This is a genomic window from Rhodanobacter sp. GW835-FHT13D09 (genome assembly GCF_058793995.1).
The window spans coordinates 54,763-104,067 of record NZ_JBXAGL010000007.1 but is presented as its reverse complement, the minus strand read 5'-3'; the positions used below and the strand labels follow the sequence as shown (position 1 = coordinate 104,067).

The window sequence follows — 49,305 nt, the reverse complement described above, 5'->3', positions numbered from 1 at the left end:
GCACCGCGCCGTTCTGCCGGTTGCCAGCGTATTGGATGCCGTAAAACAGGCCCATGACCGCGCAACTGCCGTTATCGCCGCCACTCGATAGCAGACTGCCGGCATCGGTGTTTGCACCAAAGACGGTGTTTTGTGACCCGGAGTACCAATTGCCGCCGCCCACCAGCCCCGGCTGCGCTGATTGCCCGAACGCCAGGCACTGATAGAACGTCCCGCCGTAGCGCACCACGACGTAGACCTCATCCGGCGCCGTATTGATGTGGATGAAATAGTCGAGGGGGAACGCGTAGGCTACCAGGGTGCTGGTGCGACCGAGGACGCAGGCCAGCTCATCGGCGATGCCGAGAAGATTATTGCTGACGTCGATGCCGGTGCCGGCGGTGAGCTGGAGCTGCGTGCCCGAGATGGTCAGCCGCTGATAGCACGTGCCCTTGGACAGCACGCTGCCGGCCAGCGTCCAGCCATTGGCCGTGCAGGCACCCTGGATCGCGGTCAACAGGCTAGCGACGCTGGCGGCGGTGCCGGTGATGTAGGCCATCAGTTCATCTCCAGCAGGAGGTAATCGCCGATGCCGTTGCGCTCCGTATCGGCCATGACCACATACGATTTGCCGTCCAGGACGCCGGTATTCTCGGCCTGGTTGTTGAAGCCGCTGATGTAGCGCACGCCGTCCAGGACGCCCCAGACATTGTTCTCGCCGGCCAGTTGATCGACGGCCCGGGTCATGATCTCCACGGCGGGCGGCGCGTAGTAGCCGCCCGTGTCGCGCACCAGCGCGGGCGCAGCGTTTTCCGCACGCGTCCACGGCGCGGCGCGATACGGCCGCCAGACCCCGCCGGCATCGCGGAAGCGGCCGCAGTCGTAGTTGTAGTAGGTGCCCGCGTTGTACACACAGCCCTTCAGGCCGGTGGAGTGCTGCGCGGTCGTGTCGGAATAACGTGTCGCGGGTGTCGGCGCGGACAGCGTGCCGGCGACCAGCAGTGGGTAGGGGTACTCGCCTGGCGTCGCATAGGCGAAGAACTTGCCGGCGTAGCCAGGCTCGTAAGACAGCGGCGCCGACATGCGCAGGCCGAACATGACCCGCTGGGCGTTCACCGCCAGCCAGTAGTCGATGCGGTTGTTGTGCGCGCACACACCGCGCTCGAAGTACCCGGGCTGCGCGGTGAAGGCGCTGTCCGCGACATACCCGGTGAAGCCGGCGCAGGTGAGGTTGTAGTAGTCGCTGGCCACGTTGTGGTAGCTGCGGAAGCCGATGAAGACCTGCTCGGTACCGCTCAGGCCCACGCCCTGCAGGATCAACTCGCGGTTGCTGCCATCGGTCGGCGTGGTGTAGCGCAGCTGCGTCCAGCGCTGCGCCGCTGGCAGCGCGCCGACCGTGGCGGCGATGGTCCACTTGTCGCCGACGGCGAACAGCGTGGCGCCAGCGGTGATAAGGAACTTGAGCAGTGCGTTGTCGTAGGCCACGCCCGCGGTGGCGTTGGCCTTGGCGCCGCTGACGCTGCCCACGACGCTGAACGTCGCGCCCGCGCCGGCCACGGTGCAGGTGATCGTCCAGGTTTCGCTGACGGTGGCCGGGTAGGTATCCACGCCGGTGAGCGTGCCGTTGCCGGTGCCGGCATAGACCGGCGCGGCCGCCGTGCCGTAGCCGAGCGCGAAGCGGCGGATCTTCTCCAGCATCTGCCAGTGGGCAAGGCCCTCGCTGCCGGTGTTGTCGACGAAGCCGATCTCGTAGGCCATGTCAGCGCGCCATCTGCCGGATCTTGGTTTCGTTGCGCGAGATGATGTTCATGACGCTGGTTTCTCCGTCGCTGCTGTCCAGGTAATCGCTGACCAGCGCGGGGTCGATGATGTTGACGTTGCGCAGCGCCACCTGCGCGCCGGGGCCGCGCGCGTCGTTGGCCGCGCTGCTGGGCAGGCGCGTGCGGGTGGGCGCGGCGCTGATGCGCGGGGCATCGTTGAGCGGGTTGACGTAGCCGCCGTCGGCGTAGCCGACGCTGATGGCCTGGCGCAGCGCATGGAAGCCGGACGGGCCGCCGATGGCGGCGATCTCCCGCTGGCTCAGCACGCCCTCGCCGCGGTGGACCACGCCGGCCACCTGGTACTTGCCGCCGTGGCCGGTGTAGCCGCCCTCGGCGAAGCCGCCGACCGCGCCGATGCTGTTGGCGATCATCAGCGTGGCGGCCGCGGCCTGCAGCTTGTCGGCGCTGGTGCCCAGCAACGCGGAGGCGCCGCCGACGATGCCGCCGGCCAGGGCCAGCTTGGCGGCGCCCGCGCCCACGTCGGCCTTCTTGTCGCCGCCGCCGAACAGGTTGCCCAGCCCCTCGATGGCCTTGGCCGCCAGCGCGCGCGCGGCGACCTGCGCCAGGCTGGCGATGACGGTGCGGGCCAGCGACTTGAACGCCTCGCCCACGGTCATGGTGCGCGTGGCCAGCCCCACCAGGGCCTGCTCCAGGCCGCTGGTCAAACCGCTTTCAAAGGCGGTTTTAAGGTCGTTCGTCTGCAGCTTCAGTCGGCCCAGCTCGGCCTCCAGGTTCTTCAGCTGCTCCACCGCGCGCGGGTCGCCGGTGGCGGCCACCAGCTCGCGCATCTTCGGCAGCAACGCATCGAGCTGGGCGGCGGTGGCGTGGTGCAGGTCGAGGATCTGCTTGCGCGCGCTGTACTCGCTGATCAGGCCGGCCTGCTGCTCGGCCTGGATGCCCTGCTCCTGGCGCCCCTGGCTGGCCAGGACCATATCCACCTGCTGCTGCAGCTGTTGCAGCTGCGCGCGCGCCTCGCCCACGTTGATCAGCGACTTGACCAGGCGCACGCCCGCCTCGTCGCCGCGGCGCTGCAGATCCGCCAGCAGCTCGCCGTACTGCTGCTCGATCTGCAGCTTCGCCGCCTCGGCCTGCTGGCCGGTGGCGGTGAGGTAGGCGATGTTGAGGCCGCGCGACTGGTCGGCCAGCGCGCGATCGCGCGCCTGCGCGGCCAGCTGCTGCACCTCGGCCACCTGCGCCTGCACCGCCGCCACGTCGCCGCCGGCCTTGATGGCCTTGCCGCCGGCGGTGCCGGCCGCCAGCATGGCCTTGGTGTACTGGTCCCAGATGCCGGTGACCGGGCCGAGCGCCTTGTCGCCGAGGGACAGGATCTGGTCTTGCAGCTGCTTCTGGGCGGCGGCGAGGGCGTTGGTGGTGTCTTTGGTCTTGGGTACCTTCGGATCGGCGTAGCGTTTCTCGATCTCCGCTTTGAGCTTGACCCAGCCCGCGCCCTGCGGCGTGTCCGCGGTGGGGCCGTCGAAGTTGATCCCTTCCGGCAATTTGCCGCCAGCCAGGTGGATCTTGTAGAGATCCAACGACGCTTTATTGAGCGCCTCCTGACGCTGCTTGGCCCGATCGAGGCTGGTGGTCAATTGGTCGATGCTGGCAGCGGCGGCTACGCCCTCGGCCTGGACCTGCTTGGCCACACCCTTGGCCGCCGCATCGGACTGCACTTTGAGGGCCGCCGCCTGCGCCGCCTGCAGCTCTTTGTATGCCGCCTGGGCCTGGGCGAACAACGTGTCCCGGTACCCTTTGGTGGACGATGCGCTGAGGCTGTCCTGGTAGGCCTGGTAGATCTTGTTGTACTTGGCCAGTGCCGCCTGGAACTTGTCGGTCTCGTCATCCGGGCGGCCGATGTCCTGCAGGCCGGACTTGATGCGATCGACGCCCCGCGACCAACGATCGGCGAACGTTTCCATCCACCCCATGCGCCGATGCAGCTCGTCCATCTTGTTCGCGGTGTCATCCGCGAACGACGACGCCACAAGTTTCAACGCCTCGTACTGGTTGCCCGCCTGCTGCAGCGTCTGGATCTGCTGGAACAGCGTGGTGTTGAGGAAGTGGTACTGCTTGTCCAGCTCCAGCGCCGCGCGCACCGGATCATCGGCGACCTTGGTCCACTCGGCCACGACCTCCTGCGCGCTCTTGCCCGTGAGTGCCGCCATGCTCACAGCGGCGCGGCCTACCGTGTCGAGCGCATCGCCGGCGATGCGGCCGCTGCCGATCAGTCCGTTGAGGATCTCGCGCGCCTGGCCGCCGCGCCCGTTGATCGCACTCAGCGATGCCGCCAACTGGGTTACTTCCCCAGTGGTCGTGCCCGCATAGTTGCCGGTGACGATGATCGAGCGCGCCAGCCGCTCATTTTCAAGGTAGCCCTTCACTGTGGCGGCGGCCAGCAGCCCCAAGGCGCCCACGACGCCCATGATCGCGAGGCCCGTGGCGGAGAACGCCAGGCTCGTCAGGCCGGAGTAATTGGCCAGCGTCATGCTGGTCTGGGTGAACCGCCCCCATTGGCCCGTGGCCATGTCCTTGGCCAGGAAGCCCAGCTCGCGCCGCGTCTGCGCGGTATTGAGGCCGAAGGTGTGCATCGACTTGCCGGACTTGTCCAGGCCGGCGCGCTGCTTGTCCAGCAGCGTGTTGAACCGGGCGAACGTCTCGTCGTCGATCCAGCCGCTGCGCTTGAGCGTGGCCAGCTGCGCCTGTTTCTTGTCCAGCTGGTCCAGCTTGCCGATGGTCGGGTCGAGCTTGGCCAGGAACTGGGACAGCGCGGCGGTCTGGTCACGGTTGAGCGACGCTGCCTTGGACGACGACTTGCCGGTGTTCTCGATCGACTTGTTGAGCCGTTCGACCTGACCGCGCGCACCGTCCAGCTCGGCCTTGATGCGCAGGGCGATGTCGAGATTGCGATCAGCCACTGGTATGCTCCGGCGCGTCGATCACGGAGGGGTACACCGACATGGCACTCATCACCTGCCCGGACTGCACGCACCAGGTATCCGATGTAGCGCCGGCCTGCCCGCGCTGCGGCCGGCCCGTCGCGCCGCTGCAGGTCGAGCAGACCGGCAAGCGATACAAGGGGATGATGGCGTTCGGGTTCATCGGTTGCGTGCTCGGCTTGCTTCTGAGTGGGGTTGCGTCGGTGGCGGGGTGGCCGCTCTGGCCCTCCTTCCTGCTGGCGATGGCCTGCTTGTGCCTCTACCTCTGGGCGATCTTTGCCGCCTGGTGGCGCCACGGCTGATCAGCCTTTCCGCATCGCCTCCACCATCGCCTGCATCTGCTTGAGCCCGTCCTTGCTCTGGCAGCCGCCGTAGCCGTTGGCGACCGCCTCGATCAGATCCGCCTGCTGCAGCTCGCGCCGGCGCATCAGGCGCCGGTGGAAGAGTCGGAGCTGCCGCTCGGTGTATCGGCCGAGCTGGTCGGGGGTGCCGTATCCGGCGGCGGTGAGCTCGACGTAGATGTCGGCCCAGCGAACAGCTCGTTCCGCCTCGCCCGTTCGCCGCTCCGGCGGATGAGCTGGCGGAGAAAAAAAGGGCCGCACACGGTCCACCACGTCATCAGCAGCTGGTCGGCATCCGCGTCGCCGAGCGACTCGATCCAGGCCACCTTGACGTTGGCGCTCTGCGCGATCGCGCCGCGCACAAGGTCGTAGTGCTCGCCGACCACCGCCAACACGTCGTCGGTCAGGCCCTCGCTGGCGCCGAACAGCTGCTCCAGCGCCAGCAGGAACGGCCGCGTCTGCGCGCGCAGGCGCAAGCCGTCGACGAAGCCGTACTCGCGCACGGTGATCTTGCGGCCGGCGAGGGTGAGCGTGATGTCGGGGTGCATGATCGCCAGATCGTCGGCGCCGCTGGGAGGCGGCGCCGACTTGGCTTTCGGAGTTGAGGTAACTTTGCGGGCCATGTCTACACCAGGGGAAAAGGGATGGACGATTCAGAGCGACTGCAAATCGTGGCGGCGGAGCAACGCGTGCTTGGCATGATGGTGAGCGCGCTCATCGCCACCCACCCAAGGCCCGCCGCGCTGCGCGAATTCGTGCAGCAAGCCACACTCGAATGGACCGACGACCTGGCTGTGCAGGAACAGCGGCATGACGCACCGCTGTTCCACGCGACGTTGCGCCGCAAGCTGGCGTTTTTCGCCGAGGTGCTGGACCGCGTTGCCGGGCAACCACCCGCAGAATGACCCGCTCGGCGGCCGTGCTGTCCATGTAATCGGGCAGCACGGCCGGGGCGATAAGGGTCACGCGGCGGGCCACCGCTAGACCTCCGTCGGCAGGCTGATCTTGCCGAAGCCGCCCAGCTTCGTATCGGCCGCGTTGGTCGCGTCGAACAGCACGTTGCCGCCCATCGACAATTCGCCGAGGTCGGGGGTGATCAGCGCCAGGTCGCTGACCGGGTCGATCTGGCAGCGGTACAGCCGCACCAGCAGGCGCTCGTTGGTGAGCGTGTTGATGCCGTCGAACACCAGGTAACGCTCTGGCACCGCCTCGGTGAACATGGTCAGGTCGACGCCGGCCGCGTTGCTGTAGGCGGCCTTGATCGGTTCGACGTAGGTCGGCGTGAGCGTGCTCTTGATGGTGAGCAGGCTCGCCGCCGCCGATTCGATGGCGTAGTCGGTGCCCAGCACCAGCGTCTTCGGCGTCGCGGTGCTGTCGGTCAGCGCGACCGCGCTGGCGTTCGCCTTGTCCAGCACCACGGTGTCGCCGGGCTTCAGGCCGGCCGGCAGTGCCTCGCCGGTGACCGTGCCGGCGGCGATGGTGGCCACGGTGCCGTACAGCGCCAGGGCCAGCACGTTGGAGCTGAGCTGGTTGGGCTTCAGGGTGATCTCCACCTTCTTGGCCTTTTGCAGCACCGCGCTGGTCAGGCGATTGCCGCTCCAGCTTTCGATGCGCTCGGACTTCTCGGTGGTGAGCTTGAGCGTCAGCTCGCTGTTGTCGCCGAGCCACTTCAGTGCACCGGCTTTGCCGCTGGCCAGGCGCGTGCCGAGCCAGACCTTGCCCTGCAGCGAATAGTCCTTCATGCCTTGGTCTCCTCAGCGGGGGCCTTGCCGACGCTGCCGGTCACGCCGTGGTCGGCGAGCCACTTCGCGTCGGCTTCGCCGACCTCGATCTGCGCGCCGGCGGGGTAGTCCACGCCGTCGTGGGTGTGGGGCTGGTTGAGCGTTACCTTTACGGTCTTCATGGTTATCGCGCCTCTGCGCCGATGAGGGTTTGGGTTTTCCACACGTCGCACCACAACGCGGTGGAGTCGTCGTACTGCAGCAGGTCGCCGCGCTGCAGCTCGAAAGGGCGGGCGCCGGGCACGTCCGGCACCCAGCCGGACAGCACGGCGCGCACCTGGGCGATCAGCGCGTTCATGCCGGCGCTGAGCTGCGCGCCGGCCTGCTCGCGGTAGTTGCGGCCCACGATGACCACGCCCACCGCCACGCTGCCGCGCTGCGCGGTACGCACCTGGTCGCCGCGTGCGCCGTGGCCGGGCGGGTTGGCCTCGAACGTTTCCTGCGCCAGCACCACGTACACGCTGGGCGGGGTGAAATCGCGCAGGCTTTTCACCGCCGCGTAGTCGGCGGCCAGGCCGACCAGGCGCAGATCCGCCACGCCGGCCTTGATGCGGTCGGCCACGGCCTGCACGTTGAAGGGCGCGAAGCTCACCGGAAGCTCCGCAGCTGGTCGCGGCCGAACACCTTGGCGTCCTGCACGATCTTGATGTCGCCGGAATTCGGGTTGTTGACCACCGGATCGTCGACGCCCAGGCTGAATTTGTTGTCAGCGGTGAGCTGCAGCAGCTTCATCGCGTCGCGGTAGTCGCGCAGGATCGGGTCGTTCGCCTCGCCGCTGATGCGGTCCTTGTGCAGCAGGTAGCGGGTGATCGAGCGTGCCCAGCTGGTGACCACGCCGGGCGTCTTGGCCAGCGGCAGCGTGTAGCGCTTGGCCAGGAAGCCGTCGATGGTGCCGCCGGCCTCATTGATGGCGGCATTGATGCGCGCCAGCGCGTCGTCGGCCACGGCCTGCAGCGCGGGCGCCCAGGCCGTGCGGTCGGTGCCGCGCAGGGTGGCCTCCATCAGGTCGTCCGCCACGATCGCGTCGCGCTCGCGCGTGGCCACCTGGGCCAGCTCGCGGGCGCCAGGCTTGTCGGCCAGTTGGGCGGGCGTGACGTACATGCCGATGCTCAGCCGTTGTCCGCCGGCGCCGCGTCGCCGCGCTGCGCGCTGGCGTAGCCGTCGCGGAAGCCCTGCGCCTTGGCGCTGGCCAGGTCGTGGGCGGAATAGCCCTCGGCCGGCGCATCGCCAGCGGAGAACGTGACCAGGTACTCGCGGCCGACCGCGAACTGGTCGTAGGCGGCGGGGTTGGTGATGCACAGGTTCATCGCGCCGCTGGGCGTGGCCTGCGACCAGGAGTAGTTCGGGCTGTTCGGATCGCTCGAATAAACGGCCGCCAGCTTGACGTTCTTGTAGTTGCCGAAATCCTCGATCGAGGAAACCTTGAGCTTGGCGCGGATGGACATGGGTGACTCCTGCGTGCTGAGCGATCGGGCAACCCCGGCCGCTGGAATGAGTGCCGTCTCTCCGGCTGTCACGTCTGGGTTTGGGGCCTGCTGATTGGACCGACGTTCCGCAACCTTCTCCCCGTGGCCTCTGGGGCAGTGCCCTTCCCGGATCGGGCAACTGAGAAAACGCGCTCTGCCGAGCGGCCGGGTTTTCAGTTCTTCACGTGTATTACTTGGCCGGCGCCTTCGCGGCCTTCTCCGGCGGCGCCTCGATCGCGCTCACCGCCAGCAGCGGCTGCGCCTGCTTGTCTTCCAGCTCGATCGGCTCGCCGATCTCGTAGCGCTCGCCGTCGCAGTCGATCGGGGTGAGCGCCTGGTAGGTCTTCTTGGCCATGTGGCCTCCTGATGGTTCCGCCGCCGGCGACGCTCAGGTCGCCGGCAGCCGCGCGGCGCGGTGGCCGCGATGGGGTTGGCCAGGCGCGGTCAGGCGACCGCGTTCTGGAAGAAGTAGCTGAGGTCCTTGGCGCAGACGATCTCCTTCAGGCGCTCGCCCACGCGGGCGCGCACGGAGCCGGTCAGGCCGATCTTCGGCTCGTCCATCGTGCCGGCGATCTTGCTGCCGAACGCGCCGGTGAAGCCGTAGGTCACGCCGCTCTGCGGGCCGGCGGTGCGATCGCGGTAGATGAAGGCGGCGTGCTTGCCCCACACGCGGCTCATCGCAGCCGCCTGGCCCTTCTTGGCGGTGTTGACGAAGCCGGCGCCCACGTAGAGCTCCTGCAGCTCGAAGAAGTCCGCGAACTCCTGGCGCGAGACCATGCCGGCGCCCTGGGCGGTGCCCTTGATGGCCTGCACGATCTTCACGTTGCGGCGCAGCTTGGTCCAGGTGGTCTGGCCGAAGACCGCGATGTTCGGGCGCATGATGGGCACGTCCAGCGCGTCGCCGATCGCCGCCACCGGGTCGCTGGTGGCGTCGCTCCACTGGCTGGTGCCGACGAGCGTGCTGGTGTTGGTGTGGTTTGCGGTGTTGAACACCATGCCGGCCACACGCTGCTCGCGGCCCAGGTTGACCAGGTTGGTCAGGAACCCGGTGGAGGTGCCCAGCGGGTCCACGCCCTGGTTGTCGGCCTCGATGTCCTCGTTCGGCACCAGGTCGTCCAGGCCGAAGTCCTGGCACTTGTCCTGGATCTCGGTGGCCTGGAAGTCGATCTCGTTCGGCGCGCTCTTGCGGCCCACGCGGGTGTCGGGAACGGTGTAGCCCTGCGCCAGGTCGTAGTTCAGCCACTTGAACTCGTAGGCGACGGGCGTGCGCGGCAGCACCAGGTCGGCGATCAGCGCGATGTCGGGGTTGCGGTAGGCCAGCGCGATCGCGGTGAGGCGGGCGTTGGTGGGAAACGGGCGAGTTGCCATGAGCGGGGCTCCAGTGGAATGAGGGGCGACGGCGTGCGGGCGATCAGCCCTGCATCACACCGGGGGCGATCAGCATCGGGCCGATGTCGCCGGCCACGGCCGCCACCTCCGCGAAGCCGATGATGCGAACGTTGGCGGCCACCGCCGGCGCGGCCTTGACGGCCTTGCCGGTGAGGTCCGCGGTGAGGGGATCGCCGGCCGCCACGATGCCGCCGAACAGCACGTCGGCGATGCCGGCCTTGACGATGTCGACGCGCTCGCCGTTCGCGGCGGCCACGGATTCGTTGACGCCGATCAGCGCGTCGGTGGCCGCGGCGGCGGCGGCGATGGTGCCGTCCGTGGCGCCCGGCTTGACGATGAGGTAGGCGCCGATGGCGCCGCTCGCGGTGTAGTTGCGGTTGAAAACGTTCTGGGCCATTGCGGGGCTCCTGAGTGCTTGGGGTGGCGGCGCGCGGGACTCAGGCGGCCGGATGCTTGATGACGTGGTCGACGGCCTGCGCCGTGGTCACCGCGACGCCCACCGCAGCCTGGTCGGCCTGGTACTTGGTGGCGCGCGCGGCGATGGCGGTGGGGTCGCCGTCATCCGCCGGGGCCTGCGGCGCGCGGCCGCGGGTCTGGCTGTTGGTGAGCGCGGCGATCGGCTGGGCGGTGTCCAGGTACTTGGTGAGCGCGGCGATGTCGGACTTGCCCAGGTCGCGTGCCCACTGCTCCTGCGGCTTGACCAGGCGGCCATCGGCCAGGCCGGACTCGACCAGCGCGTCGACCTGGTCGGCCTGCTGCTTGGTGGTGAGCGCGGCCAGCTGATTCTTGACCTCGTCGAACGCGGCGATGCCGACGAACTTGGCCGGGTCCGGCTCGGCCGGGGCAGCCTCGGCCTTGGCGCGCAGCGCGGTGCAGGCCGCCACGGCATCGGCAGTGGCGTCCACGCCCAGGGCCTTGCGGATGTCCCCGAGCGGGTCGGCCTTGACGTGCGCAGCGAGCGCGGCGATGGCCTGGTCTTCGGTGGTTTCGGTGGCGGAGAGCGCCAACGCGGTGCAAACCGCCAGCAGCAGCTTGTTCATAGGGGGTTCCTCGATGTGGATGCCGAAAGTGGCGGCAGCGCGGAGCGCAAGCGGCTCCATGCCGTCGATGGCCGGGTTGTTGGTGATCGCGGCCATCTGGATATCCAGCACGTCGCCGGTGCGGCGGTCGTACGTGAACACGGGGCTGACGTAGAGGTATTCCAGGTCGTTGATTGCCTGGCGGGCGCGCGCCGTCAGCTCGACGGTGCCGAACAGCCCACGGCCTTCGTGCCACACCAGCCCCCTGATCCAGGCGGCGGCGGGTGCGGGCTGGCCGTTGGTTTCCTTGTGGAGCGTCTGGTGCTCGTAGTCGACGACGGCTGGATTCTTGCGGGCGGCAAACCGGGCAATGACCTTGCCGGCCACGGCCTGGTCGATGTGCCAGTGCGCCACCGGGATCGAGCGGCCGTCGCTCGGGCGGAAGTCGCCGGCCGGCGTCAGCTGCATCTCGATGGTGGTATCGGCACCCGGCGCCAGCGCGAAGGCGCAGGCGGCAAGGGCGATAGCGGGGGAAGTACGGGCCATGCGGCCAGTTTCGGGGCGCCACCCTGGGCGGGTGGGGCGAAACGCTTCGCTGGAGAACCCAGCCCGGGATCGGGGCGTTCCGGCGTGTTTTCCAGCCTACGCCGTCGGACGGGAGGCCGGCAAGACACCCCGAGGGCCTTTGAAGGCATTTAAAACCCGTTTAAAAACGCCGCGCCCCCGGCAAGGCATACCCTTGCCGCCACGGGGCGCCCCGGAGGCGCTCACAGGGCGCGTCAGGCGGCCGGCCCGGAAAGGGCGGCGCGGATGTGATCCTGGGTGAGTTGCACGATCTCGTCGGCGTCCTGGTCGCTGATGCCGAGCCAGGGGCGTGCGGGGATGCCGCGGTGAGGGTCGCGGCTGCCGAACTGGTGGATGGCGCCGTAGATCGCGTTGGTGCCCACCAACACCGCCGCGTCGCCGTCGAGCTGCCAGCTCAGCTGGTCGCCCAGCATGTGGTTATCGAACTTGAGGATCGGCACGCCGGGGCGCTTCTTCTTTTTCCAGCGCGCGTAGGAAGGCTCCAGCGCGCGCCAGCGGTTGCCGTCGGGATCGACCTGGTCGACGCCGCGGTCGCGCGTGCTGCGCAGCAGGTACTCGCCGATGTCCGACAGCAGCAGCTTGCGGCCCTCCGGGCTCAGCCGCGCGCTGACGAAGTCCAGCGCCGCGGCGGCGGTGTCGGTGTTGACGTCGAGCTCGATGCGTGCGCCGGCCATTACAGCTCACCCTTGAGCAGTTGCAGCTCGCCGGCATCGACCCGCGCGGCGAGACTGCCGCCCGGCACTTTTTCGGTGCCGGCATAAGCATTGATCCCGCCCGCCACCGCCAGCGTCACCTTGACCACGGTGGCCACGGCGCCCACGCCGGTATGCACGTACAACAGCTGGCCGCTGGTGCGATCGAGCAGCACCGCGTCGGCATCGCGCAGCGCGCTGGTCACGGTCACGCTCGATGCGCGGGCCACGGCGGCATCGCCGGCGCCGATGGGCGCGCTGCCTGGCGTCACGCCGGCCGCGGCCAACGCCCGCACGGTGTCCACATCGAGCGAGCCCACGACCAGGTCGTTGTTCGGCACGCTGGCGGCGCCCACCAGGCCCAAGCCGATCAGCCATTGGTGCCAGGCGGTGAAGGTGGCATCGAGCACCTGGGCAACGCCCGGGCGGGTGATCAGCTGAGCTAGCAGCTCGGCGCCGGCCAGTGCGGGCAGCTGGCCGGCCTTGCGCACCGTGTCCTGGGTGAGGCGGACCAGCAGCTGGCGTGGCGGCGGCACGGGCACGGGCGGCGTGCCGCGCTGGCCCTGCTCGAAAGCACTGCGCCCTGGCGCATAGCCGAAGCCGGGGTCCACGCCCGCGGGCGTCTGCACGGTGCGCGGGCTCGGCCCGCGCTGGCCCACGGTGACTTCCTGCATGTCCACCGGCGGCGCGGTATCCGGGCCGGTCTTGCCCAGCCGCGCCAGGTCGCGCGCGTTGAGCGCCTCCACGGTGCACTGGCAGCCCCAGCCGTTGGGCGGGTAATGCGTATCCCACCACGGGTCGTCCGCGTGCAACACCAGGCCATCCCATGCCAGGTGCATCGGCCGCGGGTGCTGCACGGCGTCGCTGTGCCGGTAGCGCCAGAACGGCCGCACCTTCTTCAGCGCCTGCAGCTGGGCATAGCGCCCCGCCGCGTAGCTGGTGCGCAGGTTGGTCTCGAAGATGACGCGGGTGCGCCAGTTGCGGCCGCCGTTGTAGGCCCAGCCGTACTTGGCCACGATGGCGTCGAAGTCGCGGCGGAACGCTTCCAGCCCGGTGCCGTCGGCGATGGCCTTGTCCACCGCGCTGCGCAGATCCACCAGCAGGTCGATGCGGTTGGCGCCGGCGACCATGAAGGCGTGGTCGTGCTCGGCCTCCCACACATCCGTCCAGGCGTCGGTGAGCACGTTCTTCTTGGCGCGGAAGAACGCGATCTGTTCCTTGAACGGCAGGCTGCCATAGGCAACGCCACTAGCCACCGCTGGCCTCCTGCAGGATCTCGTAGCGCCCGGCCAGCGCGGCGGCCGCCAGGCCCTGCGCCATCGCCTCGGCGTACTGCTCCAGGCTCATCTCCGGCGCCAGCTGCAGGATGCCGTCGCGCAGCGCGTCGAGCGAATCGACGCGGCCGGCCAGCGCGCGGATCTGCGCCAGCCAGTCGCCGATCGCCGGCGACACGCCGGCGTCGAGCTGGTCGACCATGCGCGCGGGCGGGTCCATCGGTGTGGCGGGTTGCGCGGTGGCCGCGGCGGTAGCGGGCGGTGGCGCCGCGGGATCTGCCGCGGGTGGCATGGCCGGCGCCGGCGGCTTCGCGGCCACCAGCAGATCGGTGTCGTCGGCCTCCGGCTCCGGCACGCCCAGGCGCTCCTGCGCCCACTTGCGCGGGATCTTGAAACCGACATTGACCAGGGCCGGCAGCGCGGTGGCGTACGTGGCCATGTCCTCCACGTCCTCCACCGCGAACGTGAAGCGCGGCGCGCGTCGCAGCGTGGTGGCCAGGCCGTTGAGCGCGGCGATCGGGTAGATCAGGTCGCGGGTGAGCGTGGCGGCCACCTGCTTGGCATCGCCGTCGCGCAGGTCCTTGCGCACCGCGTCGTGCACCATGCCCAGCGCGTTGGTGCTGCTCTTGCCGTCCGCCTGGCTGGTGAGCGTGCCGCCCAGGATCACCTTGCTCTGGGTCTTCTCGCACCACTCGATCATGGCCTGGAACGCGGCCGGGTCGCCGGTGGCGGCATCCTCGAACTGCAGGTCCATGCCCTGCGGCACGATGCCGGCGGCGTTGTGACCCAGCTCGGACAGCGCGCGCAGCAGGGTGGCCTTGTCGGCGATGCTGGCGCCCGGCGGGTACTTGCCCAGCCGCAGCGGGATGCCGTAGATCTCCAGGAACTCGGCGAGGTCGGCGACGCTGTAGTTCTTGAACAGGTACGGCCATACCAGCACGCGGAACATGCCCGCCCGCGCCAGGTGGCCGCTCTTGGCCTTGTGCGTGTGGGTGATCCAGCCGAACGGCTGCAGCGGCTCGCCGTCGGCCGTGCTGTCGCGCAGGCGGATCTCCTCGCGGTAGCCGCGGTGGATCTTGAACCAGCTCTGCGGCCGGTGCGTGATGGTCTTGGGCAGCCAGTTGCCGTCGAGGCGGTGCCACTCGATCTCCAGGCAGCAGTAGCCCTTGCCGATCGCGTCGGTGGCGTCGAAGACCATCTCGTCGAAATCGGGGATCTCGGCGAGCAGCTCTTTCAGCTTCGCGGCCGCGACCTTCTCCGCCGCATACGGGCTGGTGGGCGGCACGATGTCCCAATCGAGCTGCTTGATCGCGCCGCGCCGCTTGAGCATTTCGCTGGCCAGGTGGCCGTCCTTCTCCTCCATGTCCTCGTACAGCTCGCACTGCGCGATCAGGTCGCCCTGCTCGGCGCGGTCGAGGATGGCGGCCAGGCGCGACGGCGTGAGCCCGCGGCTGGGGTGGGTCTGGTACTCGTTGCGCAGCTGCAGCGTCCTGCTGGTCTGCGGCTCGGCCAGGTCGGCCGTGCGGATGGGCTGGCCGTCCGGCCCGAGGATTTTCGAGGTCACCATGCTTTCGGTCCCGAGTAGTGGAGCGGCTCTTCGCCGAGGGCCAGCGCATCGTCGACGACGTCATCGAAGCCGCGCACGCGCGCGGGCACGGCCTCCCAGGCGATCTCGCCAGAAAGGTTGATCGTGGCGAACCATGCCAGTACCAGGAACACGGCAAAGTCGCCGTGCCGATACAGATCAGGGTCTTTCAGATCCTTCCGACGTGTCGCCACGATCTGCGGAATGCCGTCGATCTCCTCGATCGCGCGCACGTCGTTGCCCAGGTCAGCGTCCGCTGGATAGTCGATCACGGCGTCTTCGTGCGCCTGGATCAGCTTGGGCATCCACGTGCCGTACCAGTTCCGGCTGAGCTTGATCTGGTGCACGCTGGTGCCGTACTTGTCGCCGGTGTATTCGGCGAAGGTTTCGCCCGAGCCCGTGGCATCCATCGCACCACCGCAACGCCGCGGCAGGTGGTCGATCATCGTCCAGACGATCTGTTCCTGCTGGCGTGCCGGCACGTTGTTCATTTCGATCACGAACGGCACGGATCGGCGCATGTCCTGGTTAATCGCCACAGGACCGGCGATGGAGAAATCGCGGTGACGAGCCCAGTCCTGCGCGAACACGTGGCGCAACGTCGGGTCGAGCTTGGCCAGCTCGGGCTTCAGGTAACGGTTGATCCAGTCGTCGACATAGGACTCGCGTTCCTTCTGCGACTTCTCCGTGAAGTCGCTATCCAGCGCCAGGCGCAGCACGGTGCGGCCCGGCACCATCGCCTGGTCGATCCACACGCCGGGGATGCACACGCCGTTGCCGTCGCGCGGGATCGCGTCCAGCTCCTCGCGCATCGCGGCCTTGCGCGTGCCGTAGCCGTTGCGGATCTTGGCGTACCACTTGGCTTTGCCTTCGGCGCTGGGCGTCCAGCCCTTCATCATGCAGACGCGCTCGTAGATGCCGTTGCCCACCGCGTCGTCGAACGTCACGGTGAACACCTTGGCGTCCTCGCCGTAGCGGCCTTCCTCGATGTCCTTGATCAGCTGGTTGAACGGGTTGCTTCGACCGTTGTGGCTGGAGATTATGATGATCTCGCCGCCCCAGATCAGGAGCGCCGTGGCCGCGTCGAGCACGCCCTGCACGTCGGGGTGGAACGCCGCCTCGTCGATCACCACCACGCCCTGCAGGCCGCGGATGTTGGCCGGGCGCGACGACAGCGCGGTGATCTGGAAGCCGCTGGCGAAACGGATGCGGTACGAGGTGATGTTGCGGGTACGCCCGTTCTCGTCCTGGTCCTCGAACAGGAACTCCTCGATGCTGGAGACGCCCGTGCCCTGCGCCTGCGCGATCACGCGCGCGAACTTGGCGCAATAGCCGACGAACTCCAGGCCCTTTTCCTTGGTGTCGCCGATGTAGAACACGTTGTCACCGCCGGCGCTCTTGCGCGATGCGGCCTTGATCGTGCAGTCCAGCGCCACCGCAAACGTGATGCCGGTGCGGCGGCCTTTCGATGCCACCTTGATGGAGGCATGAATGGCCAGGAACGCCGACTGGTGCGCCATCAGCACGCCGTCGGCCAGCGGGTTGAAGCCGTCCGGCACTTCGCGCACGCTGGCCGGCAGCTCGTCCCACTCGACGCTGCGCAGGGTGCTCGACAGTGGGCGCAGGGTGCCGTCGGCCATCAGCCGATACCCAGGACTTTCTTGCGCCAGAACTCGACCTGCTCGGGGCCGAGGCCCTGCGCGCGGGCGACCTCCTGCAGGTTGCCTTCCTGCTCGGCCTGCAGCTGCTCGCGCGCCACGCGCGCGATCTCCTGCCGCTCGGCCAGGCTCATCTTGCGGGCTTGCATGATGGCTCGGGCGCCGCGCGCCAACTCGCCAGCCTCCTTCGCCGAGATCTTCTTGTCCTCGTCGGAAGCATCGAGCACCAGGCTCGTCATGACCGTCGTCAGGCCGTTGACCATAAGCTGGCCAGCGCGATCCTGTGGGTCTTCACCCAACTCGGCGACCAGTGCCGTGCCTGCCGCCTGGATCTCGCGCATTCGCTTACCCAGCTCTGCAACCTGCTGGCTGTAGCGGCCCACCGCGCTGCGGCTGGGCACCTTGGCCGCGGGGTAGCGCTTGCGCACCAGGGCGAGGATCTCGTCCAAGGTGTGGCGATCCTCGCGGATCAGCTTTTCCAGGTAGCGGCGCTGCTCGTCGGGCAGGCGCTTGATGGTGGAGGCGCGCGGCATGGTTACCGCGGCCCCGGCCGGCGCACGCCAGGCACGATGGCCGTGCCCTTCACCACGTCGTCGCCGCGCGGGGTGATGCTGGCGATCACCAGGTCCGGCACTTCCGGCAGCGATTCCAGCCGCACCAGCGACTGCTCCTGCAGCCAGTGCAGGTCGGTGGTCACGTCGTCGCGGGTGGCGGCAATGCCCAGCGCGTACAGGCCGGCATGCAGGTTGCTGCTGTTGGCGCGGTAGCCGGGCTGCTCGCTGAGCAGGCGCAGCAGCACCAGGCGGCGGTCTTCGCGCAGGCGGTCAATGAAGGTCTTGCTCATCGGTCGTTCTCCAGCAGGTGCTCCTGAATGGTGCGCAGCATCTGCGTCATGGCTTGCGTCTGGCCGCTGAGCGCCGCCACGGCCTCGGCGGTGTCGTTGATGCCGGTGGACATGGCGGCCAGGTCGCGGTGCGTGGGCAGGTTCTCCACTCGCGCCTCCAGCCGGGTGAGCCGCTTGTCCAGGTCGCTGGCGTCGTTGCTCTGGCGGCTGACGCGGCTGCCGATCACCAGCAGGCCGATCAGGTTGATCAGCAGCAGCGCGATGATCACGGCGGCAATGGTCTCGTTCATCGGCGGTAGCCTTTCATGCGGTGCTCGAAGTCGGCTGCGCAGCTGACGCAGCGGCTGGTCTTGTGGTCCAGCGCGGCCAGGCGCGCCGGTTCGATCGGCTCAGCGCAGTCGATGCACAGACCGTCCACGCTGGTGTTGCGGGGTGCATGCGCCTCGGCGATGCGCCGCAGGGCGGCCGCTTCGGCGCGGGCGCGGTCCTGGGCGTCGCTCTCTTGCGCGCGGTCGATGTCATCGCTCAACGCTTGGCTCCGGGTGTTTTTTCGGCGGCGGGGTCGATGCCCACGCCGTGCTGCCAGCACAGCCGGCGCAAGGCGTCGGCGCAGGCGCCCTTGGTGTTGGCGTGGGCGGTGGCGGCCGAGCGCTCGGCGCCGGCGACGCGGCGGGCCACGCCGTGCTGCTCGACCGACTGGCCGCGCCATTCGCGGATCAACGCCTCCACCGCCTTCTCGAACGCGGTCACGGCGGCGGCCCCGCGCTGACCTTGGCCGCGGTCGCACGGTCGGCGTTGCAACGCTGCAGCACGCCGCGCCATGCCTCGACCTGCACCAGTCCGTCGAGCGCGCACACGGCCGGCGCGCCATCCATCTGACAGCGTGCGGCCGGCGCGTCCGGCTCGGCGAGCGGGTCGGTCAGCGGGCGGTCCAGCGGCCGGTAGGCCGGCACCGGCACCTCAATGACGGGCGTCGGCTTCACCGGCCGGTGCGCCCCACAGCCGCTCAGCAACGGCAGGGCACACAGGCAGGCGAGCCAGGTCCGCGCAGGCGGGCGAATCATGGGCGGCTTTCCTTAGGGTGGTGACACGGATGGCCGTGGCGGCGGCCAGTTTCTTGCGCAGGGTGGCGGCCTCGGCCATCGACGCGTCAGCGAAGTACCGCGCGATCTGCAGCTCGCGCCTCTGCGCGGTCAGCAAGCGCTGCACGTTGTCCAGCGTTTGCCGGGTGGCGTCGCGCTCGGCGACGGCCAGGTCGCGCTCGCCGGCCGCGGTGTCGACCTTCTTCTGCGCGGCCTTCTCGGTGGCGGCCACGCCGGCGTCGTAGCCGCGGTGGTGGCCGTGCCACTCCAGCGCGCCGGCCAGCGCCAGCAGCGCCAGCAGGATATAGACGGGCCTCATGCGCACACCGCCTTGCCGGCCCAGCCGGCGTCAAGGTACGCAGGCTCCAGCACCAGCAGGATGCGGCGCACGTAGCCGCGGTTCTCGCGCCAGGCGCCCTCGCTGCGCGAGCGCTGCTCGGCCACGTTGCCGAACCACACGCGCGGGTCGCCGCCGCGCTGTTCGGCCAGGGCCTGCTCCTGCCGCAGGCGCAGCTCGCCGCCGTTGTAGGCCGACAAGCCGAACGCCCAGCTGGAGCACTGCGACGCGCCGGGGTTGCGGCGCACCAGGTGCGCGTCGTACACCGCCGCGGCCAGCGCGGCCTGCTGCGGGTCCCAGGGGTCGAACCGGCCGAGCTGGTCGGGGTAGGTCTGGCTGATCCAGCGCGCGGTGCCCGGCATGAACTGCGCCAGCCCTTCGGCGCCGACCGCGCTGCGCGCCTTCGGGTTCCAGCTGGACTCCTGGTGGATCTGCGCGGCCAGCCGCGCGGGCGAGCCTTCCACACCCCACTCCTCGGCCACCGCCTGCTCGATCCAGCGGCGGTACATGGCGCTGACCTCGGGCACCGCCACGCGCGACTGCGCCGGCGCAGGCTGAGCGGGCGCAGCGCTGGCCACCGTGGCCACCGTGGCCAGCAGGATCAGCCCGGCGATGCACATGACGATGCCGACCGGCGTCTGCCAGCGCGGCGGCGGCAGGAAGCCCACCATGCGCCGCCCGGTGGCGTCCCACAGCACCGCGATGCCCAGCAGCAGGAGCAGGAGGGCGCCGATCATGGGCTGACCACCGCGACAAAAGACACGCCCGCCGCACCGAGCACCACGCCGATGCCGAACAGCATGTAGAGCGCACCGCGCAACGCACGGTAAGGCGCCAGCGACGACCGCGCATCGCTGGCGTAGCTGGGGATCAACCACGACCCCCGCGCGATGAACCCCACCCCGATGGCGAACAGGAACCAGTTCATGGCATCAGCCCCGCCGCCACGATCGCCGCCGCCATCAGCGTGGCGCGGCGCGTCTGCGCCATCGCGCGCTCGATGCCGTCGACCTGGCTGGGCCGGGCCTCCGGCGAGGCCGCGCGGTCGAAGCCGTAGCCCAGCACCGCGGCCAGGCTGAGCTTGCTGATGATCCACAGGTAGCTGCCGACCTTCGCGGGGTTCAGGAACCACGCGATCACCACCAGCAGCAGCAGCGACAGCAGCGCCCACAAGGCCATGCGGCCCAGGTCGTCCACCACCGCTGCAAAGCGCGTGTAAGCGCCGCTCAAACGCTCTTTGAATCCCGACATGCCCGCGCTCCTGGATAGGTGCCGGCGGAGCTGCAGGGGAACAGCCCCGCCGGCGTACGGCGCGCCAAGGGGATTAACGCGCCGTGGCGTCAGGATCGGGGAGTCAGCAGGGGGAGCGTGGGCGAAACGCTTCGCCCAACAAAAAGCCCCGCGCAATGGCGGGGCTGGGGTGGGTACACGGTAGCGGCGGCGGGTGGTCAGATCAAGGCGGGAGCCGCGCCGTCGGCAGTAGTCCCTTACTAGGATGCTGCTCGACATATCGCCGGTACAGCATTTCGAGAGCAAGCAGGTAATCGGCAGCCGTTACAGTGTCATCCTCCAAATTCTCCAGCAGCCCAGCACCCATTGCATCAAGGTCAAGGATTGCAATGTCACGCATAGTGACTTCGCCACGAAACCGGAGCTGCGGCTCACCTTTGCTATCTATCGTTCTTTCAATCTCGAATCTCATGACTCGTCCCCTTGCTCGTTGTCGGATGGCCGGAAGAAATCCGGCTGGATGCGTCGAATGTACACCGCGCGCTGCTCGGCCGCGATCTGCTCCACGCGGCGCTCGGTGATGCCGAAGCGCTGCGCCAGCTCGCCCTTGTTGCGGCCGTTGTATTCCAGGTACAGGCGGCGATCGCGCAGGGCCGTTTGCAGGCTCTCGCCGGTGGGCAGGTAGATCTGCCGGCCGCCCAGGTACTGGCCGATGGCCAGCACCGCCTGCTGTGCCTCGGCGATGGCGGCGGCCTCATCACGGCCGCGTCGGCGAAAGGTGGTGCGCAGCACGTCGACTAGCTCGGCCAGCACGCTGGGCCAGCGGTCGCTGGGCGCCTCGATGCCCGCCAGCTCGGCGTCGGTGGGCGCGTCGGGGAACAGCTCGCGGCTCATGGCGCCCGCCTCACGCCCAGCTCGGCCAGGCGCTTGTCCGCCTCGGCCGGCGTGAGCAGGCCCAGCTGCCGATCCGCCTGGATGCGGCCGATCTTCTCCACGCGCGCCAGGCGTGCGGCAGCGGCGCTCGCGTCCGCATTGCCGCTGGCCAGGTGGCGACCGGCCTTCTTGTCCGCCTCGCGCTGGCGCTCGGCGGCGGCGTCGGCCTGGTCGGCGAGGCCGTACACGATGGCGCGCAGGTAGTGGTGGTTGGCCAGCGGCAGGGTGAGCTTGCCGCGCTGCTCCAGCATCTGCTCGATGCCAACGGCCCACTGCGCCGGCGTGGCCGGGCGGCGCACGCCGCCGCGCTCGTCGCGGCACACGCTGCCCTCGCGCACCAGCGCATCGAGCGCGGTGACCAGCTTCACCGCGCGCACCAGGCGCAGCTTCTGCTTGCCGGGCGTGAACAGTGCCAGATACTCGACGACCGCACGGCCCAGCACCGGGTCCATGCCGGCCAGCAGCATGCCGAAGCGCTTGCCGTCCGGCTCCAGGAAGCCGGCGACGATCGGGAACGATTCGTTGCAGGTGGGGCAAGTGACGTGCATCAGTTCACCCGCGTGCCGACGCCGGACTCGATCATGGCCAGGCCCGTCTCCACCGTGTTCCCGATTTCCTTCCACAGCTCGCGTGCCCGGTCGTGGCCGAGCGTGGCGGCGCCGGCGCCCATCAGACCTCCGATGTGCGTGGCCAGGTAACCGAACCAATAGTCCGCGTCCTTGCCCGCGTGCGCATGGATGTCCTTGATGATCGACGTGGATGCCGCGGCGCCGCGATTGAACCCGGCCCGGAGTGCGTCGCTCATGTCGCCCGTCGTCTTCCCCTGTTCGTCACGCATGCTCGATTTCCCCTGTAATGATGAAGCCCCACTCCGGCTCGTAGTCGTGGTCGATGGCGCAGAGCAGGAAGATGGCCAGCGCCATGACAGCCTCGGCGGCGTTGTAGACCCATGCCGGGATGCCGTTGCGTTCGCACACCTTCACGCAGTCCGGGCCGTCGTCGCCCAGGTACACCGGGCAAAAGGCGAACCAGCCGTAGTGGGTGAATTCCGCGCGGATCTGCTCGCGCGTCAGCGGATGGAAGATGCTCATGCCTTGGGTCCCTTGCGTTGCCGTTTCTGCGCGTAGCTCAGCGCCGCCACCAGCTTGTGCAGCTGGTCGGCGCGCAGCCATTCCACGCGCTGCACCTTGAACATCCGCCGCGCCGTGCCGTGCGCGTAGTTCCAGCTCTTGCCGCCCTCGGCCAGCAGCGCGCCCACCTTGGCTACCATGCCGGCGATTTCCTCGCGCACGTTCTGCGGCGCGTCGGGCAGGTTCACCGCGTTGCGCATCTGCCGCTCGCCCTCGCCGGCCAGCCGGCGCAGCTCGTCGAGCACCCTGGCGCGGCCACGCTGGTCAAGGTCGGCCGAGCTGCGCACGTTGCCCACGCGCTGCAGCAGCGCCACGTAGGTGTCGCGGTCCAGGTGCAGCCGCTTGCTGGCCAGCACGTGGATGGCGGCGAGCTGCTTGTTGCGCTGGTTGCGGGCTTTAGCGTCGGTCGGCATAGGTGCACCCGGCGGTGGTTGGGCTGACCACTTCGAGCCAGGCCGCGCGCCACTTGCGAGCCTCCGGCAGGCTGATGGCCAGGAAGTCGGCGATCTGTACTGGCGTCGGCACCGTCGGCTGCGCACGCGCCCACAGCGCAAAGCGCATGGCGCGCTGGCGTGGCTGCGGGCGGCGACCGGGCGGGCGGCGGGTCATGGCGTATCGCCTCCCGCCAGCGTGATCCACAGCGTCACGCAGGGCACCAGGTTGATGCACCAGCGACGGTGCCGCGGCGACCAGTGGGCGCCGATCCAGAGACTTCCAGGGCGGAACAGGAGGCCGGCCTTCATGGCGCGCGCTTCCGGGCCGGAGGTTTCGGCAGATCATTGGATTGCCAGCCACCGCGCTGCCAGTAGCCCAGCTCGCGCGCCATGTCATCTTCGAGGTAGACCGCGACCTCATCCGGCGCATCGGCGCACCAATAGACCTCCAGCACTTTGCGCAGGTCGCCGTCGCCGCTGTCGATGTGCATGCCGGCGACGGGGACAAAGGGGATTTCGCCGCGCTTGAACCAGACGATCGCTTCGTAGCCGACCGGGTTTTTCACGTCGGTCGGCCACGGCGTTTCCAATTCGTAGCAGATCTTCATGCCGCCTTCTCCCGCATCGCCAGCGGCGCCGGCACGTCGTCGCCCAGCTCGCGCCAGGCGTAGACGCCGAGCACCCGCTCGCTGTCGGTGCCGGCGATGACGAAGCTGCCGTCGTGGCGGCGGTAGGCCATGTAGGTCATGGCGTCCGCATCGCCCTCGAAGTAGGTGCTGACCATCACGTCCTGCAGCGGCACGGGCTCCGTGGCAGTGACGGGATGCCAGTCGCGCGCGGCGAAGTCCTCGGCGGGGCGGGACGGGGCGGCGGCGAGCATGGAAACTTCGTCGGTCTCGCGGAATGGAATGGACGGGTACATGCCACCGCCGTTATGCCGGTGCGGGCCGTCGTGGCCTTCTGGGAGACAGCACCAAAGTGGCGGGTTACGCGGCCCTGGCGCCGAAGATTTCGGGTGAACTACGTGCGCGGGACAGCGTGCGGGCTTAGCCTCCGGCACCCCCGCGCGCTCGGCGTGGGAATAGAGCGGTGTGCCCGGAGCAAGGCGGTGTCCGGCCTCGGTGAAACGAGCGAATGGGCCGCCAGTCTCATCAGTTACGTATCCGACCGCCTCCCCCTTCGCGTTCTGCGCGATGGCGGCTTCCAGTCCAGCCTTGCATGCCTCGCGCACGAAGTTTGAACCGCCAGCGTACGTACCCCATTGGCGATCGAGCCTGCAGATAGTTTCCTTCTGCGCAGCGAGGTAGCGATCCACCATCCCCTCATCCACCCTCCCGTCTTGCTGGCACGGGGCGGCGAAGTCCTCGGCGTGCAGCCACTGGCGCTTGCCGTCCGGGCCGTGGATGCACCAGGTGGTGCCTTCGCCCAGCAGCCGGGCCAGCGGCGCCAGCGCGGCGACGATCGTCTCGCGCTGCGCCGGCTCGAACGTCAGCACGTTGCGCCAGGCGCCGGCGGTGTTGACCTGCAGCATCATGTCGGTGCGCTGCTCCATGTCACACCCCCGACAGGTCGAGGCTGAACGCCTGGTAGCAGCCGTTGGCGTCGCGCTTGTGGAAGCGCACGTAGCTCTTGCTGCCGACCACTTGCACCGCGTCGCCGATGGCCTCCATCGCGCGCACCCAGCGCTTGTCCTCGATCTGCAGGCGCTTGAGCGCCAGCACGTTGCCGGTGCGGATGTTGCCGGTGGCGTCGACGCGGAACGCGTCCTGCACCAGCAGGGCGATCTCCGGCCGGGCGTCGACGGTCCACTCGGTGAGGCACTCGTCGATCAGCGCCTTCGCCGCCTGCAGGCGTTCGTCAAACACGATGCGCTCGGCGATGGCGCGCTGGATGCGCAGGCTGCCGTCGAAGCTGAGCAGCTGCACGTTGCCCTTGTTGCCGCCCAGGTTCACGCCGTACTGCTCGGCGCTGAGATCCACGAACGCCTCGATGTCGGCGAACGAGCGCAGCTTGAACGCGGCCAGCACCTTGTGCACGGCCTCGGCCTCGGCGAACAGCTCGCGCACAAGCTCGTCGCGGGCGCGGTCGATGGGCTTGATCTGCGCCTCGGGCACCAGGCGGCCCTTGGCGTCGCGCCAGTGGCCGGGCGGGATGGTGGTGTCGGTCATGGTGTGGCTTCCTCGGCATCGAGCGCCGCCTCGGCGGCGGCGCGGTGGATGTGGTGGGTGGTGTCGCGCATGCGCTGGCCCAGCCAGGGCGGCAGCTCGTCGTCGGTGTCGATGGGCAGGCGCTGCGCGGCGGCGAGCGGCGGCGGGAGGGTGGTGTCGCGGCCGTTCATTTCGCACCCGCCGTGAAGGCGTCTCGCGCAGCGCGAGCGGTGCGCACGGCGGCCTGCAGCCAGACGTAGACGTCCTGGTTCACGACGGACTCGACGTATGCATCGCGCGCTGCTTTGGCGATGGCCACGGCGTCATCGAGCCGCGCCAGCAGATCCGGCTGCGCCGGCGCCAGTGGCGAAGCCTTGGCCGCTGGCCTGGCCGGCACAGGCGGCGGCGCCGGTGTCGCCGCAGCGGGCGCGGGAGCCTGGGTGGTGACGTTGCCCACGTTGACCGTCATCGACACGCCGCCGCCGGCCAGGCAATAGGCCAGCTTGCGGCCACCGGCCGACACCGTGGCGAAATCACCGGCGCGGGCGCGCTGGCTGAGCAACGCCTGGATGCTCTCGTCCTTGTCGTCGGGCAGCGCCTGGCAAACCGCGGCCGCGGTCATCGGCTGGGTGGCGCTGGCCAGGATCTCGCGGATGCGGTCGGTCAGGGTTTGCGGGCGATCACTCTGCCGCTGCCCGCCTGCCCAGGCGTAAGCGACCTTGCCGTCCTCGACCGAGCTGCTGATTTCGCCGGCATGCTTGAGCGTGCGGCAGCGCGCGACGACGGTGCCGCGCTCGGCGCCCTCGGGCAGCTGCTCTATCAGCTCGTCCAGGGTGAGCGGCGCGCCGGCATCCTTGAGCGCCTTGCGGATGGCGTTGGTAAGGTTCACGGCTGACCCTCCATGACCAGGTGGTTGATGTCGACGCCGCCGGTCCTGCCTTCCACGTTCACCACGACTGCGCCGTGGCCTAACGCCCAGGCTTCCGAACGCGTCTTCGTCTTGACGTGTTGGGGATCTCCGGCGATGGGGTAGTAACGGCAGGCGGTACCGACGGCATGGGTATCGTTGAACGCATCAACAGACATGCCGGGTTCGACCTGCGCCACCGGGTAGCGCATTGTGTTGACATGCCCGCCCGGCCGATGGAATCGCACGACGTCACCGACCTTCAGCGATGCGTGGTCGATTACCTGGACGCCAGTCCAAACCCAGGCTTGGAAGGGCGCGCAATCCACGACGATGCCGTTATTGTTGAGTTGCCAGGTGAGGAAGTCCTGGCCGTGATCCTCGAACGTGATCCACATGGCTCAGCCCTCCCTCTGCAGCAGTACGTGGGCTTCGCGCTCGATCCACTGCACCTGACAGCCCAGTACGGCCGCGACGCGCACGATCTCCCGGTAGCGGCCGTTCACGCGGGTAATGTGGATGGAGCCGCGCAGCCACGCGCCGGGCTGGTCGATCTCGACCGTGACGTGGTCGAGCTGCACGGTGACCCGCTGCACGATGCAGCCGTGCAGCTGCAGGTGCGCGATGCAGGCCGAGGCCTTCTTCATCGACTGCACGGTGAGGTTGCTGTGCCGGCGCAAACGCAGTTCGATCGCCGCACGAAGGGTCTTCAAAGCGTTGCTCATGATGTGGTCTCCAGGGACAGCCCCAGCTGCCCGATCAGGTCCGGCAGGGAGACGCGCTTCATCGCGGACTCCTGGCGGAGGGAGGTCATGGCCCGCTCGCGCAGGAAGCTGCACGCGCGGGTGAGTTCGTCGTCGGTGGCGGCCATGTAGTAGCCGCGCGCCGGGTGGGCGCAGATGCGGTGCCCGGCGGTGCGCAGGGCCTCGATGACCTTGCGCAGCCGCCGCTGGTCCGCTTCGCTGCGCCGCCCGGTGATGGCGTTCACCAGCTGCTCCGCGGTGGCGCCGTGGGCCTCGCCGACACAGGTCTGCAATACCGCCAGCACCGCGTCGGGCGTCAGGTTGTTGCTGTTCGTGTCGGCGTGCATGGTGGCTACCTCACAGGCGGCTGGGCGGGTCGAGCACCCATGTGGTTTCCCACGTGGGGAACGGCGCCGGCCGCTCGTCGGGCTCTTCCTGCGCGGCCAGCGTTTCGGCCTCGGCCAGCGCCACCAGGGCGGCGCCGTCGAACACGACCATGCGCTGGGCCGTCTTGTCGTACACGCCGAGGCCGAACGGCTTGCTGCTGCCGAACGGCTTGCCGCTGACGACGGCGCCGATGCCGCCGATGGCGACGAGGCAGCGCCCCTGGCAGGTGCCCAGCACCTGGCTGCGCGCCAGCTCGGTCAGCGCCGGCAGGCCCTGCAGGATGGACCACGCCAGGCCGCTCACTTCTCACCCCCGCTCATCAGCTCGGTGGCGGCCGCGCGCACGTCCTCGCAGCACACGCCGCGGCCTTCGGCGGCGGCGTACATGCTGGCCAGGCGCAGGGTCTTGGTGAGGGTGCGCAGCGCGCCGGGGCCGCGGGCCACCTGGATCAGCGTGGCGTGGCACTTGCTGTCCTCGATGCCCCACGCCTTGATCAGCGCCACGATGTCGGCTTCGGTGGATTTCTGCAGGCCCAGGCGTTTCCCGACACGGCTATGCAGGCGATCAAGCTTCTCCGCATTGCGACCACCCGACATGTTCGTGTACACGCCGTTGTTTCCCACGAACGCGATGCCGATGCCGGTGGCGTCGTGGATAGAGCGAATTTCGTCCAGTGCCAGGGTGCTGAGGTGCTGAGACTCGTCGACGATCAGCAGGCCATGCGTGTCGCGTACCTTCTTCTCGATGCGCTTGAACATGGCACTCGCACCGCCGGTGTTATCCAGGCTGAGCGCATCGCAGATCTCCTGCAGGCTGGTGACGACGCCGGCCCTGCTGGGCGTCATGGTGGCGATCCACACGTTCGGGCTGGACTCGCGGTAGTGCCTGCAGGTGCTGGTCTTGCCCACGCCGGCGTTGCCGTAGCAAATGGCGATGTCGCCGGCCATCTGCGCATAGCCAAGTGCGCCAAGGATGCGCGCGCTGGTGGGCGTGCTGACGTAGCTGGGCGCCACCGGCATGGCGCCGCCGGCCGCGCGGCGGGCCATGTCGGCCTCGATCCACAGCCGCAGCTTGACGTCGATGCCCTCGTTGTCGCCCTGGTACTTGCCGGCCAGCCACTGGTTGAGGGTGGCGGCGCTGATGCCGGCTTCCTTGGCCACGATGACCTGGCTGAGGCGCCTGTCGCGCGCCATGACGGCGCGGACCTGGTCGCGCAGCTCGGTGGAGCCCTGATAGATTGCGGTTACGTTGGCGGTCTCGCTCATTGCTTGTTACCCCTTGGTGGTGAGTGGTGCTGCTGGCTAGTCGCGGCGGTGTTGACGCACCGCCGCGGCGTCTTAGATCTGGTCCTCTTTCATCTGCTGGGCGCGCTGGAACATCAGCACGTCGAGCTTGCTGGGGCCGTCGGTGCCGGTGGCGGCGACGCGCGCGGGCTGCGGCTCGGGCTTCTTGGCGTGCAGGCCGAACACCGGCGCGATCACGGCGGCATCGGGCAGGCTCGGCGGCTGCATCGGCGGCAGCTGCGCGGCTACGGCCGCGGCATCCATCAGGCGCTCGGCAGCGAGCATGTCCTTGGCGGCGCGCTTGTACTGCTTGCGGCCGCGGGCGTGCTCGCGGGCCGCGTTGACGTCGGCGAAGCCGACCGCCGCGGTGCACGGCGCCTCGGCGAGGTAGGTGCCGTCCAGCGCGTAGACGTGCGCCACGCCCTGCAGGTGCCACGGGTCCACGCGCAGCACCACCTTGCGGCCGGCGTGCTCGCTGAGCGCTTCCGTCCAGTAGCGGTTGCCGGCCAGGCGCACGCTGCCGTCGACCGGGCTGGCGGTGACCGCCTCGGCGGCGAGCAGCAGCAGGCGCAGCTGCTCCTCGCTGACCTTGCGCACGGTGATGCCCGCGTAGCTGGCGGCGAAGGTGGCGTCGAAGCTGCGCCCGGCGCATGCCTTGAGCTTTCGCCCGATGCGCGCGTTGTGCGCGTGGATTTCCTCGGTAACGACGCGCTCGAACTCGGCCCACTCGACCGCGCGACTGCCGTAGTTCTCCGGCTTGTTGGCCACGGTGTTGCCTACCCAGGCGCCGGCGAAGGCCGGGTGCTTCGCGATGTGGTCGCAGAAGTCGCGCCACATGCGCTCGATCGGCTTGGCCTGGCCGTGGTACGGGGTGACCCAATGCACGCTGTCGGCGCCGACCAGGCTGGTGATGAGGCCGGTGGGGTCTTCGTCGCGCACCTTGAAGCGGTAGCGGTTGGGCGTGCCGCCGGTCATCCACTTGCTGGCGAACGCGCGGCCGTTGTCCAGGTACACGCTGCCGGGCACGCCGTAGGCGCGCACCATGTCGCCGAAGCTGAGGCGCACCATGTCGCTGTTTTCGTGGTCGCCCAGGCGCCAGGCCAGCAGCTTGCCGCTGTACAGATCCTGCCAGCCGAGGATGCACGGCCGGCCCACGCTGCCGTCGGGAAACCGCACGTTGATGTCCCAGCGGTGGCCGTCGGCGTTCACGCCTTCCAGCGCCACCATGCCGCTGCGGTCGCGCTCTTGCGCGGGGTAGCTGCGCATCAGCGCGTCCTCGCCCTGGCGCGCCAGCAGGCGCACCGCGCGCGGCAGCTCGCGCTCGATCTTGCGGGTGAAGGTCTTGAGGCTGGGCAACTCCCAGCCGCGGCTGGCGGCGATGCGCGCCAGGCGGTCGTAGCAGCTGCTGGCGGTGGGCTGCTCCTGGCGCAGGTAGTCGGCCTTGAACAACTCCCACGATTCGGGCTCGATCTCGGCCGTGGCGGTGCGGCCGGTGTAGTGCGGCAGCAGCAGCGCCAGCCAGTCCTTGCGGTCGGCATGCGCCACATCCTGCTGCCAGCGGCCGATGCTGGCGGCGCTGCCGCCGCGCACGCCTTCGCGCTGCAGCTGGGCGGCAACGAGCGCGCGGGCGTCCATCAGCGGCGTACCGCCGCGCACCAGGGCGTCGACCGTATCGAGTGCCTGCAGACGCGTCGCGGCCACGTCCCTCATCGGCTGCTTGGCCTGCTCGAACCGCGCCCACACGCTGCGCAGCCGCGCCTCGCTGGGCGCCAGCGTGTTGCGGCGACGGACCGCTGGCGCTGGACGCTCGCGGAGCAGCAGGGCGGCTTGGGTGGTGGGTGGCAGGGTGGTGAAGGCGTACTCGCGGCCGCCGCCACGGCCGGCGCGCTGCCGCGACTCCCACCCCTCGCGCTCGGCGCGTGCGCGGATGTTCCGGTCGGTGTTCGGCAGGCTCGGCAAGCCGACCAGGTCGGCGGCGGTGTACCAGCGGTCGTGGGCGTTGCCGTCGGCCATCAGCGAACCCTCCGGCGCAGATCCTTCAGCTCGCGGAGGCGCGCGTCGGCCAGCTCGCGCTCGCGCATCAGCCGGCCGATCTCGGCGTCCAGCGTCTCGGCGCCCACGGACAGGCGCCCGCCGTGCACGCTGGCATGCCAGCTGGCCAGCGTGGTGCTGCAGCACACGATCTCCAGCACCGGGGCCAGCCACAGCGGGATGTTGAACTCCTCCCGGCCTGGCGCCGTGTAGCCATTGAGCATGTTGGCGCTGACGTCCTTGCCGCTGAGCCGGCTGGCGCGCGCAGCCACTTCGTGGCGATCCATGCCCACGCGGTGGGCCTCGGCCAGCATGGTGCTGACCAGCTCGCTGACCGTCGCGCGGAAATCCAGCGAGCCGGCCAGCGGCGCCACGGGCTGCGGGATCTCGAACAGATCCCCGGAGGCCGCCCCTGCGGCCCGGCGCGTCATGCGGCCTGCTCCGGGTAATGCAGCAGCCGGGCCAGCCGGTCGGACGCGTCCAGCCCCTCGCGCGTCAGCGCGGTGAGGTCGCTGTGGGTGTAGTAGGCCAGCGCGGCGGCGCGCAGCTCGGCCAACTCCTGGAGAATGGATGCGGTCCCATCGGCCGGATGAGTCAGCGCAGGCGCGTAGCAGCGCGCCGTGACGCCCGCCGCCACGCGGCTAACCGACTCCCGCAATGCCGGGGTTTTCGCGCCATGCGACGCGGGGCACTGACCGGCTGATCCCCGCCCGTTCGCCCGGGCCAGGCTGTGAATAGCGGCCATGTCTATGCCGCCTTCCGTTCTTGCGTATTGCGCGCTGCGGGCTGGGTGTTAGGCTCATCCGGCGGCAGCTTCAGCCCAAGGGCCACGGCGATTTCGTGACCCAGGCCGAAGAGGGCCTTGGATTGGCCACCCATCACCCGGTAGACGTCTTGCCGGCGGAAGCCGTGTTCCGTGGACCACTGCGTCAGCGTCCTGCCCTGTCGGCGTAGCCGTTCGCGTACCTGGTCCGGCGTCAGGGCGGTTTTCTTCGACATGCTGTCCCCCGTTGTGTAGCAATCAGGATGTTCGTATCTACGGGGTAGATAGTACGCCAATAAGCGGACATGTCAACGCTTATTGGCGTATCCGAGTTGTCGGAACGCCGCCTTTTGACGGAACTTCAATAAATATCTGTTTTTACTGGCGAATCTCTATGTCGGATGATGAAATCGAAACTCGGACGGAGCATCCGAGTTCACTCAATCAACTCGGACGTCGCCTATCAGCGGTCCTTGACGAAATCGGGACCCGCCGAAAGGCGGCCGAGGTAGCCAATCGTTCGACCGATCAGCTGGCGAAGTACGAGAAAGGCCTCACCGAGCCGCCCTTCACGGCGATAGCGAGCCTCTGCCTGGCGGCTGGTGTGCGCATGGAATGGCTCGCCACCGGCATCGGCGAGATGCGCGGCAACCCGTGGGATGCCGCGGGCGAGGGGGCTTCGCAAGCCGTGAGATTGCAGGATCTTACGGTCGCCCTGCAGCTGGCCGCTGAGGCGCTCGGCGAGAAGGAACTGCCCCCCGGCAAGCACGCCGCGCTGGTCAGCCTTATCTATGAGCTCCTGGTGGACGGGCTGCCGGAGGCCAAGGTCTTGCGCTTCGCGCGCAACTTCGCGGCCTGATTCCCCCACAGGAGGTAGATATGCCGGACCGTATTACGCTCATCAGGAGGCTCCTGGCCGACGCCAGGGTGCCCGACACTCCACGCATCCACCGCCGCCAGGGGGCGCTGGGCACGACCAGGCGCAAGGCACTGATGGCCCACGCCCGGCTGACCGCCTCGCGCTACAGCCTGCAAACCCACCTCGACGCCTTCGTCTACAACGTCGGCGCCGAAGCGATTACCAGCCTCGACCTGGACCAGTTGGAGCAGCTGGTCGGCCGGCTCGAGCACCTGGGCGCCGCGCTCGACGCGGCCTGCGATCCCGCTAGCGCACCGCCCGCCCGTTGAGCGTCGATTAAACGTCTTTCAAAGACGCATGAAGCCGGCGCACTGGCCGGCTTCATTTTGCAAACCTACTGTCTGTCGGCCAAAGTTCGGCCCGATTCCGCAAACCTCCACTCTCTCTCGGCAGGTATGATGGATGAGCCTTCAAAGCCGCGCCGTTGCTGGGTTTCGTCCCACTCCATCCCGCTATGAACCGCCATGTCCCGATTCCTCAAACCCTGTGTCCCCGCACAATCAAGAGCACCCCACCCCGGCCCTCCCCTGCAGAGCAGGGGAGGGAGCACGGCGTCAGCGCAGCCGCAGCACCAGCCACGACAGCAACGCCAGCAGGTTGAGGCCGAGCCGCGACACGGCCGGCCCGGCCATCGCCAGCACGAAGCCCTGGCTGCCGAAGTGCCAGTCGATACCCAGCCGCGGCGTGGCCTGCAGGGTGGCGAACACGTTGACGAAGGCGCCGCAGTGCAGCGCATAACTCAATACCGGGGTGGCGATCAGCGGCAGCTGCAGCAGCTGCGCCCAGCTCGACAGCCGCACGCCGCCTTCGCTGCCTTCCAGCAGCAGCACGCCGGCGACCAGCACGAAGCCGTAAAGGAGCAGGCCGATCAGCGCGAGGATGCTGTCGTGGGTCGAGCCCAGCGGCAGCAGGCGGCGCAGCATCACCACCGCGCCATAGAAGCCGCCGGCGACTTCGAGGATGCCGATCAGGCGGAAGAGAAAATTGCGCACGCGTGGTCCCGTTCCAAAAGACGCAAGCTTAGCCGAGCGGGGCCGGAGTGATTTGTACGACGTCGCGATTTTCCGCAGAGGGCGATGCGGCTCAGGCGATCAGCACGCCGCGCGCTTCCTCGACGATCGCGTGCGGCACGAAGCGGGCGCTGTCCTGGGTGACCAGCGAGCGGTCCTCGCGGATGCCAATGCCGCAGGCGCGGTCACCGATCACCCAGCTGCCGACCAGCGGATGCTGGCCATCGAAGGCGGGCAGCGGATGGCAGGCCTGGCGGATGCACGGGCCGTCGTAGGGGCCGCCGGTGCGCAGTTCGCGGCCGTCGTCCAGGTGCATCGCGATGTTGGCGCCCTCACGCGAATGCAGCGGCTTGCGCACCCAGCCGCGCGGCAGCTCGCCGCCGCCGTCGAATTCGGCGGCCAGCAGGTTCGGGTGGCCGCGATGCGTCTCCCACAGCAGCGGCAGGATGCCCTTGTTGCTGAGCAGCGCCTTCCACGGCGGCTCGATCAGCTGCAGGCCCGAGCTCGGCAGGTACGCGCCGAACGATTCGCGGAACAGGTCCTCCAGCGGATACAGCTTGAACAGGCAGCCGATCACCTGGTCGTCGAGGTCGGTGAAGCGGCCGTCGGCGGAAATGCCGATGTCCTCGATCGCCAGCAGCCCGCCGTCGATGCCGGCCTGCAGCGCGCAGTCGCGCAGGTAGGCGATGGTGCCCTGGTCCTCGGCCGAGTCGCGCATGGCGGCGAAGTGGAACGGCCGCGCGATGCCGCGCGCGATCGTGCCGAACGCTTCCACCAGGGATTCGTAGATCGAGTTGAACTGGTCGCTGCCGGCAGGCAGCACGCCGCGCGCCAGCTGGTCCTCCAGCCATTGCCACTGGAAGAACGCGGCTTCGAACAGCGAGGTGGGCGTGTCGTAGTTCAGCTCATAGAGCCTGGCCGGGCCGGTGCCGTCGTAGGCGAAATCCAGGCGGCCATACAGGTGCGGGTCGCGCTTGCGCCAGCTTTCGGCGATCCAGTCCCAGTACGGCTCGGGGATCGCCAGCTGGCGCAACTGCTGTTCGCTGCCCACGATGCGCTCGACCATGTCCAGCGCCATCGCGTGCAGTTCTTCCGTGGGCGCCTCGATGTCCTGCTCGATCTCGCGCAAGGTGAACGCGTAGTGCGCCGACTCGTCCCAGTACGGCGCGTCGTCGATGGTGTGGAAGCCGAAGCCGCAGGCGGCGGCCTTGGCGCGCCAGTCGGGGCGCTCGGCCGTGGCGATGCGGCGCATCAGCCGCCGAAGCCGCGGCTGCTGCCGGACGTGCCGAAGCCGGCACGGCTGACCGTGACCGCACGGTTCGGCGTGGCGTTGACCGGCACCATCGCGGTGCCGGCGCCGCCGCGGTAGACGCCGCCGGCAGCGGCGGCCGGGCGCTGCCAGCCGCCGTTGCTGTCGCGGAACGCGGGGGCGCTGTTGAAGCCGCTCGCGGCCATGCCGTTGCGCATCATCTGCGACAGGAAGAAGCCGGTCATCAGCGGGCCGAAGAACGAATGATTGCCGCCGTCGCTGCGTTCGGCGCACTGCTCCTTGCCGTAGCTGGCCTCGCACGCCTCGCGGTTGGCGAAGCGCGGCGCGCTGGCCGCCGCGTTCTGCTGCGCCTTGGCGAACGCCTGCTGGCAGGTGGCGCTGTCGTTGGTCTGCGCCACGCAGGCCGCGACCGAGGTGTACAGGCCTTCGCGCGAGGCGCTTTCGCTGCGGTCGCAGGCGGTCAGCAGCAACGGAGCGGTGCTCATCAGCAGCAGGGCGGCGGTGCGGGATCGTTTCATGGGCACGCTCGGCAGGGTATCCGGCCCAGCATGCCTGCTTGCGCGGGCGGAAGGAAGTTCTTGCGGCCGCATGCCGCGGCGGTCCTTCATGCCAGCGCGTCGGCCAGCTCGTGCAGGTCGGCGACGTGCTGTTCCCACCAGCGCGATTCGGCGGCGAACGGGAACGCGGCGGGGAACGCCGGGTCGTGCCAGCGCGCGGCGATCCAGCCGGCGTAGTGCAGCTGGCGCATCGCGCGCAGCGCCGGGACCAGCGCCAGCTCGGCGTGGTCGAACGGGCGGAACTGCCGGTAGCCCTCGAGCACGGCGTCCATCGCGCGCTCGCCGCTGGCGAGCATCCACAGGTCCTGCACGGCAGGGCCGGTGCGGGCATCGTCGAAGTCGACGAAGTGCGGGCCGGCGTCGGTCCACAGCACGTTGCCCGGGTGGCAGTCGCCGTGCAGGCGCAGCTGGCGTACCGGGCCGACCGCCTCCAGGCGTGCGGCGATCGCGGCATCCAGCCGTGTCGCGGCGGCGTGGTAGTTCGCGTGCAGCGCCGTGGGCAGCAGCGACGAGGCGAGCACCGCGTGCATCGGCTGCTGCACCATCGTGTCGCGATCGATCCGGCCGCGATGCGCGAACGGCGCACGGGCACCGATCAGGTGCAGGCGCGCGATCAGCCGGCCCAGCCACTGCAGTTGGTCGACCGCCTCCAGTTCCGGCGCGCGGCCGCCGCGGCGCGGGGTCAGCGCGTAGCGGAAGCCGCCGTGGTGCAGCAGGGTGCGGCCGCCGAAGGCGAGCGGCGCCACCACCGGCAGTTCGGCCTCGGCCAGTTCCTGCGTGAACGCGTGTTCCTCGATGATCGCTGCGTCGCTCCAGCGGCCGGGCCGGTAGAACTTCGCGATCACCGGGGCGGCGTCTTCCAGTCCCACCTGCCACACCCGGTTCTCGTAGCTGTTCAGCGCCAGCAGCCGGCCGTCCGGCCACCGGCCGCAGGTGCCCACCGCATCGAGCACCAGATCGGGGGTAAGGGCGGCGTACGGCGCGCCTGCTGTCATCGGGTACCGCGCCTCTTTCGATCGCCTTCTCTCCCCACGCGGGGGAGAGGATTGAGGTGAGGGGCGGGTGCTCGCGGGAACGTCACGATCAACGCACGCCCATGCCGCGCGTCGGGATCACCGCCATGGTGAGGCGCGAGATGCACACCAGCGCGCCTTCCTCGTTTTCGATGCGGATCTCCCACACCTGGGTGGTGCGGCCGATGTGCAGCGCCTTCGCGGTACCGGTGACGGTGCCCTCGCGCACGCCGCGCACGTGGTTGGCGTTGATGTCCAGCCCCACCGCCAGTTCCTTCCCGGGATCCAGCGTGAGCATCGCCGCGGTGCTGCCCAGCGTCTCGGCCAGCGCCACCGAGGCGCCGCCGTGCAGCAGGCCGTATGGCTGGTGGGTGCGCCGGTCGACCGGCATGCTGCCGGCCAGCCAGTCGTCGCCGACCGCGGTGATGCGGATGCCCAGTGTCTCCATCAGGGTGTTGGCGCTCCAGCCGTTGAGGCGGGCCAGGTCGGTGGACTGTTTCCAGAGGCTCATCGTTGATTCCCGTGATGCAAGGCTGCATTGTTGTCCGCAGCGATCGCCGCGACAATGCTGCTGGTGCATACCGTCACTCTCAAATCTTCCGGCCGCCGGTTCTCGGTAGCTCCCGGCGAAACCGTGCTGGAGGCGGCGCAGCGCGCCGGCGTGGCGCTGCCGTATTCGTGCCGGGCCGGCGTCTGCGGCAGCTGCAAGGCGATCCTGCTGGAGGGGCATTGCGACTACCCGCGCAATCCGCCGCGGGCGCTGGACGCGGGCGCGCTGGCGCAGCATGCGGTGCTGCTGTGCCAGGCGGTACCGGCCAGCGACCTGTTGCTGGAGGCGCGCGAGGTCACCTCGGTGGAGGATATCGCGCGGCGCCAGCTCGACGTGGTGGTAGCGGAGAAATGGCGGCTGGCGCGGGAGGTCATCGGCCTGCGCCTGCTGCCGGCGCACGGCGAGCGCCGGCTGAAGCGGCTGCCGGGGCAGTACGTGGACGTGCTGCTCGACGACGGCCGGCGACGGCCGTTCTCGGTCGCCAACGGCCCGCGCGACGACGGCATGATCGAACTGCACGTGCGGCACGTCGCCGGCGGCGGCTTCACCTCGTGGGTCAGCGACCGGCTGCAGGTGGGCGACCGGCTGCGCATCGAGGGGCCGCTGGGCACCTTCGTGCCGCGCGAGGATTCCGAGCGGCCGATGATCTTCATGGCCGGCGGCACCGGCTTCGCGCCGGTCAAGGCGATCGTGGAGCATTTCATCGCACTGGGCACGCGCCGGCCGATGCGGGTGTACTGGGGTGTGCGCGGCGCGGCCGAGCTGTACCTGCGCACCCTGGCCGAATATTGGGCGCGCGAGCTGCCGAACCTGCATTTCTGCCCTGTCGTTTCCGAGCTGGCGCAGGCCGACGGGCTGCGCACGGGGTTGGTGCACGAAGCGGTGCTGCAGGACCAGCCGGATCTGTCCGGCCACGACCTGTACATGAGCGGCCCGCCGGCGATGATCGACGCCGCGCACCCGCAGTTCCTCGCCGCGGGCCTGCCGGAGGAGCGGCTCTACTACGACTCGTTCGAATACGCACCGGACGTGCTGGCGCAGATCATCGCCGGGCGCGCCGGCATCCACGACGGCTAGCCAGACCGGCAGGGCGGACACTGTCCGCCCGCTGTTCGATAGGTTGCCGTGAGCCCGGCCACGTGCGGCGGGCCGTGCCCGCCCTGATCTTTCGATACGGCGAAAAGCGGGTGCGTGGCTACTTGTTGCCTTTGGCGACGGGCAGTTGCGCCGCGTGCCAGGCCAGCACGCCGCCGCCCAGGGTATAGACCTTGCCGAAGCCGGCCTTGACCAGGCGCTGCGAAGCCTTCAGCGAGTTGCCGCGACCATCCTTGTCCATCACCACCACCGGCAGTTCCTTCGCCTTGGCCAGGTCCTTGTGCTCCGGGTCGAACTGGCTCATCGCCACGTGCCTCGCACCGGGCACGTGCATCTTCTCGAACTCGGCGATCGCCGACAGGTCGATCAGCAGCGGGCTTTCGCGGTTGATCAGCTGGGTTAGGCCGGCCGGGCTGAGTTCCTTGATCTTGCTGAACAGCGTGCTGACCTGGATGACGACCAGCGCCAGCAGCAGGATCACGAACAGGGCCGACAAGGCCGCATGGTTGCCTACAAATTCGGGCAGCTTGTGCAGGAAATCGTTCATCGTCAGTCCACTTCGCGCGCGCGGCGCCGATCCGGGTGAACCGGCGATTATACGGGTATGCCGCGGCCGCCGCGGTTCAGTCCTGCGTGATGTCCGGCAGCCCGCTGGTCAGCCACCAGTGCTTGGTCTTTTCGTCGTAGTGCCAGGTCTGGTGGTCGACCACGCTGCGCTCGGACTGGGTGTGGACGTTGATCAGGTTGATCAGCACCGTCTGTTGCACGTCGAACTCACCGCTTGGCACCGGGCCGGCGCCGTCGTCGTATTCGCTCACCCGCACCTGCTGGTAGCGCGCCAGGTCGAGCTGACTGAGCGGATGGGCGGCGCGGCGGGACGGTTCGATGAACTGCGCCGCGCTGCGGAAGTCGCCCCAGCGCAGCGTGCTGCCGTAGGCCTTCAGCGTGGTGGTCAGTTCGTCGCTGCGGGTCTTGGTGGCGCAACCGGCCAGCGCCAGCAGCATGGACAGCGCGACAAGCAGGCTCAGGATGCGGCGCATGGTCTTCCTCCCCGATGGATATCCGGCCATTCTGCCCCAAGTGGCGGCGGACGACTCAGCCACGCCGTTTGGCGACGAAGCGGGCGGCCAGGGTGGCAGCGGGGCGACCGTTGTCGCCGGGCACCACGCAGCCCACGCCGATGCGGGCCTTGCCGCGGGCAGCCAGCGTGTTGAAGAAGGTGGCCCAGTCCGCGTCCGCGGCGAGTCGCGCCTCGCTGTGGAAGTCCTGCCACAGCGGCGCCAGGTAGCGCACGGTCGACTCGGCCACGAACAGGTCGCAGTCGAGGCCGTGCCGGCGCAGCGCCCGTTCCACCAGCGCCCAGCCGCTCAGGGTCATCAGGCTGACCAGGCTGCCGCCGAACGCGCAGCCCTTGTCGTTCACGTTCGGCGCCAGCGGCGCGCGCAGGCTGAGGAAATCGTCTCCGCTGCCGGCCAGCTGCAGGTCCATGGCGTGGGCCAGCGGGATCTCGTCGCGGATGAACTCGATCAGTTGTCGGGCGGGTGTCGCAGTGTCGTCGATGGTACTCACGTGATCGGGGATTCGGGGGAAGGGAAGCCCGTCAGTGTAGGGCCACAGCTACACTGGGACCATTACAGTGAAGGGGCGCGGTGCGCGGATGCAGCGGCAATCCTCCGGAAAACCCCGGCTGCATGGCCGCACCGTGGTGATCACGCGGCCGGCCGGCACCGCCTCGGCGCTGGCGCGGCGGGTGCGCGCGCTTGGTGGTGTGCCGCTGTTGCTGCCGGGCCTGGCGCTGCGCGGCGCGGCGGACGAGGCGGCGGCGCGCGACGGCCTGCGGCTGGCGCTGCGGGATGAACTGCTAGTGTTCACCAGTCCCGCTGCGGTGCATTACGCCGCGGCGCTGCTGCCGCTCGACACGACGGCCGTGGTGCTGGCGGTGGGTCGGGGCACGGCACGCGCATTGCGTCGGCACGGCGTCGCCGCGCCGCTGGTGCCGTGCGGCATGCAGGACAGCGAAGGCCTGCTCGAACATCCCGCCTTGCACGACCTGCGCGGCCGCCGCGTGGCGCTGGTCGGTGCGCCCGGCGGTCGCGGCGTGCTGCGCGAACAGCTCGCCGCGCGTGGCGCGCGATTGCGCGAACTGCATGTGTACCGGCGGGTGCCGCCGCGGCTGGATCGCCGCCATCTGGAGGTGCTTTCGCGGCTGCGGCCTTCGGCGCGGGTGCTGCTGTCCAGCGCCGAGGCCTTGCACAACCTGCAACAGCTGCTGCCGTCGGCGGCGTGGGCGCGGCTGTGCGCGGCGACCGCGGTGACCAGCAGCGAGCGGCTGGCGGCGGCAGCCCGCACCGCGGGCTTCGCGCGCATCGTGTCGGCTGCCTCGGCACTCTCCGCCGATCTGCTCGACGCCGCGGCCGGCGCGGCCTGAGTCCTTCACGCGGGCTTGCTACGAACGCGACCGTATGGGCTGTTAGCATGCGCGCATGAGCTCCCCAGACCAGCCAAACGAGTCAGTCGCGCCCGAGGGCGCACGTCCCGGCCGCGCGCCGGCCGATCCGCCCTTGCGGGCCCCGCGCCCGGCGCCTCCCGCCCGCGGCGGCAGCCTGGCGCTGGCGGTGCTGTTGGCGCTGGTTGCGGTGGGCGCATCCGGTTATGTCGGATGGCGCCAGTGGCAGCAGGAACGGGGTAGCGCCGGCGACAGCCGGCAGCTGGCCGGACTGCAGCAGCGCGTGGGCACGCTGGAAACCGCGCTGACCGCGCTCGACGGCCAGCGCGACAGCCTGAGCCGGCGGCTGGACGACGCGGTCCAGGTCAACCGTTCGCTGCGCGAGGAACTGCTCGGCCAGGCCGAGCGCACGCGCCACCTCGAGGACGCGGTGGCCAAGCTGGCCGAGAAGAGCCTGTCCGGCCGCGACGGCATGCTGCTGGACGAAACCGAATCGCTGCTGCGCATGGCCGGCGAGCGCTATACGTTGTTCCACGACGCGCAGGGCGCGGCCAACGCGTATGCGTTGGCCGACCAGACCCTGGCTGCCGTCAACGATGGCGCGTTCAGCGGCCTGCGCCAGAGCGTCAACACCGAGCGCGAGGCGCTGGTGAAGAGCCAGCCGGCCAGCCAGGCCGGCGCGCTGCAGCAGTTGGAAGCGCTGCGTGGCGAGCTCGCCGCGCTGCCGCTGAAGCCGCTCGACGCCGATACCGCCCCCGCCACCGACGCCTGGTCGCGCATCCGCCACGCGCTGGCCGGCGTGGTCAGCGTGCAGCGCGACGATGGCGCGCCGCTGGCGGTAGTCGATGCGCGTTTCGCGCGCGAACTGGCCGCGCTCGACCTGGCGCAGGCGCAGGCGGCGTTGCTGGCCCATGACAGCCAGGGCTATGCAGCTGCGCTGCAGCGGGTGGACGGCGCGCTGGCCAGCCAGTTCGACGGCAAGGCGGCAGCGGTGCAGCAGGCACGGGAGACCTTGAAGCGTCTCGCCAGCCAGTTGCCGACGACCGCGCCGGTGCAGCTGGGCGCCGCGCTGAGCGAACTGCGCAACCTGCGCGCGGTGCACGCGCTCAGCCCCGCGCCGGCCAATCCCGCGACGGCGGGCGGAGCCCGGCCATGAGGCTCTGGTACGGGATCGGCCTGCTGGTGGTCGCCGCCGCGCTGGCCGCATTCGGCTGGCACTGGGTGGCGGCGGACCCCGGCTACGTGCTGCTCCGCCTGCGTGGCTGGCGGGTGGAGACCACGGTGGTCGCGGCGCTGGTCATGCTGCTGCTGGCGTGGGCGCTGATCGTCGTGGCGTGGCGGCTGGCGCGCTGGCCGTTCGGTGCCTTCTCGCGGCGGCACCGGCGGCTCAGCCAGCAACGTCTGGGCGCCGGCCTGATCGCCCTGATGGAAGGCCGCCACGGCGACGCCGAGCGCGACCTCAACCGTGCCTCGCGGCTGGACAGCCTGCGCGGTCCGGCCCTGCTGGCCGCCGCCGAGGCCGCCTCGCGCCGCGGCGAACATGGCCGCGCGCTGGAGGCGCTGGACCAGGCCGCGCAATCCGCGCCGCAGGCGGCACGCGTGCTGCGCGCCCGCGTGCTGCGCCGCGAAGGCAAGCCGGCCGAGGCGCTGGCCTTGCTGATCCCCGAATCCGACAAGGGCACGTTGACCCCGGGCGGCTGGCGCGAGCTGGTCAGGGCGGCGCTGGCCACCGGCGACATCCGGCGCGCCCGCGAAGCGCTGGCGCCGTTGCAGAAGAGCGGCGCGCTGGGCAACCGTGCCTATGCCGTGCTGGAGGCGCAGGTGCTGGTCGCCACCATCCAGGCCACGGCGGACGGCGCCAGCCTCAATACGCTGTGGTCGCAGTTGCCGAAGACGCAGCGCCGGGTGCCCGCGGTGATCGACGCCTACGCCCGTCGCGCCGCCGCGTTCGGGCTGACCCTGCCGGCGATGGACGAGGTGGAATCCGCGCTGCGCCGCGAGTGGTCGCCACTCTTGATCGAAACCTACGGCACGCTGGCCGGCGACGATGTCGAGGCGCGCCTGCGCCGTGCCGAAGGCTGGCTCGACGCGCACCCGAACGACGCCAACCTGCTGCTCACGCTCGGCCGCATGTGCGTGCGCCTGAAACTGTGGGGCAAGGCGCGGCAATACCTGCAGCGCTCGCTCGCCCTGGCGCCGGGTGCCGGTGCGTGGGAAGCTCTCGGCGATACGTTTGCCGGGCAGGGCGATGCCGAACAGGCGCAGCGTTGCTATCGCAATGCATTGGCGTTCGGCCGCGGCGACGCGATCGTCCCGCTGGCGCAGATGGCCAATCCGCTGCAGCCCGATACGCAGCCGGTCGCGCTGGAGGAACGCGATATGCATGGCGTGCCGCGGTTGCGTGGATAGCTCTGCCGTCCGGTCGAAAGCTTAAGAAGTGGAAAGCCAGGGGTGTCAGCTTCACCTGTTCGATGGGGCAGTCAGGCAGCGATCCGCTCGATGCGTTCCACCGTCTTGCCCAGCGCCCGGTGCGCTTCCTCCAGGTCGTAGTCAGCCTGCAGGCCCAGCCAGAAGCGCTCGCTGGTGCCGAGCGCGGCGGCAAGCCGCACGGCAGTGTCGGCGGTGACGCCGCGCTTGCCGAGCACGATCTCATTGATGCGGCGCGGCGGGACGCCGGCGGCGCGGGCGAGGGCGTTCTGGCTGATGTTCAACGGCAGCAGGAACTCTTCGAGGAGCACTTCGCCGGGATGGATGTTGGGCAGGGTCTTCATGGTCGACTCCGGTGATCAGTGGTAATCGACGATTTCCACGTCGTGGGCATCGCCGTCCTTCCAGCGGAAGCAGACGCGCCATTGGTCGTTGATGCGGACGCTGTGCCAGCCCTTGCGGTCGCCCTTCAACGCTTCGAGGCGGTTGGCCGGTGGGACACGCAAATCCTCCAGCGTCGAGGCGTTGTCGAGCATGCGCAATTTGCGGCGCACGACCGGCTGGATATCCATGGGCAAGCGCCGGGATGGCGTGCCGCCCCAGATCTTCTCCGCCTCCTTGTCCGCGAAGCTCCTTATCATGCAGTGAACATAACGCTTCTCGTCATATAACGCAATACGTTATGGCCAGGCGCATACGTTTGGACAGCGACAGCTACAGCGGCGTGAGATTGGCGTACGCCGCCACCAGCCATTTGCTGCCGGCGCCTTCGAAGTTCACCTGCAACCGGGTGTGTGCACCGCTGCCTTCGGCGCTGATCACCACGCCATCGCCGAAGCTCGGGTGGCTGACGCGCTGGCCGAGTTTCACCGGCAGCGACTCCTCCAGCGCCGGCGCGATCTCGTGCGGGCGGCCGGCGTACCGCGGGCGGGTGACGTGCACGCGCGGGCGCACTTCGTCGACCAGTTCGGCCGGCATTTCGCCGAGGAAGCGCGACGGCCGCGCCAGCATCTCGGTGCCGTGCATGCGGCGCGATTCGGCGTAGCTCACCACCAGCCGCTCGCGGGCGCGGGTGATGCCGACGTAGGCGAGCCGGCGCTCCTCCTCCAGCCGGCCTTCGTCCTCCACCGAACGCTGGCTGGGGAACAGGCCTTCCTCCATGCCGACCAGGAACACCAGCGGAAACTCCAGCCCCTTGGCCGAGTGCAGCGTCATCAGCTGCACGCAGTCGTCCCAGGCTTCGCCCTGGTTCTCGCCCGCCTCCAGCGTGGCGTGCGAGAGGAACGCCGACAGTTCGCTCAGGCCCGCGTCGATGTCCTCGGCGGTGCGCTCGAAGCGGCTGGCCACGTTGACCAGTTCGTCCAGGTTCTCCACCCGCGACTCGGCGTTGCCGCGGCTGTCCTTCTCGTAGAAATCGCGCAGGCCGGTGTGGCTGACCGCGTGGTCGATCTGTTCGGCGAGGGTCAACGCACTACTCCCCGCTTCCTGCAGGAGAGGGGTTGGGGGTGAGGGTTCGGTGGGCGATGAAGCTTCCGGCAAGCTCGGCCCCTCACCCCGACCCTGTCCCCGCAGGGGAGAGGGGGAAAAGGTGTGGGCCATCGTGTCGATCATGCCGAGGAACGCCTTCACCGCATTCTTCGCCCGTCCGGCCAGTTCGCTGCCGCTGGTGAGTTCGATGAGCGCGGCTTCCCACATCGAGCTGTTCCCGCTGCGTGCGCGGCGGCGCAGTACGTCCAGCGTACGATCGCCGATGCCGCGCGGCGGGGTGTTCACCGCGCGCTCGAACGCGGCGTCATCGTGGCGGTTGGCGGTGAGGCGCAGGTAGGCCAGCGCGTCCTTGACCTCGGCACGCTCGAAGAAGCGCTGGCCGCCGTAGACGCGGTAGCCGATGCTGCGCTGGGCCAGCTGTTCCTCGAAATTGCGCGACTGCGCATTGGAGCGGTACAGGATGGCGCAGTCCTTCGCGCTGCCGTGCTCGGCAATGTATTCGCGGATGCGCTCGACCACGAAGCGCGCCTCGTCCTGTTCGTTGTAGGCCGCATACAGCGCGATGCGCTCGCCCTCCCCACCGGCGGTCCACAGCTGCTTGCCCAGGCGGCTGCCGTTGCGCTGGATCACGCTGTTGGCCGCCTTCAGGATGGTCGAGGTGGAGCGGTAGTTCTGTTCCAGCTTGATCGTGCGCGCGCCGGGGAAGTCGCGCAGGAACTGCTGCATGTTCTCCACCTTGGCGCCGCGCCAGCCGTAGATCGACTGGTCGTCGTCGCCCACGGCGAAAACCTGTCCGGAAGCCGCCTTGCCGGTGGCGCCGGCGAGCACGCGGATCCACGCGTACTGCAAGGTGTTGGTGTCCTGGAACTCGTCGATCAAAAGGTGCCGCCAGCGCTGCTGGTAGTGCTCCAGCACGGCCGGGTTCTTCAGCCACAATTCGTGCGCGCGCAGCAGCAGCTCGGCGAAGTCGACCAGGCCCGCGCGCCGACAGGCTTCCTCGTAGGCCTGGTAGATGCGCACGAAGGTGTGCGTGACCGGATGGTCGCGGTGCTCGATGGCGTCGGGGCGCTTGCCTTCGTCCTTCCAGCCGTTGATGGTCCAGGCGGCCTGGCGCGGCTGGAACTTCGCCTCGTCCAGCCCCAGTCCGGCGACCACGCGCTTCACCAGCCGCTGCTGGTCGTCGGCATCGAGGATCTGGAAGCCTTCCGGCAGCCCGGCCTCGCGCCAGTGCCGGCGCAGCAGGCGGTGCGCGATGCCGTGGAAGGTGCCAACGGTGAGGCCCTGGATGCCGCCCGGGATCAGGCTTTCCAGCCGCGCGCGCATCTCGCCGGCGGCCTTGTTGGTGAAGGTGACGGCGAGGATCGCCCACGGCGGCACGCGCTCCACCTGGGTCAGCCAGCCGATGCGGTGGGTGAGCACGCGGGTCTTGCCGGAACCGGCGCCGGCGAGGACGAGGTAGTGGCCGGGCGGAGCGCAGACGGCTTCGCGCTGCGCGTCGTTGAGCGGGTCGATCAGGTACGAGACATCCATCGTGCCCATTGTAATGGCCGCATGCGCAAACCGCCGCGATGGCGCGGCGGCTTGGAGCTGCGGTGGCGCTTAGCGCTTCCTGCCGGCGATGCCGCCGACCACCAGCAGGCCGCCGACCACGATGCCGGCGATGCCGAGCCATGCCGGCACGGCCTTGGTGTGGGTGGCTTCGATCTTCGCCGAGCCCAGCTGGGCCAGGGTTTCGGTCTGCTGGTAGCTGGCCTTGCCGAGGGTGATCCAGATGCCGGCGACCAGCAGGATGATGCCGGCGATGAAAAGTCCTGCGCGCATGGGGGCTCCTTCGGTGGGTGACGGGCCGAGTATGCCGGGGAGGGCATGTTTGCAGTGTACAGGCGGCGCGCCGGACGAAAAAAAGCCCCGGAGGCTAGGGGGAGCCTCCGGGGCGGGGGGCAGGCAGGAAAACCCAGGGGAGAGGTTTCGTGCCTGTGGCGGGTCCAGGGAGGTGGGCGCGCCAGGATGCCGTTGCGTGCATCCGATGTGTTGGAGTGCGCTTGGTGGGAAAAAGTTGCAGCGTTCCGAAAAAAATTCAAAAAAATTCAGAAACGATTCATCCTCATGAAATATTAACCGCGGCAACCGCGGTTCGCGGCGGCGTGGTGCCGCTCAATGCGCCTCGTCCCAGTTCGCGCCTACGCCGACGTCGACCAGCAGCGGCACCGCCAGTTCCGCCGCGCCGGACATTCGCGCGACCACCGCGACGCGTACCGCGTCGATTGCGTCGGCGCGCACCTCGAACACCAGTTCGTCATGCACCTGCATCAGCATGTGGGCGTCGTCGCGGCCGGCCAGCCACGCCGCTACGGCGATCATCGCGCGCTTGATGATGTCCGCCGCGCTGCCCTGCATCGGCGCGTTCACCGCGGCGCGCTCGGCGCCCTGGCGCAGGCCCTGGTTGCGCGAGGTGAGGTTCTCCAGGTACAGCCGGCGGCCGAAGATCGTCTCCACGTAGCCGTCGCGGTGCGCGCGTTCGCGGGTGGCCTCCATGAACGCGTGCACGCCGGGGTAGCGGGCGAAATAGCGCGCCATGTAATCGCTGGCTTCGCCGCGGTCCACGCCGAGCTGGCGTGCCAGGCCGAACGCACTCATGCCGTACATCAGGCCGAAGTTGATTGCCTTGGCGGCGCGGCGTTGGTTGGCGCTGACCTCCTCGGGCTTCAGCCCGAACACCTCGGCGGCGGTGGCGCGGTGCACGTCGCCGCCCTCGCGGAAGGCCTTGAGCAGGCCCTCGTCGCCGGACAGGTGCGCCATGATGCGCAGCTCGATCTGCGAATAGTCCGCCGCCATCACCCGCCAGCCCGGCGGCGCGATGAACGCCTGGCGGATGCGCCGGCCTTCCTCGGTGCGCACCGGGATGTTCTGCAGGTTCGGGTCGGACGATGAGATCCGCCCGGTCGCCACCGAGCCCTGATGGTAGCTGGTGTGCACGCGGCCGGTGCGCGGGTTGACGATGCCGGACAGCTTGTCCGTGTATGTGCTGCGCAGCTTGGCCAGGCCGCGATAGTCGAGGATCAGCCGCGGCAGTTCGTGGGTGTCGGCGATCGCCTCCAGCGCTTCCTCGTTGGTGGACGGCTGGCCGGTCGGCGTCTTCAGTTTCGCTTCGAGGTGCAGTTCGTCGAACAGCACGGCCTGCAGCTGCTTCGGCGAATCGAGGTTGAACTCGCGTCCGGCCAGCGCGTACGACTGCTGCTGCAGTTCCAGCATGCGCTTGCCCAGCTGCTGGCTCTGCCGGCGCAGTTCGTCGCCGTCGATCAGCACGCCGCGGCGTTCCATCTCGGCCAGCACCGGCACCAGCGGGATCTCGATCTCCTCGTATACGCGGCGCAGCGACGGCACGCTCTCCAGCTTCGGCCACAGCGCGTGGTGCAGGCGCAGGGTGACGTCGGCGTCCTCGGCGGCGTAGCGGCAGGCGGTGTCCAGGTCCACCTGCGAAAAGGAAATCTGCCTGGCGCCCTTGCCGGCGACCTCCTCGTACTTCACCGTGTCGTAGCCGAGGTACTTCTTCGCCAGCGAATCCATGTCGTGACGCGTGGCGGTGGCGTTCCACACGTAGGACTCCAGCATCGAGTCGTGCTTGAGCCCCTGCACGGCGATGCCGTAGTGCGACAGGATGTTGATGTCGTACTTCGCGTGCTGGCCCAGCTTGGGCCGCGTCGGATCCTCGAAGACGGGCTTCAACGCGGCAAGCACGCTGTCGCGATCGAGCTGCCTGGGCACGCCGGGATAGTCGTGGCCGAGCGGGATGTAGCAGGCCTTGCCCGGCTCCACCGCAAGGCTGAGGCCGACGATGTCCGCGCGCATCGCGTCGATGCTGGTGGTTTCGGTGTCGAAGGCGATCAGCGGCGCCTCGCGCAGCTTTCCGATCCACGCATCGAGCTGTGCCGGCGTGGTGACCAGCTCGTATTCGCCCGCGAACGAAAGGTCGGCCGTACCTGCAGGGGCGGCTTCAGTCGCGATGCCTTTCGTCGCGATCGCGGCAGAAGTGTGGTCGCTTCCTTCACTGGCCGATGCCGCATTGTCCAGTTCTTTCAGCGCCGCCTTGAACTCGTAGCGCGTGTACAGCTCGCGCAGCAGCGTAGTGTCCGCCTCGCGCCGGGTCAGCTCGGTGGGGCCGAACTCCAGCGGCACGTCGACCTTGATCGTCGCCAGCTGGCGCGACAGCGGCAGCTGCGGCAGCGTGGCGCGCAGGCTTTCGCCGATCTTGCCGCCGATCCGGTCGGCATGTGCGATCACGCCGTCCAGCGTGGCGTATTCGGCCAGCCACTTCGCGGCGGTCTTCGGGCCGCACTTGGGTACGCCGGGGATGTTGTCGATGGCGTCGCCGGTGAGCGCGAGGAAGTCGATGATCTGCTGCGGCGTCACCCCGAATTTTTCCAGCACGCCATCGCGGTCCATCACCGTGTTGCTCATGGTGTTGACCAGGGTGACGTGCGAACCGACCAGCTGGGCCATGTCCTTGTCGCTGGTGGAGACCTCCACCTCGATGCCGAGCGCCTGCGCCTGCAGCGCCAGCGTGCCGATCACGTCGTCGGCCTCGACCCCGGGCACGCGCAGGATCGGAAAGCCCAGCGCGCCCACGATCGCCAGCATCGGCTCGACCTGGGCGCGCAGGTCGTCCGGCATCGGCGGCCGGTTTGCCTTGTACTGGGCGTACAGCGCGTCACGGAAGGTCGGGCCGGGCGCGTCGCTGACAAAGGCCAGGTAATCGGGGTTCGCCTTCAGGGTGGCGCGCAGCATGTTGACCACGCCGAACAGCGCGCCGGTGGGCTCGCCGCGGGCGTTGCTCAACGGCGGCAGCGCATGGAACGCGCGGTACAGGTAGGACGAGCCGTCGATCAGGATGAGTTTGGGCATGGGGCGGGCTGACCTGTGCGAAGCGGGCCGCGCCGGCGGCTGCTGGCCGGCGCGACAGGGAAGAATGGGGAGTGTATGTCGATACACGGCCGAATGATGACGCGGGGCCGTCGGACCTGCTTTACGGGGCCGATGCGCGCCGCATTCCCGCCCGCACGACGGAATGCCGCGCTTCACGGATGGCGGCGGTGGCCGCTGTTATGCTCTGCTGCCCCAACGAGGTCGCCGCCATGAAAAACGCCGCCCTGCTGCTTGCCGCCAGCTTCCTGTTCGCCACGCACGCGCTGGCGCAATCCGCTGCCCCGGCGAACGTGCCGCCGCCGCCGGGACTGAACGACCCGGGCGTGAAGGCGGTGGCGCCGGCGACGCCGGCTTCCGCGCGGACGCCGGGCACGTCGCTGAAGCTGAAGCCGCAGTCCCTGCCATCGATGCGCGACGAGGGTGGTGCGCGGACGGCGCCCCGCGACCAGTCGCCGCCGCAGGTGCGGATCCGCCAGGAGGGCGACAACAGCATCCAGGAATACAGCCGCAACGGACGCGTCTACATGGTGGTGGTGACGCCGAAGAACGGCATCGCGCAAACCTACATGGTCGACCCGCAGGGCCGGCTGGTCGACGAGCACGGCATGAAACCGGTCGGACCGGTGATGTACAAGCTGCTGGAGTGGGGCAAGAGCCCACCGCCGGCTGCGGAGTCGAGCGCACCCGCCGCAGCGGACAGCGGTCACTGAACCGCCCTGCCGGCGCGGACGTGCCGGCAGAGCCGAAACGGTATCCGGGCGGAGGGCGACGCGATGCAACTGCGTGAAAGCTGGTTGCTGTTTGCGCTGGGTTCGGCGCTGTTCGCCGCGCTGA

General features: G+C 69.3%; 73 protein-coding genes (2 of these 73 cut by a window edge). 10 read left to right on the top strand and 63 right to left on the bottom strand.

The window, feature by feature from the left end:
* The 3 genes in view from AC1Q5A_RS11145 to AC1Q5A_RS11135 are tightly spaced (at most 1 nt apart) and all read right to left on the bottom strand, a layout consistent with a single transcriptional unit that may run on beyond the window.
* Window positions 1-538, bottom strand: partial view of a hypothetical protein gene (locus AC1Q5A_RS11145; protein ID WP_492700784.1) — the 5' portion only. 317 nt of this gene lie to the left of the window's left edge; the window shows 538 of its 855 coding nt (coding positions 1-538); its start codon is at window positions 536-538; its stop codon lies beyond the left edge, outside the window.
* The gene (locus AC1Q5A_RS11140) at window positions 538-1,737 is read right to left on the bottom strand and encodes a hypothetical protein (protein WP_492700783.1); all 1,200 of its coding nucleotides are present in this window, start codon (window positions 1,735-1,737) and stop codon (window positions 538-540) included. The genes AC1Q5A_RS11145 and AC1Q5A_RS11140 overlap by 1 nt, the downstream gene beginning before the upstream one ends.
* Window position 1,738: 1 nt before the next feature.
* The gene (locus AC1Q5A_RS11135) at window positions 1,739-4,711 is read right to left on the bottom strand and encodes a phage tail length tape measure family protein (protein WP_492700782.1); all 2,973 of its coding nucleotides are present in this window, start codon (window positions 4,709-4,711) and stop codon (window positions 1,739-1,741) included.
* Between the two features lie 41 nt (window positions 4,712-4,752).
* On the opposite strand from AC1Q5A_RS11135, the gene AC1Q5A_RS11130 reads away from it, so the two are divergent.
* Complete coding sequence (locus AC1Q5A_RS11130; RefSeq protein ID WP_492700781.1) at window positions 4,753-5,034, top strand: hypothetical protein; 282 nt, start codon at window positions 4,753-4,755, stop codon at window positions 5,032-5,034.
* On the opposite strand, the gene AC1Q5A_RS11125 is transcribed toward AC1Q5A_RS11130, so the two are convergent.
* Entirely contained in the window at window positions 5,035-5,160 is a 126-nt protein-coding gene (locus AC1Q5A_RS11125; RefSeq protein WP_492700780.1) for a hypothetical protein, read from the bottom strand.
* On the bottom strand, window positions 5,160-5,696 hold the full coding sequence (locus AC1Q5A_RS11120; protein ID WP_492700779.1) for a DUF6631 family protein: 537 nt from the start codon (window positions 5,694-5,696) through the stop codon (window positions 5,160-5,162). Before AC1Q5A_RS11120 ends, AC1Q5A_RS11125 begins: the two co-directional genes overlap by 1 nt.
* Before the next feature lie 21 nt (window positions 5,697-5,717).
* Between AC1Q5A_RS11120 and AC1Q5A_RS11115 the strand changes: the two genes are divergently transcribed.
* Window positions 5,718-5,978 (top strand): hypothetical protein, encoded by a 261-nt coding sequence (locus AC1Q5A_RS11115; RefSeq protein ID WP_492700778.1) that lies wholly within the window; start codon window positions 5,718-5,720, stop codon window positions 5,976-5,978.
* Between the two features lie 75 nt (window positions 5,979-6,053).
* On the opposite strand, the gene AC1Q5A_RS11110 is transcribed toward AC1Q5A_RS11115, so the two are convergent.
* The 45 genes from AC1Q5A_RS11110 to AC1Q5A_RS10890 form a co-directional block, all read right to left on the bottom strand.
* Entirely contained in the window at window positions 6,054-6,815 is a 762-nt protein-coding gene (locus AC1Q5A_RS11110) for a phage tail tube protein (protein WP_492700777.1), read from the bottom strand.
* Entirely contained in the window at window positions 6,812-6,976 is a 165-nt protein-coding gene (locus tag AC1Q5A_RS11105; RefSeq protein WP_492700776.1) for a DUF7210 family protein, read from the bottom strand. Before AC1Q5A_RS11105 ends, AC1Q5A_RS11110 begins: the two co-directional genes overlap by 4 nt.
* A gap of 2 nt (window positions 6,977-6,978) precedes the next feature.
* Window positions 6,979-7,446: a phage tail terminator protein gene (locus AC1Q5A_RS11100; RefSeq protein ID WP_492700775.1), complete on the bottom strand. Its 468-nt coding sequence runs from the start codon at window positions 7,444-7,446 to the stop codon at window positions 6,979-6,981.
* A complete protein-coding gene (locus AC1Q5A_RS11095) occupies window positions 7,443-7,955 on the bottom strand; it encodes a gp436 family protein (protein ID WP_492700774.1) in 513 nt (170 codons plus the stop codon). The genes AC1Q5A_RS11100 and AC1Q5A_RS11095 overlap by 4 nt, the downstream gene beginning before the upstream one ends.
* Window positions 7,956-7,963: 8 nt before the next feature.
* Window positions 7,964-8,299 (bottom strand): hypothetical protein, encoded by a 336-nt coding sequence (locus tag AC1Q5A_RS11090; protein ID WP_492700773.1) that lies wholly within the window; start codon window positions 8,297-8,299, stop codon window positions 7,964-7,966.
* 211 nt (window positions 8,300-8,510) lie between these two features.
* Window positions 8,511-8,675: a hypothetical protein gene (locus AC1Q5A_RS11085; protein WP_492700772.1), complete on the bottom strand. Its 165-nt coding sequence runs from the start codon at window positions 8,673-8,675 to the stop codon at window positions 8,511-8,513.
* Between the two features lie 89 nt (window positions 8,676-8,764).
* Window positions 8,765-9,688: a major capsid protein gene (locus AC1Q5A_RS11080; protein ID WP_492700771.1), complete on the bottom strand. Its 924-nt coding sequence runs from the start codon at window positions 9,686-9,688 to the stop codon at window positions 8,765-8,767.
* Between the two features lie 43 nt (window positions 9,689-9,731).
* Window positions 9,732-10,106: a hypothetical protein gene (locus AC1Q5A_RS11075; RefSeq protein ID WP_492700770.1), complete on the bottom strand. Its 375-nt coding sequence runs from the start codon at window positions 10,104-10,106 to the stop codon at window positions 9,732-9,734.
* 40 nt (window positions 10,107-10,146) lie between these two features.
* Complete coding sequence (locus AC1Q5A_RS11070; RefSeq protein WP_492700769.1) at window positions 10,147-11,274, bottom strand: phage protease; 1,128 nt, start codon at window positions 11,272-11,274, stop codon at window positions 10,147-10,149.
* A gap of 233 nt (window positions 11,275-11,507) precedes the next feature.
* Complete coding sequence (locus AC1Q5A_RS11065) at window positions 11,508-11,987, bottom strand: phage virion morphogenesis protein (RefSeq protein ID WP_492700768.1); 480 nt, start codon at window positions 11,985-11,987, stop codon at window positions 11,508-11,510.
* Window positions 11,987-13,261 carry a phage head morphogenesis protein gene (locus AC1Q5A_RS11060; RefSeq protein WP_492700767.1) on the bottom strand — a complete coding sequence of 425 codons (1,275 nt, stop codon included), beginning with the start codon at window positions 13,259-13,261 and terminating at the stop codon, window positions 11,987-11,989. The genes AC1Q5A_RS11065 and AC1Q5A_RS11060 overlap by 1 nt, the downstream gene beginning before the upstream one ends.
* Window positions 13,254-14,846 (bottom strand): DUF935 domain-containing protein, encoded by a 1,593-nt coding sequence (locus AC1Q5A_RS11055; protein WP_492700766.1) that lies wholly within the window; start codon window positions 14,844-14,846, stop codon window positions 13,254-13,256. Before AC1Q5A_RS11055 ends, AC1Q5A_RS11060 begins: the two co-directional genes overlap by 8 nt.
* A complete protein-coding gene (locus tag AC1Q5A_RS11050) occupies window positions 14,840-16,504 on the bottom strand; it encodes a hypothetical protein (protein WP_492700765.1) in 1,665 nt (554 codons plus the stop codon). The genes AC1Q5A_RS11055 and AC1Q5A_RS11050 overlap by 7 nt, the downstream gene beginning before the upstream one ends.
* Entirely contained in the window at window positions 16,504-17,055 is a 552-nt protein-coding gene (locus tag AC1Q5A_RS11045; RefSeq protein ID WP_492700764.1) for a phage protein Gp27 family protein, read from the bottom strand. Before AC1Q5A_RS11045 ends, AC1Q5A_RS11050 begins: the two co-directional genes overlap by 1 nt.
* A 2-nt stretch (window positions 17,056-17,057) precedes the next feature.
* A complete protein-coding gene (locus AC1Q5A_RS11040; protein WP_492700763.1) occupies window positions 17,058-17,366 on the bottom strand; it encodes a VpaChn25_0724 family phage protein in 309 nt (102 codons plus the stop codon).
* Window positions 17,363-17,656 carry a DUF2730 family protein gene (locus AC1Q5A_RS11035; RefSeq protein WP_492700762.1) on the bottom strand — a complete coding sequence of 98 codons (294 nt, stop codon included), beginning with the start codon at window positions 17,654-17,656 and terminating at the stop codon, window positions 17,363-17,365. Before AC1Q5A_RS11035 ends, AC1Q5A_RS11040 begins: the two co-directional genes overlap by 4 nt.
* A complete protein-coding gene (locus tag AC1Q5A_RS11030; protein ID WP_492700761.1) occupies window positions 17,653-17,895 on the bottom strand; it encodes a TraR/DksA C4-type zinc finger protein in 243 nt (80 codons plus the stop codon). The genes AC1Q5A_RS11035 and AC1Q5A_RS11030 overlap by 4 nt, the downstream gene beginning before the upstream one ends.
* Window positions 17,892-18,116: a hypothetical protein gene (locus tag AC1Q5A_RS11025; protein ID WP_492700760.1), complete on the bottom strand. Its 225-nt coding sequence runs from the start codon at window positions 18,114-18,116 to the stop codon at window positions 17,892-17,894. The genes AC1Q5A_RS11030 and AC1Q5A_RS11025 overlap by 4 nt, the downstream gene beginning before the upstream one ends.
* Complete coding sequence (locus AC1Q5A_RS11020) at window positions 18,113-18,349, bottom strand: hypothetical protein (RefSeq protein ID WP_492700759.1); 237 nt, start codon at window positions 18,347-18,349, stop codon at window positions 18,113-18,115. Before AC1Q5A_RS11020 ends, AC1Q5A_RS11025 begins: the two co-directional genes overlap by 4 nt.
* A complete protein-coding gene (locus tag AC1Q5A_RS11015; RefSeq protein WP_492700758.1) occupies window positions 18,327-18,767 on the bottom strand; it encodes a hypothetical protein in 441 nt (146 codons plus the stop codon). Before AC1Q5A_RS11015 ends, AC1Q5A_RS11020 begins: the two co-directional genes overlap by 23 nt.
* Window positions 18,764-19,522, bottom strand: a complete 759-nt coding sequence (locus AC1Q5A_RS11010; protein WP_492700757.1) for a transglycosylase SLT domain-containing protein — start codon at window positions 19,520-19,522, stop codon at window positions 18,764-18,766. Before AC1Q5A_RS11010 ends, AC1Q5A_RS11015 begins: the two co-directional genes overlap by 4 nt.
* Entirely contained in the window at window positions 19,519-19,713 is a 195-nt protein-coding gene (locus AC1Q5A_RS11005) for a hypothetical protein (protein WP_492700756.1), read from the bottom strand. The genes AC1Q5A_RS11010 and AC1Q5A_RS11005 overlap by 4 nt, the downstream gene beginning before the upstream one ends.
* Window positions 19,710-20,036 carry a putative holin gene (locus AC1Q5A_RS11000; RefSeq protein ID WP_492700755.1) on the bottom strand — a complete coding sequence of 109 codons (327 nt, stop codon included), beginning with the start codon at window positions 20,034-20,036 and terminating at the stop codon, window positions 19,710-19,712. The genes AC1Q5A_RS11005 and AC1Q5A_RS11000 overlap by 4 nt, the downstream gene beginning before the upstream one ends.
* A 202-nt stretch (window positions 20,037-20,238) precedes the next feature.
* The gene (locus AC1Q5A_RS10995; protein WP_492700754.1) at window positions 20,239-20,487 is read right to left on the bottom strand and encodes a hypothetical protein; all 249 of its coding nucleotides are present in this window, start codon (window positions 20,485-20,487) and stop codon (window positions 20,239-20,241) included.
* Window positions 20,484-20,909 (bottom strand): Mor transcription activator family protein, encoded by a 426-nt coding sequence (locus AC1Q5A_RS10990; RefSeq protein ID WP_492700753.1) that lies wholly within the window; start codon window positions 20,907-20,909, stop codon window positions 20,484-20,486. Before AC1Q5A_RS10990 ends, AC1Q5A_RS10995 begins: the two co-directional genes overlap by 4 nt.
* Window positions 20,906-21,496 (bottom strand): HI_1489 N-terminal domain-containing protein, encoded by a 591-nt coding sequence (locus tag AC1Q5A_RS10985; RefSeq protein ID WP_492700752.1) that lies wholly within the window; start codon window positions 21,494-21,496, stop codon window positions 20,906-20,908. Before AC1Q5A_RS10985 ends, AC1Q5A_RS10990 begins: the two co-directional genes overlap by 4 nt.
* A complete protein-coding gene (locus AC1Q5A_RS10980) occupies window positions 21,496-21,786 on the bottom strand; it encodes a hypothetical protein (protein WP_492700751.1) in 291 nt (96 codons plus the stop codon). Before AC1Q5A_RS10980 ends, AC1Q5A_RS10985 begins: the two co-directional genes overlap by 1 nt.
* Window positions 21,779-22,039, bottom strand: a complete 261-nt coding sequence (locus AC1Q5A_RS10975; protein ID WP_492700750.1) for a hypothetical protein — start codon at window positions 22,037-22,039, stop codon at window positions 21,779-21,781. Before AC1Q5A_RS10975 ends, AC1Q5A_RS10980 begins: the two co-directional genes overlap by 8 nt.
* Complete coding sequence (locus AC1Q5A_RS10970; protein ID WP_492700749.1) at window positions 22,036-22,491, bottom strand: phage protein GemA/Gp16 family protein; 456 nt, start codon at window positions 22,489-22,491, stop codon at window positions 22,036-22,038. Before AC1Q5A_RS10970 ends, AC1Q5A_RS10975 begins: the two co-directional genes overlap by 4 nt.
* Window positions 22,475-22,687: a hypothetical protein gene (locus tag AC1Q5A_RS10965; protein WP_492700748.1), complete on the bottom strand. Its 213-nt coding sequence runs from the start codon at window positions 22,685-22,687 to the stop codon at window positions 22,475-22,477. Before AC1Q5A_RS10965 ends, AC1Q5A_RS10970 begins: the two co-directional genes overlap by 17 nt.
* On the bottom strand, window positions 22,684-22,821 hold the full coding sequence (locus AC1Q5A_RS10960) for a hypothetical protein (RefSeq protein ID WP_492700747.1): 138 nt from the start codon (window positions 22,819-22,821) through the stop codon (window positions 22,684-22,686). The genes AC1Q5A_RS10965 and AC1Q5A_RS10960 overlap by 4 nt, the downstream gene beginning before the upstream one ends.
* Entirely contained in the window at window positions 22,818-23,120 is a 303-nt protein-coding gene (locus tag AC1Q5A_RS10955) for a hypothetical protein (protein ID WP_492700746.1), read from the bottom strand. Before AC1Q5A_RS10955 ends, AC1Q5A_RS10960 begins: the two co-directional genes overlap by 4 nt.
* Window positions 23,117-24,064 (bottom strand): hypothetical protein, encoded by a 948-nt coding sequence (locus tag AC1Q5A_RS10950; RefSeq protein WP_492700745.1) that lies wholly within the window; start codon window positions 24,062-24,064, stop codon window positions 23,117-23,119. The genes AC1Q5A_RS10955 and AC1Q5A_RS10950 overlap by 4 nt, the downstream gene beginning before the upstream one ends.
* A 1-nt stretch (window position 24,065) precedes the next feature.
* Window positions 24,066-24,680 (bottom strand): DUF3164 family protein, encoded by a 615-nt coding sequence (locus tag AC1Q5A_RS10945; RefSeq protein WP_492700744.1) that lies wholly within the window; start codon window positions 24,678-24,680, stop codon window positions 24,066-24,068.
* Window positions 24,677-24,850, bottom strand: a complete 174-nt coding sequence (locus tag AC1Q5A_RS10940; protein WP_492700743.1) for a hypothetical protein — start codon at window positions 24,848-24,850, stop codon at window positions 24,677-24,679. The genes AC1Q5A_RS10945 and AC1Q5A_RS10940 overlap by 4 nt, the downstream gene beginning before the upstream one ends.
* Window positions 24,847-25,548, bottom strand: coding sequence for a hypothetical protein (locus tag AC1Q5A_RS10935; RefSeq protein ID WP_492700742.1), 702 nt, complete (start codon window positions 25,546-25,548; stop codon window positions 24,847-24,849). The genes AC1Q5A_RS10940 and AC1Q5A_RS10935 overlap by 4 nt, the downstream gene beginning before the upstream one ends.
* Complete coding sequence (locus tag AC1Q5A_RS10930; RefSeq protein ID WP_492700741.1) at window positions 25,545-25,964, bottom strand: hypothetical protein; 420 nt, start codon at window positions 25,962-25,964, stop codon at window positions 25,545-25,547. Before AC1Q5A_RS10930 ends, AC1Q5A_RS10935 begins: the two co-directional genes overlap by 4 nt.
* Window positions 25,965-25,967: 3 nt before the next feature.
* On the bottom strand, window positions 25,968-26,291 hold the full coding sequence (locus AC1Q5A_RS10925; RefSeq protein ID WP_492700740.1) for a hypothetical protein: 324 nt from the start codon (window positions 26,289-26,291) through the stop codon (window positions 25,968-25,970).
* The gene (locus tag AC1Q5A_RS10920; protein ID WP_492700739.1) at window positions 26,288-26,656 is read right to left on the bottom strand and encodes a hypothetical protein; all 369 of its coding nucleotides are present in this window, start codon (window positions 26,654-26,656) and stop codon (window positions 26,288-26,290) included. Before AC1Q5A_RS10920 ends, AC1Q5A_RS10925 begins: the two co-directional genes overlap by 4 nt.
* 10 nt (window positions 26,657-26,666) lie before the next feature.
* Window positions 26,667-26,999, bottom strand: a complete 333-nt coding sequence (locus AC1Q5A_RS10915; RefSeq protein ID WP_492700738.1) for a hypothetical protein — start codon at window positions 26,997-26,999, stop codon at window positions 26,667-26,669.
* Window positions 26,996-27,961 (bottom strand): AAA family ATPase, encoded by a 966-nt coding sequence (locus AC1Q5A_RS10910; protein WP_492700737.1) that lies wholly within the window; start codon window positions 27,959-27,961, stop codon window positions 26,996-26,998. Before AC1Q5A_RS10910 ends, AC1Q5A_RS10915 begins: the two co-directional genes overlap by 4 nt.
* 72 nt (window positions 27,962-28,033) lie before the next feature.
* Window positions 28,034-29,992 carry a transposase domain-containing protein gene (locus AC1Q5A_RS10905; RefSeq protein ID WP_492700736.1) on the bottom strand — a complete coding sequence of 653 codons (1,959 nt, stop codon included), beginning with the start codon at window positions 29,990-29,992 and terminating at the stop codon, window positions 28,034-28,036.
* Entirely contained in the window at window positions 29,992-30,441 is a 450-nt protein-coding gene (locus tag AC1Q5A_RS10900; protein WP_492700735.1) for a hypothetical protein, read from the bottom strand. The genes AC1Q5A_RS10905 and AC1Q5A_RS10900 overlap by 1 nt, the downstream gene beginning before the upstream one ends.
* On the bottom strand, window positions 30,438-30,668 hold the full coding sequence (locus AC1Q5A_RS10895) for a hypothetical protein (RefSeq protein WP_492700734.1): 231 nt from the start codon (window positions 30,666-30,668) through the stop codon (window positions 30,438-30,440). Before AC1Q5A_RS10895 ends, AC1Q5A_RS10900 begins: the two co-directional genes overlap by 4 nt.
* A gap of 89 nt (window positions 30,669-30,757) precedes the next feature.
* Entirely contained in the window at window positions 30,758-31,009 is a 252-nt protein-coding gene (locus tag AC1Q5A_RS10890; protein WP_492700733.1) for a DNA-binding protein, read from the bottom strand.
* Between the two features lie 158 nt (window positions 31,010-31,167).
* Here AC1Q5A_RS10890 and AC1Q5A_RS10885 point away from each other — a divergent pair, with 158 nt between their 5' ends.
* Entirely contained in the window at window positions 31,168-31,632 is a 465-nt protein-coding gene (locus tag AC1Q5A_RS10885) for a hypothetical protein (protein WP_492700732.1), read from the top strand.
* Window positions 31,633-31,700: 68 nt separating this feature from the next.
* Window positions 31,701-31,961: a hypothetical protein gene (locus AC1Q5A_RS10880; protein ID WP_492700731.1), complete on the top strand. Its 261-nt coding sequence runs from the start codon at window positions 31,701-31,703 to the stop codon at window positions 31,959-31,961.
* A 285-nt stretch (window positions 31,962-32,246) separates the two neighbouring features.
* Here AC1Q5A_RS10880 and AC1Q5A_RS10875 read toward each other — a convergent pair whose 3' ends face one another.
* The 5 genes from AC1Q5A_RS10875 to AC1Q5A_RS10855 all read right to left on the bottom strand — a co-directional run bounded on the left by AC1Q5A_RS10875 (window position 32,247) and on the right by AC1Q5A_RS10855 (window position 36,053).
* Complete coding sequence (locus AC1Q5A_RS10875; RefSeq protein ID WP_492700730.1) at window positions 32,247-32,684, bottom strand: hypothetical protein; 438 nt, start codon at window positions 32,682-32,684, stop codon at window positions 32,247-32,249.
* Window positions 32,685-32,775: 91 nt separating this feature from the next.
* Window positions 32,776-33,954, bottom strand: coding sequence for a glutathionylspermidine synthase family protein (locus AC1Q5A_RS10870; RefSeq protein WP_492700729.1), 1,179 nt, complete (start codon window positions 33,952-33,954; stop codon window positions 32,776-32,778).
* A complete protein-coding gene (locus tag AC1Q5A_RS10865; RefSeq protein ID WP_492700728.1) occupies window positions 33,954-34,490 on the bottom strand; it encodes a DUF1190 domain-containing protein in 537 nt (178 codons plus the stop codon). Before AC1Q5A_RS10865 ends, AC1Q5A_RS10870 begins: the two co-directional genes overlap by 1 nt.
* An 86-nt stretch (window positions 34,491-34,576) precedes the next feature.
* On the bottom strand, window positions 34,577-35,524 hold the full coding sequence (locus AC1Q5A_RS10860; protein WP_492700727.1) for a serine/threonine protein kinase: 948 nt from the start codon (window positions 35,522-35,524) through the stop codon (window positions 34,577-34,579).
* An 88-nt stretch (window positions 35,525-35,612) separates the two neighbouring features.
* Window positions 35,613-36,053 (bottom strand): hotdog fold thioesterase, encoded by a 441-nt coding sequence (locus AC1Q5A_RS10855; protein WP_492700726.1) that lies wholly within the window; start codon window positions 36,051-36,053, stop codon window positions 35,613-35,615.
* A gap of 54 nt (window positions 36,054-36,107) precedes the next feature.
* Here AC1Q5A_RS10855 and AC1Q5A_RS10850 point away from each other — a divergent pair, with 54 nt between their 5' ends.
* Window positions 36,108-37,169 carry a 2Fe-2S iron-sulfur cluster-binding protein gene (locus tag AC1Q5A_RS10850; RefSeq protein ID WP_492700861.1) on the top strand — a complete coding sequence of 354 codons (1,062 nt, stop codon included), beginning with the start codon at window positions 36,108-36,110 and terminating at the stop codon, window positions 37,167-37,169.
* Between the two features lie 118 nt (window positions 37,170-37,287).
* Here the strand turns inward: AC1Q5A_RS10850 and AC1Q5A_RS10845 are convergent, their stop codons facing one another.
* From AC1Q5A_RS10845 to AC1Q5A_RS10835, 3 genes are all read right to left on the bottom strand, one after another.
* A complete protein-coding gene (locus AC1Q5A_RS10845) occupies window positions 37,288-37,734 on the bottom strand; it encodes a rhodanese-like domain-containing protein (RefSeq protein WP_492700725.1) in 447 nt (148 codons plus the stop codon).
* A 76-nt stretch (window positions 37,735-37,810) separates the two neighbouring features.
* The gene (locus tag AC1Q5A_RS10840; protein WP_492700724.1) at window positions 37,811-38,227 is read right to left on the bottom strand and encodes an LptM family lipoprotein; all 417 of its coding nucleotides are present in this window, start codon (window positions 38,225-38,227) and stop codon (window positions 37,811-37,813) included.
* 55 nt (window positions 38,228-38,282) lie between these two features.
* On the bottom strand, window positions 38,283-38,756 hold the full coding sequence (locus AC1Q5A_RS10835; RefSeq protein WP_492700723.1) for a YiiD C-terminal domain-containing protein: 474 nt from the start codon (window positions 38,754-38,756) through the stop codon (window positions 38,283-38,285).
* 88 nt (window positions 38,757-38,844) lie between these two features.
* On the opposite strand from AC1Q5A_RS10835, the gene AC1Q5A_RS10830 reads away from it, so the two are divergent.
* Genes AC1Q5A_RS10830 through AC1Q5A_RS10820 form a run of 3 tightly spaced genes read left to right on the top strand, consistent with a single transcriptional unit; the run spans window position 38,845 to window position 42,042 of the window.
* Entirely contained in the window at window positions 38,845-39,615 is a 771-nt protein-coding gene (locus tag AC1Q5A_RS10830) for a uroporphyrinogen-III synthase (RefSeq protein WP_492700722.1), read from the top strand.
* A 55-nt stretch (window positions 39,616-39,670) separates the two neighbouring features.
* Window positions 39,671-40,789 carry a uroporphyrinogen-III C-methyltransferase gene (locus tag AC1Q5A_RS10825; protein ID WP_492700721.1) on the top strand — a complete coding sequence of 373 codons (1,119 nt, stop codon included), beginning with the start codon at window positions 39,671-39,673 and terminating at the stop codon, window positions 40,787-40,789.
* A complete protein-coding gene (locus AC1Q5A_RS10820) occupies window positions 40,786-42,042 on the top strand; it encodes a heme biosynthesis HemY N-terminal domain-containing protein (RefSeq protein ID WP_492700720.1) in 1,257 nt (418 codons plus the stop codon). The genes AC1Q5A_RS10825 and AC1Q5A_RS10820 overlap by 4 nt, the downstream gene beginning before the upstream one ends.
* A 71-nt stretch (window positions 42,043-42,113) precedes the next feature.
* Here the strand turns inward: AC1Q5A_RS10820 and AC1Q5A_RS10815 are convergent, their stop codons facing one another.
* The 5 genes from AC1Q5A_RS10815 to polA all read right to left on the bottom strand — a co-directional run bounded on the left by AC1Q5A_RS10815 (window position 42,114) and on the right by polA (window position 48,450).
* Window positions 42,114-42,404, bottom strand: a complete 291-nt coding sequence (locus AC1Q5A_RS10815) for a HigA family addiction module antitoxin (protein WP_492700719.1) — start codon at window positions 42,402-42,404, stop codon at window positions 42,114-42,116.
* Window positions 42,405-42,419: 15 nt separating this feature from the next.
* Window positions 42,420-42,701 carry a type II toxin-antitoxin system RelE/ParE family toxin gene (locus tag AC1Q5A_RS10810; protein ID WP_492700718.1) on the bottom strand — a complete coding sequence of 94 codons (282 nt, stop codon included), beginning with the start codon at window positions 42,699-42,701 and terminating at the stop codon, window positions 42,420-42,422.
* Between the two features lie 73 nt (window positions 42,702-42,774).
* Window positions 42,775-45,078 (bottom strand): 3'-5' exonuclease, encoded by a 2,304-nt coding sequence (locus tag AC1Q5A_RS10805; RefSeq protein ID WP_492700717.1) that lies wholly within the window; start codon window positions 45,076-45,078, stop codon window positions 42,775-42,777.
* 69 nt (window positions 45,079-45,147) lie between these two features.
* Window positions 45,148-45,369, bottom strand: coding sequence for a hypothetical protein (locus AC1Q5A_RS10800; RefSeq protein WP_492700716.1), 222 nt, complete (start codon window positions 45,367-45,369; stop codon window positions 45,148-45,150).
* A 333-nt stretch (window positions 45,370-45,702) separates the two neighbouring features.
* Window positions 45,703-48,450: a DNA polymerase I gene (gene polA, locus AC1Q5A_RS10795; RefSeq protein ID WP_492700715.1), complete on the bottom strand. Its 2,748-nt coding sequence runs from the start codon at window positions 48,448-48,450 to the stop codon at window positions 45,703-45,705.
* A gap of 230 nt (window positions 48,451-48,680) precedes the next feature.
* Here polA and AC1Q5A_RS10790 point away from each other — a divergent pair, with 230 nt between their 5' ends.
* Window positions 48,681-49,181: a DUF2782 domain-containing protein gene (locus tag AC1Q5A_RS10790; protein ID WP_492700714.1), complete on the top strand. Its 501-nt coding sequence runs from the start codon at window positions 48,681-48,683 to the stop codon at window positions 49,179-49,181.
* Window positions 49,182-49,244: 63 nt separating this feature from the next.
* Window positions 49,245-49,305, top strand: partial view of an EamA family transporter gene (locus AC1Q5A_RS10785; RefSeq protein ID WP_492700713.1) — the 5' portion only. The gene runs 371 nt beyond the window's last position; only the first 61 of its 432 coding nucleotides appear in the window; it begins with the start codon at window positions 49,245-49,247; its stop codon lies beyond the right edge, outside the window.

What these genes read in the sequence shown, in the direction of transcription:
- AC1Q5A_RS10905 (WP_492700736.1), bottom strand. Translation starts at nt 29,992, where the DNA reads ATGGCCGACGGCAACGCCCACGACCGCTGGTACACCGCCGCCGACCTG.
- AC1Q5A_RS10820 (WP_492700720.1), top strand. Translation starts at nt 40,786, where the DNA reads ATGAGGCTCTGGTACGGGATCGGCCTGCTGGTGGTCGCCGCCGCGCTG.
- AC1Q5A_RS11000 (WP_492700755.1), bottom strand. Translation starts at nt 20,036, where the DNA reads ATGTCGGGATTCAAAGAGCGTTTGAGCGGCGCTTACACGCGCTTTGCA.
- AC1Q5A_RS11130 (WP_492700781.1), top strand. Translation starts at nt 4,753, where the DNA reads ATGGCACTCATCACCTGCCCGGACTGCACGCACCAGGTATCCGATGTA.
- polA (WP_492700715.1), bottom strand. Translation starts at nt 48,450, where the DNA reads ATGCCCAAACTCATCCTGATCGACGGCTCGTCCTACCTGTACCGCGCG.
- AC1Q5A_RS10925 (WP_492700740.1), bottom strand. Translation starts at nt 26,291, where the DNA reads ATGAGCAACGCTTTGAAGACCCTTCGTGCGGCGATCGAACTGCGTTTG.
- AC1Q5A_RS10810 (WP_492700718.1), bottom strand. Translation starts at nt 42,701, where the DNA reads ATGATAAGGAGCTTCGCGGACAAGGAGGCGGAGAAGATCTGGGGCGGC.
- AC1Q5A_RS11090 (WP_492700773.1), bottom strand. Translation starts at nt 8,299, where the DNA reads ATGTCCATCCGCGCCAAGCTCAAGGTTTCCTCGATCGAGGATTTCGGC.
- AC1Q5A_RS11040 (WP_492700763.1), bottom strand. Translation starts at nt 17,366, where the DNA reads ATGAGCAAGACCTTCATTGACCGCCTGCGCGAAGACCGCCGCCTGGTG.
- AC1Q5A_RS10910 (WP_492700737.1), bottom strand. Translation starts at nt 27,961, where the DNA reads ATGAGCGAGACCGCCAACGTAACCGCAATCTATCAGGGCTCCACCGAG.
- AC1Q5A_RS10945 (WP_492700744.1), bottom strand. Translation starts at nt 24,680, where the DNA reads ATGACCGACACCACCATCCCGCCCGGCCACTGGCGCGACGCCAAGGGC.
- AC1Q5A_RS11095 (WP_492700774.1), bottom strand. Translation starts at nt 7,955, where the DNA reads ATGTACGTCACGCCCGCCCAACTGGCCGACAAGCCTGGCGCCCGCGAG.
- AC1Q5A_RS10860 (WP_492700727.1), bottom strand. Translation starts at nt 35,524, where the DNA reads ATGACAGCAGGCGCGCCGTACGCCGCCCTTACCCCCGATCTGGTGCTC.
- AC1Q5A_RS10930 (WP_492700741.1), bottom strand. Translation starts at nt 25,964, where the DNA reads ATGTGGATCACGTTCGAGGATCACGGCCAGGACTTCCTCACCTGGCAA.
- AC1Q5A_RS11010 (WP_492700757.1), bottom strand. Translation starts at nt 19,522, where the DNA reads ATGATCGGCGCCCTCCTGCTCCTGCTGCTGGGCATCGCGGTGCTGTGG.
- AC1Q5A_RS10960 (WP_492700747.1), bottom strand. Translation starts at nt 22,821, where the DNA reads ATGAAGGCCGGCCTCCTGTTCCGCCCTGGAAGTCTCTGGATCGGCGCC.
- AC1Q5A_RS11120 (WP_492700779.1), bottom strand. Translation starts at nt 5,696, where the DNA reads ATGGCCCGCAAAGTTACCTCAACTCCGAAAGCCAAGTCGGCGCCGCCT.
- AC1Q5A_RS10970 (WP_492700749.1), bottom strand. Translation starts at nt 22,491, where the DNA reads ATGCCGACCGACGCTAAAGCCCGCAACCAGCGCAACAAGCAGCTCGCC.
- AC1Q5A_RS11105 (WP_492700776.1), bottom strand. Translation starts at nt 6,976, where the DNA reads ATGAAGACCGTAAAGGTAACGCTCAACCAGCCCCACACCCACGACGGC.
- AC1Q5A_RS11080 (WP_492700771.1), bottom strand. Translation starts at nt 9,688, where the DNA reads ATGGCAACTCGCCCGTTTCCCACCAACGCCCGCCTCACCGCGATCGCG.
- AC1Q5A_RS10870 (WP_492700729.1), bottom strand. Translation starts at nt 33,954, where the DNA reads ATGCGCCGCATCGCCACGGCCGAGCGCCCCGACTGGCGCGCCAAGGCC.
- AC1Q5A_RS10845 (WP_492700725.1), bottom strand. Translation starts at nt 37,734, where the DNA reads ATGAACGATTTCCTGCACAAGCTGCCCGAATTTGTAGGCAACCATGCG.
- AC1Q5A_RS11045 (WP_492700764.1), bottom strand. Translation starts at nt 17,055, where the DNA reads ATGCCGCGCGCCTCCACCATCAAGCGCCTGCCCGACGAGCAGCGCCGC.
- AC1Q5A_RS11070 (WP_492700769.1), bottom strand. Translation starts at nt 11,274, where the DNA reads ATGGCCCGTACTTCCCCCGCTATCGCCCTTGCCGCCTGCGCCTTCGCG.
- AC1Q5A_RS10815 (WP_492700719.1), bottom strand. Translation starts at nt 42,404, where the DNA reads ATGAAGACCCTGCCCAACATCCATCCCGGCGAAGTGCTCCTCGAAGAG.
- AC1Q5A_RS11075 (WP_492700770.1), bottom strand. Translation starts at nt 10,106, where the DNA reads ATGGCCCAGAACGTTTTCAACCGCAACTACACCGCGAGCGGCGCCATC.
- AC1Q5A_RS11055 (WP_492700766.1), bottom strand. Translation starts at nt 14,846, where the DNA reads ATGGTGACCTCGAAAATCCTCGGGCCGGACGGCCAGCCCATCCGCACG.
- AC1Q5A_RS11035 (WP_492700762.1), bottom strand. Translation starts at nt 17,656, where the DNA reads ATGAACGAGACCATTGCCGCCGTGATCATCGCGCTGCTGCTGATCAAC.
- AC1Q5A_RS11115 (WP_492700778.1), top strand. Translation starts at nt 5,718, where the DNA reads ATGGACGATTCAGAGCGACTGCAAATCGTGGCGGCGGAGCAACGCGTG.
- AC1Q5A_RS10965 (WP_492700748.1), bottom strand. Translation starts at nt 22,687, where the DNA reads ATGACCCGCCGCCCGCCCGGTCGCCGCCCGCAGCCACGCCAGCGCGCC.
- AC1Q5A_RS10865 (WP_492700728.1), bottom strand. Translation starts at nt 34,490, where the DNA reads ATGAAACGATCCCGCACCGCCGCCCTGCTGCTGATGAGCACCGCTCCG.
- AC1Q5A_RS10955 (WP_492700746.1), bottom strand. Translation starts at nt 23,120, where the DNA reads ATGAAGATCTGCTACGAATTGGAAACGCCGTGGCCGACCGACGTGAAA.
- AC1Q5A_RS10995 (WP_492700754.1), bottom strand. Translation starts at nt 20,487, where the DNA reads ATGAGATTCGAGATTGAAAGAACGATAGATAGCAAAGGTGAGCCGCAG.
- AC1Q5A_RS10890 (WP_492700733.1), bottom strand. Translation starts at nt 31,009, where the DNA reads ATGTCGAAGAAAACCGCCCTGACGCCGGACCAGGTACGCGAACGGCTA.
- AC1Q5A_RS10900 (WP_492700735.1), bottom strand. Translation starts at nt 30,441, where the DNA reads ATGACGCGCCGGGCCGCAGGGGCGGCCTCCGGGGATCTGTTCGAGATC.
- AC1Q5A_RS10805 (WP_492700717.1), bottom strand. Translation starts at nt 45,078, where the DNA reads ATGGATGTCTCGTACCTGATCGACCCGCTCAACGACGCGCAGCGCGAA.
- AC1Q5A_RS10800 (WP_492700716.1), bottom strand. Translation starts at nt 45,369, where the DNA reads ATGCGCGCAGGACTTTTCATCGCCGGCATCATCCTGCTGGTCGCCGGC.
- AC1Q5A_RS10840 (WP_492700724.1), bottom strand. Translation starts at nt 38,227, where the DNA reads ATGCGCCGCATCCTGAGCCTGCTTGTCGCGCTGTCCATGCTGCTGGCG.
- AC1Q5A_RS11015 (WP_492700758.1), bottom strand. Translation starts at nt 18,767, where the DNA reads ATGAGGCCCGTCTATATCCTGCTGGCGCTGCTGGCGCTGGCCGGCGCG.
- AC1Q5A_RS11050 (WP_492700765.1), bottom strand. Translation starts at nt 16,504, where the DNA reads ATGGCCGACGGCACCCTGCGCCCACTGTCGAGCACCCTGCGCAGCGTC.
- AC1Q5A_RS10975 (WP_492700750.1), bottom strand. Translation starts at nt 22,039, where the DNA reads ATGAGCATCTTCCATCCGCTGACGCGCGAGCAGATCCGCGCGGAATTC.
- AC1Q5A_RS10985 (WP_492700752.1), bottom strand. Translation starts at nt 21,496, where the DNA reads ATGCACGTCACTTGCCCCACCTGCAACGAATCGTTCCCGATCGTCGCC.
- AC1Q5A_RS10825 (WP_492700721.1), top strand. Translation starts at nt 39,671, where the DNA reads ATGAGCTCCCCAGACCAGCCAAACGAGTCAGTCGCGCCCGAGGGCGCA.
- AC1Q5A_RS11110 (WP_492700777.1), bottom strand. Translation starts at nt 6,815, where the DNA reads ATGAAGGACTATTCGCTGCAGGGCAAGGTCTGGCTCGGCACGCGCCTG.
- AC1Q5A_RS10920 (WP_492700739.1), bottom strand. Translation starts at nt 26,656, where the DNA reads ATGCACGCCGACACGAACAGCAACAACCTGACGCCCGACGCGGTGCTG.
- AC1Q5A_RS10990 (WP_492700753.1), bottom strand. Translation starts at nt 20,909, where the DNA reads ATGAGCCGCGAGCTGTTCCCCGACGCGCCCACCGACGCCGAGCTGGCG.
- AC1Q5A_RS10950 (WP_492700745.1), bottom strand. Translation starts at nt 24,064, where the DNA reads ATGGAGCAGCGCACCGACATGATGCTGCAGGTCAACACCGCCGGCGCC.
- AC1Q5A_RS11125 (WP_492700780.1), bottom strand. Translation starts at nt 5,160, where the DNA reads ATGCGCCGGCGCGAGCTGCAGCAGGCGGATCTGATCGAGGCGGTCGCC.
- AC1Q5A_RS10885 (WP_492700732.1), top strand. Translation starts at nt 31,168, where the DNA reads ATGTCGGATGATGAAATCGAAACTCGGACGGAGCATCCGAGTTCACTC.
- AC1Q5A_RS11140 (WP_492700783.1), bottom strand. Translation starts at nt 1,737, where the DNA reads ATGGCCTACGAGATCGGCTTCGTCGACAACACCGGCAGCGAGGGCCTT.
- AC1Q5A_RS10980 (WP_492700751.1), bottom strand. Translation starts at nt 21,786, where the DNA reads ATGCGTGACGAACAGGGGAAGACGACGGGCGACATGAGCGACGCACTC.
- AC1Q5A_RS11085 (WP_492700772.1), bottom strand. Translation starts at nt 8,675, where the DNA reads ATGGCCAAGAAGACCTACCAGGCGCTCACCCCGATCGACTGCGACGGC.
- AC1Q5A_RS11005 (WP_492700756.1), bottom strand. Translation starts at nt 19,713, where the DNA reads ATGAACTGGTTCCTGTTCGCCATCGGGGTGGGGTTCATCGCGCGGGGG.
- AC1Q5A_RS11065 (WP_492700768.1), bottom strand. Translation starts at nt 11,987, where the DNA reads ATGGCCGGCGCACGCATCGAGCTCGACGTCAACACCGACACCGCCGCC.
- AC1Q5A_RS10855 (WP_492700726.1), bottom strand. Translation starts at nt 36,053, where the DNA reads ATGAGCCTCTGGAAACAGTCCACCGACCTGGCCCGCCTCAACGGCTGG.
- AC1Q5A_RS10790 (WP_492700714.1), top strand. Translation starts at nt 48,681, where the DNA reads ATGAAAAACGCCGCCCTGCTGCTTGCCGCCAGCTTCCTGTTCGCCACG.
- AC1Q5A_RS10830 (WP_492700722.1), top strand. Translation starts at nt 38,845, where the DNA reads ATGCAGCGGCAATCCTCCGGAAAACCCCGGCTGCATGGCCGCACCGTG.
- AC1Q5A_RS10940 (WP_492700743.1), bottom strand. Translation starts at nt 24,850, where the DNA reads ATGAACGGCCGCGACACCACCCTCCCGCCGCCGCTCGCCGCCGCGCAG.
- AC1Q5A_RS10850 (WP_492700861.1), top strand. Translation starts at nt 36,108, where the DNA reads ATGCTGCTGGTGCATACCGTCACTCTCAAATCTTCCGGCCGCCGGTTC.